Origin of the sequence: Rhizobium rosettiformans (assembly GCF_016806065.1) — a bacterium.
Classification (GTDB): domain Bacteria; phylum Pseudomonadota; class Alphaproteobacteria; order Rhizobiales; family Rhizobiaceae; genus Allorhizobium.
Window position 1 is genome coordinate 1,387,672 of record NZ_CP032405.1, and the last position, 56,651, is coordinate 1,444,322.

Here is a 56,651-nt window from a genome sequence, read left to right on the forward strand (position 1 = left end):
CAGACCGATCAGCGTCGCGCCAAGCGCTCCGGCCGGGTCCTTCATCGCCGATTTCACAAGCGCCCCGGCCAGCAGCGGCATCCCGGCCAGCGACAGGCCCAGCACCGCCAGCACCGCCATCAACCCCCAGCGCCAGGCCCGCCCGCAGAGCGGCGCGAGGCCGACGCCCAGGAACAGCGCCCCCTTGGCCAGCCCGTGATGCAATGCGAACAGCGCCACCGCCGGCAGCACCGTGGCGGGCGCGCTGCCCGCAGCCAGCGCAACGCCCAGCACCCCCATGACCAGACCCATCTGGCTGACGGTGGAATAGGCCAGTACCGACTTGGCCCCGGCCTGCCCGACCGCCAGCAGCGCCGCAAGGAACAGGCCGGAAAAGCCCAGGATCATCAGCACATTGCCCGCGACCGCCGCAGGCGTGCCCAGCGGCAGGAAGGCCACCATGCCGAAGATCCCGGCCTTGACGATCGCCCCCGACAGCACCGCCGAGGCCGGCACCGGGGCTGCCGGATGCGCCACCGGCAGCCAGACATGCAGCGGCATCAGCCCGGCCTTGATCCCGAAACCGACGATGAGGAGCGGCAGCGCCGCCGGATGCGCCGAGGGCAGGGCTAACCCTGCGCGCACCGCCTCGATGCCGATGGCGCCGCCCGCCCCGAACGAGGCCAGCATCAGCCCGACCAGGATCGCAACTTCTCCCGTGACCGCCAGCACCAGATAGACCGTCCCCGCCCGCATCGAGGCGGGCTGGCGGTCGTGGATCACCAGAGGATAGGCCAGAAGCGAGACCAGCGCGAAGAAGACATAGAAGCTGACGATGTCGGCGGCGATGAAGACGCCCAGATTGCCCGCCAGCACCAGGTTCCAGAACAGCGCAAAGGCGGCGGGCCGCCCGTCGCGGCGCAGGTAGACGGCAGCATAGACCCCGGCCCAGAACCACAGAACCGCCGCTCCGCCAAGGAAGATCGCGCCGGTCGCAGTCAGGTCCAGCCCGCCGTCCAGAAGCACCCCCGGCAGCGCGACGGGCGTGTCGCGCGGCGCGAAAAGAGCGGCGGCCAGTGCCGGCAGGGGGCCAAGCGGCAGAAACGTCAGCATGCGCGGGCCCCAGCCCGGCAGCAGCGCCAGCCCGGCCAGCAGCATCGGCCACAGCACGGCCAGCGGCAGAAGGAGGGTCAGGTCGGCGGTCATCGAAGGTAGCCCCCCTCGGCGATCAGCGTGGCCCAGCCCAGCGGGCTGAACGGCAACGAGGCGAAGATGCCTGCCCCCAGCGATACCAGGGCCGTCAACGCGGCGGGCAGGATCAGCATCCGGTCGCGGGTGGTGGCCAGCTCGCGGATGGCGGGCCGGTCGGCCGGCGGTGGCAACAGCCAGGCGCGGTAGAGGAGCGGCAGGAAATAGGCGGCGTTCAACAGCGATGACCCCGCCAGCACCGCGACTACCCAGGCCGCATCCGATTGCAGCGCCCCGATCCCCAGATACCATTTCGAGAGGAAGCCCGCGACCGGCGGCATCCCGATCATCCCCAGCGCCCCCACCGAGAACGCCGCCATCGTCACCGGCATCTGCCGCCCGGCACCGTCGAGATCGGCAATCGCCTTGATCCCCATCCGGTTCGCCAGCGCGCCCGCGCACATGAACAGCGTGATCTTCATGATGCCCTGATGCACCAGATGCACCAGCCCGCCGATCACCGCGAAAGGCCCGATCAGGCTGGCACCCAGCACGATGTAGCTGACCTGGCTGACGGTGGAATAGGCCAGCCGCTTCTTCAGGTCTCTCTGCATCAGCGCCCGGACCGAGCCGTAAAGGATCGTCACCGAAGCCAGCGCCGCCAGCGGCACGCCAAGGCCCAGTTCGGCCACGGTGCCGATGCCGTAGACATCATAGATCATCCGCACGATGCCGAAGGCCCCGGCCTTGACCACCGCCACGGCGTGCAAAAGCGCGCTGACCGGGGCGGGGGCGGCCATCGCCTCGGGCAGCCAGCCGTGGAAGGGGAAGATCGCGGCCTTCACCCCCAGCCCGCCGATGCACAGGATGAAGATCAGCGTCAGGGTCAGCGCGGGAACGCCGGCAAGGTCCGGCGGGGTGGCGAACTCGATTGGGCCGACCAGCGATTGCAGCCAGAGGATCCCGGCCAGGAAAGCGACGCTGCCGGCCAGCGTGTAGGTCAGGTAGATCCGCCCGGCCCTGAGCGATTTTTCGTCGCCCTTGTGCGCGACCAGTGGCCAGGTCGCCAGCGTCAGGAGTTCGTAGAACAGGAAAAAGGTGATCGCGGTGCCCGACATCGCCACGCCGGTCGCCGCCAGCACGCAGAGGTTGAAAAAGCCGAAGAAGCGCGGCAGGTTCGGACCCCGGTCGAAATAGGCGATGGCGTAGATCGTGGTCAGAAGCCACAAGAACACCGACAGCGTCACGAACAGAAGCGCCAGCGGGTCCAGCCGCAGAACGAAATCATGGCCGGGCAGGAACTCGTAGCGCCATTCGAACACGAGGCCCGCCTCGGCCTGCATAAGCAGATAGGTCACCACCACAAGCTTGACGCAAGCCACGCCAAGGTTCGCGGCATTGCGCCAGGCCGAAAGCCGTTCCGGCAGGGCAAAGCTGACCACGGCGGCGGCCAGCGGCAAGAGGATCAGAGCCAAGGGCGCGAAGGTCATCATGGCGCGGGTTCCGGCAGGATTGCCGCAGGTTCGGCCCAGGGCGCGGCGATCGCCGACAGCTCGACCAGTGCTGTGCCGCCAAAGCCCATCACGATGGCCAGCCCCGCCAGTGCCAGCGGCGCGGCCGTGCGCAAGCCGCTGGTGACCGGCGCGCGCGGGGTTGTCGCGGGGGCAAAGCAGGCCGCGAGCGCGCCGAAAAGATAGACCGCCGCCAGAAGCCCGCCCAGGATCAGCACCCCGGCGTATAGGTAGGCGCCCTGCTCGATCGCGGCGGTCAGGAGGAGGAACTTGGCCGTGAACCCGCCCGAGGGCGGCAGCCCCATCAGCGACACCGCCGCCAGCCCGAAGGCAGTGACGGTCAGCGGCATCGCCTGCGCCAGCCCGCCCAGATCGGCGATCCGGTCTCCGGCGGCGGCCTTCAGCATCAGCCCGGCGGCAAGGAACATCGCGGCCTTGGCCAGCATGTGCGCCACCGCCTGCAAGGTCATCCCGGCCCAGGCGTCGCCGGGGTCAATGGCCCCCGCGACCAGCGGAAAGGCCAGGAACAGATAGCCGACCTGCGCAACTGTCGAATAGGCCACCAGCGCCTTCAGCCGGTCCTGCCGCATCGCCTGGACCGAGCCGTAAAGCACCGCCGCGGCGCCAAGCCCGCCCAGCACCTGCAGCGCGGCCGGGCCGGTGATGGCGGGGAAAGCCTCGAACCACAGCCGCACCAGGATGACGAAACCCAGCTTGACCGCGATCGCCGACAAAAGCGCGCTGGCCGGGGCCGGGGCGGCGGCATGGGCGGGCGGCAGCCAGCCATGCATCGGGAACAGCGCCGCCTTGATCAAAAGCCCCGCCGTCATCAGCCCCAGCGCCATGAGCGTCGCGAGATCAGGCTCGGCCAGCTGCGCCAGCAGGGTCACGTCCACCGTGTCGTAGCGTGCCACGATCAGCGCCACGCCCAGAAGATAGGCCAGCGAGCCGAGGAGCGCGATCATGAAATAGCGCAGTGCCGCCGCCAGCGAGCCCATCGCCGCCAGTGCCACCGCGGCCAGGCTGACCATCTCGAGCGTGACGTAAAGGTTGAAGAGATCGGTGGTCAGGAACCCCGCATTCGCCCCGGCCCATAGCAGGTAGACCAGCGGCCAGAAGGTCTCGGCCTGGGCGGCGTGGCCGGGCTTTTCCGGCGGCTCGGCCAGCGCATGCAGCCCGACCGCGCCGATCACCAGGGCGGTGGTCAGGATCATCAGCCGCGCCACCCCGTCGGCGCGCAGCAGGACGCCCAGCGGCAGCTCCCACTGGCCGACCAGATAGGCGGCATCGGGCGGCAAAAGCGCCAGCCACAGCGCCAGCCCCGCTATCAGCGGTGCCGCCAGCAGGATCAGCCAGCGCGCCGCCCGGCCCAGCATCAGCGCCGCCACCATGCAGCAAAGCGGCACGGCCACCACAAGGTCAAGCGGGCTCATGAAGCGCCCCTTGCGTTATCGTCGGCGGCAGGTTTCGCCGCCGCCCGCGTCTCGGCCTGCCGCACGATCATCGCCGCGCCGAAGGCGGTCAGCGCGACCGCGACGACGATGCCGGTTATGACCAGCGCCTGCGGAAAGGGATCGGTCGCGTCGGGGCCGCGGCCAAGGCTGCCCAGGATCAGGAAGATTCCGGCCCCGACCACGTTGACTGCCAGCAGCTGGCGCAAGGGGTGGCGCTGGGTGATGAAGGCGTAAAGCCCTAGACCCACCAGCACCGCGCCGGTCAGGGCATAAAGATGCCCGGCGGACAGGATGTCGGACAGCGGCAAGTCCATCTCAGCCCTTCCCTTCCGGGTTTGGGTCCGACGCGCCGGGGACCGGCGGGCCGGCCACCAGCAAGGCCAGCGTCACCCCGATCGACAGGAAAAGGGCGTATTCGATTATCACGATCAGCGCCTTGGCCATCCCCTCGGGATAGACCAGCAGGCCGCCCGCCGCGATCCCGGCCAGCCCGATCGCCAGGAACACCGCCGGCCCCAGCACCAGTGCCGCGCGCAGCAGCGGCCGGTCGCTGGACGGCAGGCCGATGGTGCCGCCCATCGCCGCCACCAGAAGGCCGCCCGCCAGGACCGTCCCGGCCTGGAAGGCGCCGCCCGGCAGGTCCGATCCGGCCCAGACCAGATAGGCCGCCATCACCAGCGCCACCGGCAGGAGCAGCTGGCCGAAGGTGCCCGCAACCCGGCGCATCGGCGCATCCGTCATGCCGGGATCGGCGGGGCGGCCGGGCCAGGCCCCCGCCGGGGCCAGCGACCAGACCGCGACCAGCGCGCCCAGAAGGACGAAGCTTTCCAAGAGCGTGTCATAGGCGCGGAAGGCCAGCAGGACGCCCGTCACCCGGTTCTCGATGCCAAGCCCCGGCATCAGCGGTGCCACCACCCGGTCCAGCCCGCTTTCGGGCGGGATCGAAAGCACCGCCGCCGCCAGCAGGACCACGAACCCCGCGCAGGCGGCAAGGGCCCCCAGCCGCAGCAACAGGGGCGAGCCGGTGGATGTCGCGGCATCCCCCAAGGCCAGCAGCCGCGCCCGCGCCAGGATCAGAAGGACCCCGGTGACGCCCGCGCCGATGGCGATCTCGGCCAGCGCCACGTTTACGGCATCTAGCCCCAGCCAGGCTAGGCCCATCAGGTTGCCGAAGGCGATGAAGAAGGCGATCGCGGCCAGTGCGTCGCGCACGAACAGCGCGATGGCCGCAGTGCCGAGGATCATCAGGCACAGGATGAGGTCGAAGGCGAAGGTCATCGCAGGCCGCCGTCCGGCGCGCTGTCGGCATCGTCCAGGCGGGCCTCGTCCAGGCGGGCGCGCCGGGCCAGCAGCTGCGAGGTAGTGCCCGCCGCGATCACCGCGAAAAGCCAGACCAGCGCGATCTTGGCCGCCACCGCCAGCGACCCGCCGTAAATCGCCGCAGCCAGCGCCATCAGCGCAAGGCCAAGGTTGTCTGCCTTGGTCAGCGCGTGCAGCCGCGAGGCGGTGTCGGGAAAGCGCAAGAGCCCCAGCGAGCCCGCGGCGTAGAAGGCCAGCCCTGCGCCGAGGAGCGCCAGCACCGCCAGATCGATCCAGCTCATTCCTTTGCCCCGGGTTTCGCGGTGCCACGCACGAAGGCGGTCACCGCAATGGCCGCCAGCAGCGTGCCGATCAGCGCCGCGTCGAGGAAGGCCGCATCTCCACGCGCCGCGCCAAGGACGACGGCGACGCCGATCACCCCGGTGCCGGCAAGCTGGGCGGCCATGATCCGCTCGACCGGGCCGGGCCCGCGCCAGCAGCGCACCAGCGCCGCCGCGACGGTCAAGAGCAGGAAGATCGCGACAAGGGTGAACCAGTCAGCCATGCGTCGCACCATATTCAGTGATGCGGCTGTCGAACAGACCGTGGATACGGGTTTCGTCGGCTTGAACCTCGCCCGGCGTGAAATTCGGCAGATACAGGACGTGTATGTCCATTTCGCCGTCGCCCGGTCCGGCGGACAACGTGCCTGGCAGGATGCTGATCAGCCCCCCCAACAGAACATTGGCCGCGTCATGCCGGCTCGACAAGGGGATGTCGACCCAACCTGGCGAAATCGGCAGGCGTGGATCGAAAGCACGTCGCGCGACGTCCAGCCCACCCAACCCGCTGTGCACCAGAAACCGGGGCAGTATCGCCGCCGCGCGCCAAACGACAACACCGGGCCGGTCAACCGGATAGATCAGCAGGCTGAGCACCGTTGCCACGGCGACTGCGGCCGCGCCATATGCTAGGGAATCGACCCCGCCGCCTGTCAGTACGACCCAGAGGGCTCCAAAGATGGCTAACCGATTCAGAACTGAGACAAGCTGCATCGAATCCTCAGGGTGCAATTGGGCCCATTCAACAGTTAAACACTATTCCGCAGACCACCACAACCGAAAACGGGCAGCAAACGTCCAAGGTGGACAATTGCTTTGCCATCTGGGTATAAACGTCAGGCGCTTCCGGTGTCGATCTGGAAGCTGGGCTCACCTATCCAAGCTTTGCTGATCTTCAGCTCAAGGAAGCTATGATCAAGGCGGCAGCCCATGTCCATCTGGTGGCCGATTCCACCAAGATCGGGCGCTCGTCGTTCACCCGCCTTGGATCACTTGATGTCGTCCAGTCTCTGATCACCGACGATGGAATTTCGGATCGGGTCGCAAAGGAGTTCGAGCGACGTGGTGTCGAAGTCTTGATCGCTTCTTAGTGGGCGGTGTTTTCCGAAAACATAATGCTGAGCGGGTATCTGGAACGTCAATCCTCGGAATGCTGTCAACGGCCTCGGAATCTGCTAATTGGCACAACGGGCCGAGATGAGTGTGCCGCCTTGCAGGCCCCTCATTTTTATAGGCTGTGGGTATCAAGCCGATGCGACTGCGACATCTATCTGTCTCTGAGCCGTCATCTTGATCATGAGACACTCATCCCGAATCCGATTGCTTTCGCAAAATGAGGGGTACGACGGCAAGAATGAGTAAAACGATTGCTGTCGACAACACCGCAGTTGCTTCCAGGCCAAGCCCAGCGATGATGCCGATCCCGGCTGTCGCCCAGATGCTTGCCGCTGTGGTCAGCCCTTCAATCTGATGCTGTGCGGATCGAACCATAATCGCGCCGGCCCCCAAAAAACCAATTCCCTGCACGACACCCTGTAGCACGCGTGACAGGTCTCCCACTTCAATGCCGCTTTGCAAGGGGCCGATAACGAAAAGTGCTGCACCGACGGCCACAAGCATGTGGGTACGCACGCCGGCGCTTCTCCCTTTACGTTCACGTTCGTACCCAAGGATCCCGCCCAACATCGCCGCAACCACGAGACGGACTGTGATGAGGGTCAGCGTAGAAGCGTCGGGAATGTCGGAGAATTCCCTGACGATGGCAGACCAGATTTCTTCAAGCACGCAGCATCTTCCTTATCCAGTTCATAAAGCAGTCGACGAAACGGAGCAGCACAGACCAACGACGGGCCAACAGAATTCGCAGGGTCGCAAGTTCAGATAGCAGCGACGGATGAGCGGATCCTCTTCCAGGACAGAGCAGGGTCTGCGCGTTGTCGAGGCAATGACATTATCAACGTGCAACATTACCTGCGACAGATGCAGCCCCGTAAATCAGAAAGACTGTCACACTCGCTGCTACAATGCTGAGCACAACGCCGACCAGCGTGATCAGGCCATCCTTCTCCATCAGGCCGATTGCCAGCACCACCAGCGATATGACTGGCAGAAAGTTACCGAGTGGGATCGGCAGCGCGATGGCGATTGCCATCATCAGGACCGGCAAACCGATGAGAATCTGGGCAGATGGTCCAGTCAGAAACTTCATGCGATCGACGCGGACTAGACGCTCTACTCGAGAAACGTGGGGCGCTGTGTGCTTTACGATAAGTTCCAGCACATTTGAGAATAGACGTCGATGCTTCAAAAAATCAGGAAGCCAGACTGATTTCCGACCAATGGCAATTTGCGCAGCGACGACGGCGAGTGCAGACCCAAAGACGAGACCGATTGGACCAGGAACTGGTGTTAGAGCGGGGAGGGCCAGAATCAGGATCGCGAACGCCATTCCAGCGGTGCCCATCGTCGCGATTACTTCGCCTAGCGACAGACTTCCGCGTTCTCGTGCAAGTTCTGCAATGGAAAAAAGTGCTGAAGAGGCTACACCCTGAGACGCCAGCTTTTCGCCAGTGCGTTGATCTTCCAAAATGATCTCCTGAAGGTAAGCTGGAGCCAAAGCCCCTTGCATTGGACAGAGCAGCAGGGGACTGAAGCTCAGGGTGAACACTCAACGGTATACGATCGCGTGTTACCCTATTACGTATCGATGGGGACTGCAACTACATCCCAGTAGATCATTGGCAAGTCTAGCGGCTGCTCGATGATGTTTCCAACGAACGAATACAGGATTGCTTTCGCCAAATCCTGCGCGCTATTCGTATGGCAAAGTCCAGGCGCTCTTCAAGGTTCTATCGTTCTCTTGGGCAAAGGAGTGAAAGAACGAGCATAGTCGCCGTAGGTGCCGTAGCGCATCTGTCCACGTGACGGATCTCATCGCTCAATCTTGATTCCAAGCTGCCGTCTCAATCATTAAACTCTCGAACATCAAACGGTTCCATAATTATGCTTACCCCACAAAGGGCTGTAGCGGCTATTTAGTAATGCGACAGTTGGGCCAGTTAGAGATGCGACAGTCTCGCCTCTTGATGCACTGGTCAACGCCAACGTCGGGAGCAAGGATGACGACTTCGAGCTTGGTCGAGACCATGAGCGGTCGGAGTCGTCATGTCCTTGTTGATCACCATGTCGCAGAGAGAGTTGCATCGCCTCGAAGTCATTCAGAAGATCCGTGACGACCGCCTTAGCGTCGTACAGGCAGCCGAGTTGCTCGATCTTAGTCGAAGTCAGGTCCATCGGCTGCTGCAGGCCTATGACCTTGATGGTGCAGCCGGTCTGGTGTCAAAGAAGCGATCTCGACCAAGTAACCGGCGCCACAGCGAAGAGTTTCGCAATGCGGCGCTGGACCTGATCCGCGAACGCTATCTGGATTTTGGTCCGACGCTGGCACGCGAGAAGCTGATCGAGCTGCATCGGATCTCGGTATCCAAGGAGACGCTGCGGCAATGGATGACTGATGCCGGCATCTGGGTCTCTCGCCGGGAACGCAAGAGGCGTGTTTTTCAGCCTCGCGGCCGGCGGGATTGCTTTGGTGAACTGGTGCAGATCGACGGATCGCATCACTGGTGGTTCGAGAACCGCGGCCCCAAATGCGCCCTCCTCGTCTATATCGATGACGCTACAGGAAAGCTTCTACATCTACGATTTGCTGGGTCGGAGAACACGTTTGACTACCTGCATGCGACGAAGGCTTATCTGCAGCAATGGGGTAAGCCGCTTGCATTCTACAGCGACAAGCATGGTGTTTTCCGGTCGACCAATGCTTCGAAGACGGACAGGACGACCGGTCTGACACAATTCGGTCGCGCGCTTTATGAGCTGAACATCGACATCATCTGCGCCAACACGCCTCAGGCTAAAGGCCGGGTCGAGCGGGCCAATCAGACGCTGCAGGATCGCCTGGTGAAAGAGATGCGGCTGCGGGGCATCAGCACAATTGATGCGGCCAATTCCTATGCACCGGAGTTCATTGAAGACTTCAATATACGTTTTGGCAAGGTGCCGCGCAATCCGAAGGACATGCATCGGCCTCTCGCTGATCATGAGAACCTGGACGGTGCTATGTGCCGCAAGGAAGTCCGCACCCTGTCGCAGGCTTTGACGCTACGTTACGACAAGGTGCTGTTCATTCTCGATCCGACCGAGATCTCGCAGCCACTGGCTGGGCAGAAGGTCGTCGTCTGTGATTATCCGGACGGCAGGCTGGAGATCATGCATCAGAGCTTTTCCCTGCCCTACAGAACTTTCGACAAATTACGGTCTGTGCATCGAGCGCAGGTCGTCGACAACAAGCGGCTGGATGACATGCTGTCGATCGTTGCTGAGATGCAGGCCGGGCGCCAACTTGAGCGCAGCAAGAGCGGCCCATCCCGGACGGGTCAGAAAGATCATATGTTTGGCATTCGGGACGGTAGCATTGGAAACGGTTATCAGAAGCGCGGCCGCAAGTCCGGCCCTCGGACGGATTTCATGAACGATCCGGAAGTCATCGCCAAAAGGAAGAAGGCTTTGGCGCGCATGGAAGCCGCGGAGTGACATTTCCCGTCTCAAAGCTAAAGCCGAAGAGGTGCGCCCCACCCGCCCCGATCTGATCTTGCAAGCGGGTCTGCCGCTCAGATCGGGGCTGATCGGCAGCGCAAGTGTCGCGTTTCTAACTGGCTAATGAGCACGCGTCTCTAACCAGCTTTGACAAGGGCTAACTTTAGCCCTCTCAACGTGGAAATTATGCAAGTCTCAGTGCAATCAGGCCCCCGCAACCAAATCCCCCAAACACATCAATCCAAACAACATCAAAAGACCATTCGTCCGATAGACGCTTCGCGTCTCAGTCAGCGAAAGTGGACAGGTATGACCGCGTTCGGCAACGAGCTGATCCACAGTCAGGGTAACAACGGCCCGAATGCAATGGCTCACTCTGCTTGGCGCCGGAGCACTGTGTTCCAAGTCTGTCCTGCAGTTCGTTGGCCAACCGTGTCGGCGCCCCGGACACTCTCATCTAACCTGCCAATAAAGAGACTAACGAGGGCTAGCAGCGCCGCTATCCCAGAACGACAGGATCGCAGCATTGACCCTGTCCCGCCAGTCGCGGGCCGCCCGTAGCCCAGGCGGAAAAAGACCGGGGATTGAAAAGAAGGATCCGGAAAGGTCCATGGCATCCATGCTGGCTGCCGCTGCAATGACCTCGCTGCGACGTGGGTCGTCACAATCGCCTCGCTTCTTAACCGACGCCATCCAGACCCCCACGGCATAGGCCGTCGCGACCGCCGTCTCACCTTTCGCCAGCACGTCGACGGCAGGCGCTAGAATTCGTTGCGGCAGTTTTTGCGTGGTGTCTTGCGCAATCTGGAGGTTGCGATGGTCGATGGTCGGATTGGAAAAGCGCGCCAGCAGATCATCGATGTAGCCGCCAAGCTCGATGCCGGGCACCGGATCGAGCGTCGAGACGACCTCTTCCATATGCAGCCGCGCCTTTGCCGCCAGATCCGGCACGGCCATCACGTCGCGGATATAGTCAAGGTTGGCGAGGATCCCGAGATGGGCGAGCAGCGTATGCGTGCCGTTCAGCAAGCGCAGCTTCATCTTCTCGTAGGGCTCGACATCGTCGGTGAAGATTGCACCGCCGGCCTCCCAGGCGGGGTGACCGGAGACAAAGTCATCCTCGATGACCCATTGTAAGAAGGGCTCGGTATCGATTGCCAGTGCGTCCTGGGCGCCGAGCAGTCTTCCGGCCCGCAGCCGGGTGGCGTCGGTCGCGGCGGGCACGATTCGGTCGACCATGGAGGAGGGAAACCGACCCTTCTCGGCGATCCAATCGGCCAGCGTCGGATCGCGCAGCTGTGCCATCTCCAGAACCAGGCGGCGCACGACCTTGCCGTTGGATGGTAGATTGTCGCAACAGAGAACCGTATAGGGGGGAAGCCCTGCAGCACGGCGTAAGGCAAGCGCCTCTACGAGGAAGCCGAGCACACCGACTGGCGCGTTCGGCGTCTTGAGGTCCGCGGCAACGGCTTGATGAGCGTGGTCCAACCCGCCCGTTACCGGATCAAGACCATAGGCTTTTTCCGACACGGTGAGCGTCACCACACGGATCGCCGGATCGGCCAGGGCCGAGAGCACATAGGCACGATCGTTGGCGGCGCAGATCCAGTCGACGGTGGCGCCGATGACTTCGGATTGATCGCCTGCCTCGCTGCGAGTGGTGGTGGAATAGAGGCCCTCCTGGGCGGCGAGTGCCTCGACCGGCTCGGGCGAACGCAGGTTTACGGCAATGATGCCCCAGGGTCCGAATTCGGCTTCCAGAGCACGCTGCGTGAACACCGCCTGATGCGCCCTGTGGAAGGCGCCGATCCCGATATGCACGATGCCGGGTTTCAATTTCGTCCGATCGAAACGCGGTTGCCGAACCGTATCTGGAAGACCTGTCGTGCTGGAGAGCCTTTGCAACGTCAGCCTCCCAGCCCGTATTGGGCATGCGACAGCGTGCGCTCGATGCCGCGAAGCTCTGCCAAACCCTTGAGCCTGCCGATGGCGGGATAGCCCGGCTGTGCACCCCGCGTGAGGTCATCGAGAATTTCCTGCCCGTGATCCGGACGCATGGGAATCTGGTGATCGTCACGCCCCTCCTTGCGCCGTCTTGCCTCCTCTGCAAGCAGCGCAGCGATCACAGCCACCATGTCGGTCCCGCCTTCCAGATGCTCGTCCTCGAAGAAGGAGCAAGGGACTGTGTCGGTGTCACGGGTCACATTGCGGAGATGCACGAAGTGGATTCGCTCGGCAAAGCGCTTGGCAAGAAAAGGCAGATCATTGTCAGGGCGCGCGCCGAGTGATCCGGTGCAGAGTGTGACGCCATTGGCGCGGACATCGACGGCATCCAGCATGTGCGCATAGTCGCCCTCTGTCGACAATATGCGCGGGAGACCCAGCAGTGGCCAGGGCGGATCATCGCCGTGTGCGCAGATATTGATGCCGACCTGTTGCGCCACTGGCGCGACTTCACTCAGGAAATCGACAAGGTTCTGCTGCAGCCGCTCGCGGTTGATGCCTTGGTAGGAGCGTAGCTTTTCGAGCAGCTGCTCAAGCGTGTAGCCATCGGCAGAGCCTGGCAGGCCGGCACCGATGTTCTTGCCAAGCGCCATGATCTTGGCTTCCGGCATGCCATGGAAACGGTGTGCTGCCTCCTCAGTGAGCCAGTCCGGATAATCCGCGGTAGCCTCGGGTCGCTTCAGGATATGGATGTCGAAGGCTGCGAAATCCACGAGATCAAAGCGCATGGCTTTGGCGCCATGGCCCGTCTCCCACCGCAAATCCGTGCGTGTCCAGTCGAGAATCGGCATGAAATTATAGCAGACTGTTCGTATGCCCGAGGCCGACAGGCGTCTGAGCGTTTCCTGCCAGTTGGCGATGTGGCGCTTCCAGTCGCCGGTCTGCGTCTTGATGTCCTCGGACACCGGAATGCTCTCGACCACATCCCAAACCAGACCGCCGGCGCGGATCTCGTCATGCCGTTTGGCAATCTCGTCTTCCGGCCAGACCTCACCGGTTGCGATGTGGTGCAGTGCGGACACGATGCCCTCGGCACCGGCTTGGGCCGCATCTCTCACACTGACTTTGTCGATGGGGCCGAACCAGCGCCAGGTATGTCTCATCTCTCGTCCTTTGGGCTTTCATCCGTCTGTTTAAATGTGATCTGCACTTTGCAGGCCACCGACCGGTCACCGGCCTGTTCGAAGGCCTCGACCACCGCATCGAGTGGGAAACTGTGCGAGATGATCGGACGCACATCGATCTGGCGCGTCGAGATCAAGGCGACGGCATCTGAGAACTCCTCATGGAAGCGCTGCGAGCCGCGCCAGACGATTTCCTTGCCGACCAGTGCGTTGAGAGGAATGGTAACGTCGCCAGTCACGCCGACCTGGACCAGGACGCCGCGCGGCTTGATAGTCGCAAAGGCCGAGCGCAGGGCAGGTCCAGCAGCCGAGCAATCGAAAACCATGTCGAAATAGCCCTTGTGCTCGGTGAAGGGGAGAAGCCCGTCCGGCTCGCTTTTCACATTGATGGCTTGCGTGGCACCCATTGAGAGCGCCCGCGACAGGGCGGAGTCGGCCAGATCCGTGACCACGATCTGGCCTGCACCTGCATGACGGGCGGCGGCCACGGTCAATAGACCGATCGGACCTGCGCCGGTAACGAGAACCGCCTTGTCCTTGAGATCGCCCGCCTGGGCCGCTGCATGGAGGCAGACTGCCAGCGGCTCTGCGCAGGCCGCTTCTCCGGGGGTGACGCCGCCGCCGACCGGATGGCATTGAATGGCCGGCACGACCAGTTGTTCGCGAAACATGCCGTCTTCATGTGGCAGCCGCATGGCCGAGCCCATGAAGCGCATGTCAAGGCAGTGAATGGGGTGCCCGATCCGGCAATACTGGCACTGGCCGCAGGGTCGGGACGGATTGACCGCCACAAGTTGTCCGAGTTCAAGGCCTTTAACACCCTCGCCTATTTCCTCCACAAAGCCGGAGGCTTCGTGACCGGCGATGATCGGTTCACGGACGCGGACCGGGCCAAAGCCACCATCCTGGTAGTAGTGCAGGTCCGAACCGCAGATGCCACCTGCGGCCATGGCAAGGCGAACCTCCCCGGCGCGACATGTCGGATAATCGAGATGCTCGACGCGCAGGTCGCGTTCGGCATGAAGGCGGGCAACGCGGGTTTGCATCGCAAAGAGACCTTTCGTTCAAGTCCGCGACCGGCCCGCCCAAGCGGACCAGTCGATCAACGGATCAGACCGAGTTGTGTCGGTAGCCACATGGTGATGGCCGGGATGAAGGTGATGAGGCCAAGCGCCAGGAAGAGCGGAATCATCCAGGGCAGGATGGCCAAAGTCGTCTTTTCGACCGACAGTTTGGAGATGCGTGAAAGCACGAACAGCACCATTCCGACGGGCGGGGTCAGAAGCCCGATCATCAGGTTGAGGGTGATGACGACGCCGAGATGCACCGGATCGATGCCATAGCGGACTGCAACCGGCATCAGGATGGGCACAAGGATGCTGATGGCTGCTATCGTATCGAGGAAGGCCCCGACGACCAGCAGCAGGATGTTGACGATGATCAGGAAGGTCCACCAGTTGTCGGTGAGCCCGAACATGAAGTCCGAGAATAGCTGTGCTGCCTGGCTCACCGTCAACAACCAGGCGAAGATCGACGCGGCGGTGACGATGAACAGCACCGAGGCCGTGGTTTCGATCGTGTCGAACGACGCCTTTGCCAGCGTTCTCACCGTCATCGTCCGGTAGCGAACGAGCCCGAGAAACAACGACCAGAGAACGGCAGCCACGGCCGCCTCTGTTGGTGTGAACCAGCCCATCGTCATGCCGCCGATCAGCAGCACGGGTGTCATCAACGCCATGACCGCGGAAAAGTCGAAATACCAGTCGAGCGCCACGAGAACCGCAAGTCCGATCAGCACCGCGATATTGACCGACATTCCCGCCAGGATCATCAGATAGATGGCGACAGGGAAGGCGAGGACGATCACCACTTCCAGCGAGGCAGCCAGCAATTGCTTCAGCTCGAATGGCGTATCAGAGCCCCAGCCCTTGCGCTTGGCGAAGATGTAAACCGTCAGCATCATCAGGATCGCCATCACGACCCCGGGCACGATACCAGCCATGAACAGCGCCCCGATCGAGGCATTCGCCATCATGCCGTATATGACGAAGGGCAGGGATGGCGGGAAGATGGGACCGAGCGTGGCAGAGGCCGCGGTGACCCCGACGGCCGCCTCCACCGGATAGCCATGGTCCTTCATGGCCTTGATTTCGATGGTGCCGATGCCGGCGGCATCGGCAAGCGCCGTACCCGACATGCCGGAAAAAACCACCGAGCCGATGATGTTGACCTGCGCCAAGCCACCCTTCATCCAGCCGACGAGTGACAGGGCGAACTTGTAAATGCGGCCTGTCACCCCGGCAATGTTCATGAGATTGCCGGCCAGAATGAAGAAGGGGACCGCAATCAGAGGAAAGCTCTCGACGCCGGCGATCATGCGTTGAGCGGCGATGATATCAGGAGCTACGCCATAGATCACGAGATAGGCGAGCGACGCGACGGCCATGGAGACCGCGACCGGTGTGCCAAGGATCAAGAGAAGCAGAAAGGAACCGATGAGAAGCAGCATGGTCAGATCCCCCCTGCGTTGATGTCTTCCTGCGCCTTCTGGCGCGCGGTTTTCGTTCCGGTCAGATCCTTGACAAGGTTATGGACAGAGCGGGCAAACATGAGCGCAAAGGCTGCAAAGACGGTGTAGAAGACGATGCCGCGCGGCAGGTCCACGGTGACCATGCGCTCCTCGCCGACGATCTCCAGATAACGCCACATGAGCCAGGTCATGTAGGCGAAAAAGGCGATGCCGATGGCATCGACGACCGTTTCGAGCACCCTGACCGCCCGTGTTGGGAGAAACCGGTAGAGCAGGTCCACCTGGATATGCCGCATGGTGCGCACGCACATGACGGACCCCATGAAGACGACGACAACGAGACAATTGGCGGCGATTTCCTCGGTCCAGGAAAAGCTGTTGTTCAGGACGTAGCGGGTAAAGAATTGCAGAAACACGGCGAGGCCCATGCCCCAGAACACGGCCAGCGTCACCCAATCCTCGATGGCGTGATGGGATAGATCGACCGGTGCTGCCTCCTCCTCGAAGGCATGCGCCATCTCTTCCACACTGATCGGCGCGTGCGGGTGCTCCGTCATGGGTCGGCTCCAATTCTCGATGATTTCAGAAGGAGTCCCGGCGCCTGACTGGCGCCGGGATGGCGCTATTATTGGATGGCGCGGATGGCTTCCCAATCAGCCTTGTCGTAGCCGAAGTCCTCGAACTTCGCCTTGGCGAGGACATTCTCTTCGAAGTCAGCCTTGTCGACTTCGGTGACTGTGATGCCCTTTGCCTTGAACTCGTCGACCAGCGCCTTTTCACGGGCTTCGATCGTCTTCGTCGTGCGGGCCGCTGCTTCCAGCATCACCTCGGTGAAGATGGCCTTGTCTTCATCCGACAGACTTGCCCAACGGGTCTTGGAGACGACCGTGTTCAGGTGGTCAACGATATGGCCGGTGAGCACGATGTTCTTCTGGACTTCGTAGAACTTCTTGGCCTCGATCGTTGTCAGCGGATTTTCCTGGGCTTCAACCGTGCCGTTCTGCAGGGCGAGATAGACTTCCGCAAAGGCGATCGGCGTTGTGTTGGCGCCGCAGGCCCGCGGCATCGCCAGATAGGCCGGAACGTCCGGTACGCGGATCTTCAAGCCCGCCATGTCTTCGCATTTGGCGATGGGTCGGTTTGAGGTGGTATGCCGCGTTCCATAGTAGCTGACGGCAACGATATGGTTGCCGGTCTTCTCTTCATAGCCGGCCGTCAGCTTCTTGAAGACGTCGCTCTTCGTGTAGGCCAGGAGATGGCTCGGGTCGCGGAAGATGTAGGGATAGTAGGTCACGCCGATCGGATTGTGATCGCGTGCGGCAAAGCTCGAGCCTGAGATGATGATATCGACCGTTCCGAGCTTGAGGCCCTGGTTGATATCGGCTTCCTTGCCGAGCTGCGAGGCCGGGAAGACGTCGATCTTGTAGCGGCCATCGGTCCGTTTGTTGATCTCTTCTGCCGCCCAGACGGAATCCGTGTGGAAGGGCTCCGAAGTCTCGTAGACATGGGCCCATTTCAGAACGGTCTCGGCATGGACCGAGACAGTGGACGCGACAATCACCGCCGCTGCTCCAAGAAGCGTCTTAAGTGTCAGTTTCATGTTTTCCTCCCATTGAAACAGAACTCTTTGGAAACCGTAGGCACGAGGCCCGAACGGTCAGTCTTCTCTGGTCGGCTCCTCCTCAAAGCTTTCCGAGAATCTCTTTTGCGCCAGCGTCAGATGACGCCGCATGGCCTCTCGGGCACCGTCCGGGTCCCGAGCTGCGATGGCGTTGCGAATGATGCGGTGCTCCTCCAGCGCCAGCTTCCAGGTATGCGGTCCCTCGAAGTAGCTGGCCAGCTTCTTGAAATACGGCGACATGCGCGAATCGTAGATCAGACCGGTGAAGTGCTTGAGCGCCGAATTTCCGATGATGTCGGCAATCGCCGTGTGGAAATCGCGGTCACAAGCCAGAGCCACGGCGCCATCGTCCAGTGCGCCCTCCATGCGCTCCAGAATGGCGTCGATCCGCATGAGACCTTCCGCGGTCGCAAGCCTTGCAGCCTCTTCCGCGATACCACTTTCGATCAGACAACGCGCCTGCAGGATTTCCAGCGGGCCTTCGCTGTCGTCATTGGCGGCACCCTCTTGGGCTGGCAGGGGCCGGCTGCTGATATACACACCAGAGCCCATACGGATCTGAATGTGTCCCTCCACCTCGAGCACGATCAGTGCCTCACGGACGGTGGGTCTCGAGACTGAAAAGCGGTCTGCGAGCTCGCGCTCGGGCGGAAGCCGCGAACCCGGCTTCAACTCACCCGTTTCGATAAGCGCACGGATCTGCTCCGCGACCTGGCGATAAAGCCGGCGCGGCTCCAAAGCCACGAACATGGAATTCCTCCGAGCGCATCACTCCCCTGATGCGCAGGCGGTCAGATTGTCTGACCAATTTCGAGTATGAGTTTTTTAACGAAGCTGTCAAGCGGGTTGCCAGAGCCGAGCATAGTGGCGAGGACCATGATGGAAGGTTGCAACCCAACCAAGAGCTGCGCGCGATAGCAACGCGAAAAGGCAATCAAGCGCTGAAAAGCAGTCGCATATCTTCCGACTTGGTGTCCATGTCCAGTGATGATTTGTTACCATGGTGTTGCATCCTGCTGGAAATGCGATCATATTTCAATCGAGAAGATAACAACATGGAGCACGATGGTGCTTATCATCATTGCCGATGATTTGACGGGAGCACTGGACTCCGCCGCTCCCTTTGCCGCGCGCGGGCTGCATACGGAAGTCGCCTTGACGCCGAATGCGGTGACGTCAGGCCTTTTGCAGGCGCCGGAGGTGCTGTCCGTCAATCTGGCCTCTCGGGAAAAGCCTGCAGAAGACGCGTTCCGAACCCTGCGTCAGGTGATGGAAGCGCTGCCATCCGATGTCATCCTGTTCAAGAAGGTCGACTCGCGCCTCAAGGGACATATCTCGACTGAACTCGATGCCATTCCATTCACAAGGGCACTCGTTGCACCCGCCATCCCTGCCTTTGGTCGCTTCGTCCGCGACGGGCATGTCCAGGGATTTGGAGTGCCCACGCCGATCTCCGTGGCCAACGCCTTGGAGCACCATGTAGCGCGATGCAGCATCGTCGATACAATAACGGATCAGGACCTGAGTAACGCTCTAACGCATGCACGCGCCGAAGGCATCGATCTCTTCATCGGGGCAAGGGGGCTTGCCGAGGCACTGGCCTTGGAAATGACCGGACAACCGCTGTCCGAACTGGTTGAGCCGCCCATCGGCCCTGCACTCTTTGTCATCGGATCGCATGATCGCATTACCGTGGAGCAGGTCGATCGGTTGCGCGAGATGGAGGCTGTGAACCACCATCCGGCACCCAACGGCTTGCTGGAGTTTGTCGCCCAGCCAGAGACGTTCCCAATGCTTGTGCAGGCGGTCTCCGGTGACACAGAGATAAGCTCGGAGGAGGTCGCTCGAAACCTTGCGTTCTCGGTACACCCCGGTTTGACTGCAGGTGCCCGAACTCTCCTCCTGTGCGGCGGCTCGACCGCCGAAGCCGTGATGGCTCGTATGGGGATCGAGTGTTTCCGGTTGCAAGGGGAATGCCTGCCAGGGCTCGGGCTAGCCTATGCCGATGGACATTGTATCATTGCCAAATCAGGCGGATTCGGAGTGCCGGAAACATTGGTGACGCTCGCCGAAAAACTGCAGGGGGGCAGGGGCTGATAATGGGACTGCAAAACGGAACGCCACGGAAAAGTCTGGCCGACCTGGTTTTCGAGCGAATGCACAGGGCGATCAAATCGGGTGCCTACCAGTCGGACGAGCGCCTGCCGACCGAGCACGATCTTGCGATCGAGTTCGAGGTTTCGCGCCCCATTGTCCGGGAAGCCCTTCGCCGGCTACGCGAGCAGGGTTTTATTTATTCGCGGCGCGGTGCCGGCAGTTTCGTGCGATCCGTTGGCATGAAGCAGCCGCTCGGTTTCGGTCAGCTCGAGAATGTCGCGGATCTTTTGAACTGCTATGAATTTCGCCTGACGCTCGAGCCGGCTGCGGCTGAGGCAGCCGCCATGCGCCACACGCCGGCTGCGCTCGCGTCAATCCGAGAGGCGCTCGAATTGATGCGTGACGCGACCAACCGCCAGGCGCATCGCGAAGATGCCGATTTCCAGTTCCACCTTGCGATCGCGCGCGCCGCCAACAACACCTACTTTTCGACGGCCATGGAAGCCTTGAAGGACCACATCGCCGTCGGCATGCGCTTCCACGGCGTCTCGGTCAAACGGGACGTAGCTGGGCTGTCGCGCGTGTTTGCCGAGCATGAAGCAATTGCAACGGCGATTGCGGCGGGTGAAGGGGGCCGGGCGAAAGAGCTCATGCATGCTCATCTGACAGGTTCGCGCGCCCGCCTCTTCCAGACGAGTGCATCATTGACGGCCCTGCCGGACGGCTGAACGGGTATCTGCGTAACGCTCGATCTGACAACTGAAAAGGGGCCGATGGCCCCTTTTGCTTTTAGTCGAATGAGAAGCCTTCAATAGGCCGCCCTGTAGATCGCCAAGACATCTTCGACAGCCATGTCGGCCGGGTTGTTGTCCATCAGGCGACGATTGGCATGGGCCTCGGCCGCATATCCCGCCAATGCGTCTTCCTTTGCGCCGTGCCGGGAAAGCTGCATCTCGATGTTGAGGTTCGTGCAGAAGCGGCAGGCGTTTTCCAGCAAGTCATCAGGCGAGTTGGCACTGAAGCCGAGCGCTTCCGCTACTTCCGCCGTCTTTTCTCTGACGACGGGCTGGTTGAAGGCCAGCACATGCGGGAAGACGATGGCGTTTGCCAGCCCGTGTGGCAGGCCGAGACGCGTGCCGAGTGGATAGGCGATTGCGTGACCCGCTGCCGTGTTGACCGGGCCGAGGCAGATCCCGCCATAATAGGAGGCGAGCATCATGCCTTCGCGCGCTTCGGTGTCGGAACCATCCTTGACCGCGCGGGCCAGATACTTGCCGACAAGGCGGAAGCCCATGCGCGCAAAGCCGTCGATCATCGGATGGGCGCGCTTGTTGGTGAAGGCTTCGACGCAGTGCGCCATGGCATCGACGCCGGTTGCGGCAGTGACTGCGGACGGGACGGTGAAGGTCAGCTGGGGATCGAGAACGGCTGCATCGGCGATCATGTGCGGACTTTCAACCGCGATCTTCGCACCCTTGACCGGGTCGGTGATCAGCGATCGTATGCCGGCTTCCGATCCGGTGCCCGCCGTCGTTGCGACCTGGATCAGCCGGGTTTTGCGACCGGCGACCTTGTTGGGGCCGGCGACGTCGGCCAGCGTCTGCTCGCTGTCCCAAAGCGCAGCCACGAGCTTTGCCACGTCGAGAACCGATCCGCCGCCGAGGCCGATAACGGCCTGAGGTCTGACCCGGCGGGCGACGGCAAGTGCCGCGTCGAGTGTCGCTACATCGGGTTCACCCGGGATCGCATCGAAAATTTCGATCTTTCCCGGAAGCTTCAGACGATCGACAAAACCTGCGGTGATCGGCGTCGCAATGACGAGTGTAGCCGTGGCATCCGCCACAAGGTTGCCGACCTCCCCGATCGTCCCGGCGCCGACGATGAGCCGACGCGGCTGGTGAAGGGTGATGGATGCTGTCATCGAAGTCATCCTTGCTTTGCCTTGCCAGCGACCAGCTTGCGGGCATAGGCGATGGCGGAGTTCATATTGCCGTGGTTGGCGATGCCCTTGCCGGCGATGTCGAAGGCGGTGCCGTGATCGACCGAGGTGCGGTCGATCGGCAGCTCGACGGAGACGTTGACGGCCGTGTCGAAAGCGACGAGCTTGATGGGGATGTGGCCCTGGTCGTGATATTGCGCGACCACGAGGTCAAAGGCGCCGGAATAGGCGCGGTAAAAGACGGTGTCGGCGGAGATCGGTCCCTGCACGTCGATGCCCTCGGCGCGCGCGGCCGCGACCGCTGGGGCGATCTGGTCGTCGTCTTCGGTGCCGAAGAGACCGTTTTCGCCGCAATGCGGATTGACGCCTGCAACCGCGATGCGCGGCTTGTCGTAGCCGATGCGCTTCAGGTGGTCGTTGCCGGCCTTGATGGTCGCGAGCACGCGTTCGGTCGTTGCCCGGCGGATCGCTTCCTGAAGCGAGACATGGGTCGAGACGTGGATGACCTTCAGTCGTTCCGAGGCAAGCAGCATATAGGCGGCCTTCGAGCCCGTCAGGCTGCGCAGCATGCCGGTATGGCCGTCATAATGGTGGCCGGCGAGGTTCAGGGCTTCCTTGTTGATCGGGGCCGTCACGATGCAGCTGATCGCTCGCGCTTCCGCATCGCGGACTGCCTTTTCGATGAAGCGGAAGGCAGCATCGCCAGCGACCGGGCTCAATGTTCCCCAGGGAAGCGGAGCCCCTTCGACTTCGACGTCGACGACATATGGGGCGAGATCGATGGGCAGGCCGAGCGCGTCACGCGCGGCGTTCAAGGTCGCGAGATTGCCGTATATGCGTGTGGCCGAGCGATCTTCGGCCGACATCTCGGCCAGAGCGCGGACCGAGATTTCGGGCCCGACGCCGCAGGGGTCGCCCATGGTGATGCCGATAATGCCGCTCATGTCAGTCTCCGTTCTCGGGACGATCCCAGCCGGGGGCGAGCCGGACATATTTGATCGCGCGTCGGTGATAGGTGTAGGCGATATGGAGCGATCCATCCTGATCGGCCAGCAGCCAGGGATAGGACATTTCCTTGTTTCGTCCATCGGTGGAATCGTTGGACAGGCAGGTTCCCGGGCCATCCTCGATCTGGATCCGCTGCGGGAATGTCAAACCGCCATCGCTAGAGATGCAAACCGTCACAGGAGCTCGCGGCACTCCCCAGATAGGGGCGCAGCCCCCGGTCGGGTCCGCCTCCGGCCTGTCGTCTTCCTCACCGAGTTCGTCGTAGAGGGAGATGCGACGGTCCGGGGAGGCCGCGGCGTTAACGGGATTGCAGATGATTGCAACACGCCCGTCGTCCAAGGCGATGGCCGCGATGGAGGAATTGTTGTTGGGCAGATCGGTCGGTGCAGGCGCGCACCAGGTCCGTCCAGCATCATGGCTCTCCGTCCGGTAGACGAAATCCGCTTGGCGACGTCGGAAAAATGCGGCCATCGTCGTGTCGCCCAAATCGACGGGAGACATGTGCACGCAGCCGATCGATTGGCTCAGTTCTTCGAGCCGCCAGGTCGCGCCGCCGTCTTCGCTGATGCCGACGGCGGCGGTGTCATGGCTGCCGTTCCACTTCTGGCCGGGGCGCGGGATGCATCGGAATATCGGCAGGAGCCAGGTCCCGTCGGTGCGGATCGCGACCGGGGCGCGCACGAAGCTGCCGCGGGGCAGGTCGAGATAGCGGCCTTCGGTCGCCATCAAGCGCGTTGGGTCCGCCGCGTCGACGCTGATTTCGGTCATGCGGATCCGGCACTCGTCCTGATTGCCAGAGGGTTGCGACGTGTGGAACAGACGCAGCCGCCCGTCGGGTGCCTGAAACAGCACCGGGTTCTGCTCGGAATGATCAGGATCGGAACTTAGCCGCTGCGGCGCGCCCCAGGCGTTTGCACCGGCTACGAGCACCGACGCGTAGATCGAAATGTCCGACTTTCCTTCGAGTGATCCGCCAAACCACGCGCAGATCAGACTTCCGTCTGCCTGTCTGTGCAGGAAGGATGCGTGGTTCTGCACCATCGGCGACGGAAGATAGGCCTCGGTCCGATCGGAATCCGACGTGGTGAGTATGCCGGTCATCTGCCGGGCAATGTCATCAGGTGTCATGGAATGCTCCTCTTGCCCTCCGAAGTCCGCCATTTTTCCAAAGTTGTCAAGTTTGTTTATGTCGTAAGGCGTTGGAATTTTACTGAGTAAATCAATGAACTATATGAAATCATTGTATTAAATTAACGTCTTTTGGCGTCAGAGATTTTACATTGGGAAATCATTTGACAAAGATGTCCGGAAGTTGGATGTTTTGGCCGTGCCGACGTGGAGGTCGGTTCGGGAGGATGGCATGCATGCAATAGGGAAAGGCGAGCGGATTCCCGCCGCAGTGCTCTTTGCAGTCGGAGCGGCAGCACTGGCTGCATCCGATGCCGTCATCGTACGTGCTCTGGATGGTGCCGTGCATCCCTTCGTGATCGCCTTCTTCCGCGCCTTGTTCGGTGCCATCGTGCTCTTGCCCCTCGTTGTTCTGCGGCCAAAGGTGCTGCGATCCACGCATACGCTTGGTCAGCACGGCATCCGGGCGCTGTTCAAGCTTTTCGCAATGGTGGCCTTCTTTGCGGCCTTCAGCATGGGCCCGCTTGCTGACGTCACGGCCATCGCCTTCATGTCGCCAATCTTTGTCGTGCTTGGCGCCGCAGTTCTTCTCGGGGAACGGCCTGGCCTTTCGATGCTGTTTGCCGTCGTGGCTGGCTTTTGCGGTGCCATGGTCATTGTCGGGCCATCGCCTTCTGGCTTCACGCTCGCGATCGGGCTCGCTTTCGCGGGGGCGCTTCTGCAAGCCGCGATCCAGTTGATCCTGAAGTCGATGTCGCGCGGCGATGCGACCTCGACTCTGGTGGTCTGGAACCTCCTTTTGACCGTGCCGATCTCGTTGGTGCTCGCCGTGCCCTTCTTCGCCATGCCGGGAAACCGGGAGCTGGCGCTGCTCGCGGTTCAAGGGGTGGTCGGCACAAGCTGTATGGGGCTGATGACGCATGCCATGTCGCTTGCCCCTGCAAGCATCGTCGCTCCGGTCGATTTTCTGCGGTTGCCACTCGTGGCGGTCGGCGGTTTTGCCCTGTTCAATGAAACCATCGCTCTGACGACAATGGTCGGCGCTGTTCTGATCTGCCTTGCAGCGCTTATCGCTGCGCGCTCGCGAGGCGTGAAAGCTTCAAACTGAATTCATCTGGGAGGAGAATGGAAATGAGAAAGACTGCATTGTTGTGTGCCCTTGCCATGGGCACGTCCCTGTCGCCGGCCTATGCCGGGTCCGGCCCGATTAAGGTCGTGCTCGCCGAAGAGGCCGATCTGCTCGAGCCCTGCATGGCGACGCGCTCGAATATCGGCCGCATCATCATGGAAAATGTCAGCGAAACGCTGACCGAACTGGATGTTCGCGGCGGCACCGGCGTGCAGCCCCGCCTCGCTGAAAAGTGGGAGCAGAATGCCGACGGCAGCTGGCGCTTCCATCTGCGCCAGGGGGTCACCTTCTCCGATGGCAGCGCCTTCGATGCGAAGGACGTCAAGCACAGCTTCGACCGCATGATGAGCGACGCGATCACCTGCGAGTCGCGTCGTTACTTCGGCGGTATGACGGTCACGCCGACCGTCGTCGATGACTTCACTGTCGACTTTAAGGCCGAGCCGGTCCAGCCGATCCTGCCGCTGCTACTGTCGCTCGTCACGATCGTGCCCGAGGAGACGCCTCTCGAATTCGTTCGCGAGCCGGTTGGAACAGGCCCATACAAGCTCACCAACTGGACGCCGGGACAGCAGATCGTTTTGACGGGTCGCGACGACTATTGGGGTGGCAAGCCTGAGGTGACGGAAGCCACATATCTGTTCCGCGCAGATCCTGCGGTCCGCGCGGCCATGGTGCAGGCGGGCGAAGCGGATCTGTCGCCGTCGATCTCGCAGGTGGAGGCCACCAATCCGGCGACCGACTTCTCCTATCTCGACAGCGAAACCGTCTATCTGCGTATCGACCACAATATTGAGCCGTTGAACGACGTTCGCGTGCGTCGGGCGCTCAACCTCGCTGTCGATCGCGAAGCCTTCCTCGGCACCCTTCTCCCGGACAGTGCGCTGCTTGCCACGGCCATCGTGCCACCACCGACACTCGGCTGGAATCCGGATATTAAGGTTCCGGCCTATGATCCTGAAGCGGCCAAGAAGCTGATCGAGGAGGCCAAGGCCGATGGCGTGAAGGTCGATACACCGATCACGATCATCGCCCGTTCCGCCAACTTCCCGAACGTCACCGAGATCATGGAGGCGATCCAGCAGCAGCTGCAGGAAGTCGGCTTCAACATCGAGTTGAAGTTCGTCGAAGTGGCCGAGCACGAGCAGTATTATTCGAAGCCCTTCGCTGAAGGTCGTGGCCCCCAGATCGTCGCTGCGATGCACGACAATTCCAAGGGTGATCCTTCCTTCTCAATGTTCTTCAAATATGCGACCGAAGGCACCCAGTCGGGCTTCTCCGACCCCAAGGTGGACGACCTGATCACACGCGCTTCGGCTGCCGTCGGCGATGAACGTGCCAAGCTCTGGTCGGAACTGATCGCCTATCTGCATGACGAAGTCGTCGCAGATGTGCTTCTCTTCCACATGGTCGGCTTCTCGCGTGTTTCCGAGCGACTGGATTTCAAGCCGACAATGGCGACGAACTCCATGCTCCAGCTCTCCGAGATCAAGATCAAGTAGTCGCCGGGCGGCACGCGCCGTCCATTTCAAGGCAAGTCATGCGGCGGGATGATCCCGCCGCACCGTTTTCTCCGAGGACGCCATGCTGAGCTTCATCCGAAAACGCGCCGTGGCCAGTCTGATCTCCCTGATCGGGCTCGTGGTCATGGTCTTCTTCCTCTCCCGCTTGACCGGTGATCCGGCCGCCCTGTTCCTGCCGGTCGAAGCATCGGAAGAGATGAAGAACCAGTTTCGGGAACTGCATGGTCTGAACGATCCACTGCTGGTGCAGTTCGGCCGTTACGTCGGCGATGTTTTGACCGGAGACCTCGGCGAATCCCTGCGCAAGGCTCGGCCAGCGCTTGATGTGGTGCTCGAGGCCTTTGTCTGGACGCTGTGGCTTGCGGTCATCACCATGACCCTGGTAACCGCTGCCGCCATCATTGTCGGCTCGCTTGCCGCCTTCCGGGCCGGTGGCTTCTTTGATCGCTTTTCGTCGATCGTCTCGCTTGTCGGGGCCTCCGTCCCTGACTTCTGGCTGGCCATCGTCGCCATCGTCATTTTTGCCGTGAACCTCACCTGGCTGCCGACCTCTGGCACCGGCACGATCTGGCACTGGATCCTGCCGATATCGGTGCTTTTCGTCCGTCCCTTTGGCATCATCGTGCAGGTGGTGCGCGGCTCGATGATCACGGCGCTTTCATCGGCCTATGTGAAGACCGCGCGTGCCAAGGGTGTGAAGTCCACGCCGATCATATTCATTCATGCGCTGCGCAACGCTATGCTGCCGGTCATTACCGTGATCGGCGACCAGGCCGCGAGCCTCTTGAACGGTGCCGTGATCATCGAGACCATTTTCGGCTTTCCGGGTGTCGGCAAGCTGATGATCGATTCCATCCTGCAGCGCGATTTCAACGTCGTGCTGGCCGCGATCCTGGTCACGGCACTCGCCATCTTTCTCATGAACCTGTTGATCGATCTCGCCTATGCGCTTCTCGATCCTCGCATCCGGAATTGAGGAGAGGTCCATGTCCATCGACGCCACCGTCATCATCGATGAGCCCCCCTTCCTCAAGCGCATGTTTCGCATGCTGCTGGCCGACAAGTTCGCGCTTTGCGCCGCGATCTTTCTCCTCATCGTCCTGGCGATGGCCATCCTTGGCCCAAGCTGGCTTGGGGACCTGGCGACCAAGCAAAACCTGCGCGGCCGAAATGCAGCACCCTTCGATTTCGAGAGGGCCTGGGTCTGGTGGATGGGCGCGGACGCGCTCGGCCGGCCGCTTCTGGCTCGCATCATTGTCGCTACCCAGAACACCGTGATGGTCGCGGCCGGTGCCGTGCTGATTTCGGCTGTCATCGGAACGGTTCTCGGCCTGATCGCCGGCTTTTCTTCGCCACGGGTCAGCCAGATCATCATGCGGCTCGCCGACGTGATCATGTCCTTTCCGTCGCTGCTGATCGCGGTCATCGTGCTTTACATCCTCGGCTCCTCGATCTTCAATCTGATGATGGTGCTCGCGATTACCCGCATCCCGGTCTATCTGCGCACCACGCGGGCCGAAGTGCTTGAGATCCGCGAACGAATGTTCGTCCAGGCGGCGCGCGTCATGGGCGCTTCCAGCAAACGCATTGTCTTCCGGCATATCTTGCCGGTCGTTCTGCCGACTCTCACCACACTCGCCACCCTCGACTTCGCTTATGTCATGCTGGCGGAAAGCGCCTTGTCATTCCTTGGTATCGGCATCCAGCCGCCGGAGATCACCTGGGGCCTGATGATCAGCCAGGGGCGGCAATATCTGACCAACGCCTGGTGGCTCTCCTTCTGGCCGGGGCTCGCGATCATCCTCACAACGATGTCGCTCAACCTTCTGTCCAACTGGCTGCGGATTGCGCTCGATCCGGTTCAACGCTGGCGTCTGGAAATGAAAGGGGCCAAGAATGGCTGACCATCTTCTCGAAGTCCGCAATCTCTCCGTGGAGTTTCATACGGCGGTCGGCGTGGTGAAGGCCGTGCGCAACATGTCCTATCATCTCGATCGGGGCGAGACGCTGGCAATCCTCGGCGAAAGCGGCTCGGGCAAGTCTGTTTCGTCTTCGGCAATCATGAACCTGATCGACATGCCGCCGGGACGCATCTCCTCGGGCGAGATCCTGCTCGATGGTGTCGACCTGCTGACAATGCCGCTGTCGAAGCGACGTGAAATCAACGGTCGCAAGATCGCGATGATCTTCCAGGATCCGCTCAGCCATCTCAATCCGGTTTACACCGTCGGCTGGCAGATCCGCGAGGCGCTGACCACGCACGGCACGGACAGCACGAAAGCCCAGACCGAGGCCCTTCGCCTTCTCGGGCGTGTCGGCATTCCCGACCCCGAGAACGCCCTCGACAAGTATCCGCACGAGTTCTCCGGCGGGCAGCGCCAGCGCGTGATGATCGCAATGGCGCTCGCCCTTCGCCCCGATCTCCTGATCGCAGATGAGCCGACGACCGCGCTCGATGTCACCGTGCAGGCCGAGGTGCTGGCGCTTCTCAAGGAGTTGCAGCGCGAAACCGGTATGGCCATTCTCATCATCACGCATGATCTGGGCGTCGTTGCCGAGATCGCCGACCGCGTCGTGGTGATGGAAAAGGGCGTTTTGGTCGAGGCCGGAAGCGTGCGCGAGGTCTACAAGAACCCGCAGCATCCCTATACGAAGAAGCTGATTGCAGCAGCCCCCGGCAAGGGCGAGATGCACGAGCCCCTGAAGGGAGCCGAACCCGTTTTGAGCGTGCGCGACATGCGCAAGAACTACGGCGCATTCGCAGCCTTGAAGGGCGTTTCCTTCGACCTCCTGGCCGGCGAAACGCTTGCCGTCGTCGGCGAAAGCGGTTCGGGAAAGTCGACTCTCGCTCGCATCCTGTTGAGGCTCGACGAGCCGGATTCCGGGTCGGCGCGGTGGAAGGGCAGGGACCTTTTCCAGCTGTCTCCGGCCGAGCTCTTCAAGCTCCGCCGCGATCTGCAGATGGTCTTTCAGGATCCGACCCAGTCGCTCAATCCGCGCATGACCGTTTACCAGCTGATCTCGGAGGCCTGGGTCATCCATCCCGATATCCTGCCGAAGTCCAAATGGCGGGAGCGTGTCGCCGAACTGCTGACCCAGGTGGGCTTGGGGCCTGAGCATATGGGGCGCTATCCGCACCAGTTCTCCGGCGGCCAGCGACAGCGCGTCGCGATTGCCCGAGCGCTCGCGTTGGAGCCGCAGCTCATCATCTGCGACGAAGCCGTTTCTGCGCTCGATGTTTCGGTACAGGCCCAGGTCATCGCGCTGCTTGACAAGCTGCGCCGCGAAATGGGCATCGCCTTTATCTTCATCGCGCATGACCTGCCGGTGGTGCGCGATTTCGCCGACCATGTCATGGTCATGCAGAAGGGCGAGGTGATCGAACTCGGCACAGTGCGCGAGATCTTCGAGACGCCGAAGCAGGCATACACCCAGGCACTGCTCGCAGCAGGGCTCGATCCCGACCCGGATGTGCAGGCGCAAAACCGCGCCGCTCGCCTGAGCCGTGCCTCCTGAACCTTCTAATTACCGGAGAATACTGATGTCGAAAAAGGCCTTCGTCGCGCTCGTCACCTGCTTCAACGAGGACGAGACGATCAATTACGAAGCCACCCGTGCGCAGGTGCGCCGTCAGGTGGCGGCCGGCAACAACATCATGTGCGCCGGCACCAATGGCGACTTTACCGCGCTCACCTTCGAGGAAAAGGTGAAGCTTGCGGAAGCCGTGGTCGATGAAGTCGGCGGCAAGGTCGACGTGATCGTCAATGCCGGCATGCCGGCGACCTTCGAGACGATCAAGCTCGCGAAGGAGTTCGACCGGATTGGCGTGAGTGCGATTGCCGTCATCACCCCCTTCTTCATCGCCTGCACCCAGGATGGCCTTGTCAGGCACTTTTCGACGGTGGCCGATGCGGTGAAGACGCCGATCTATCTCTACGACATTCCGGCCCGCACCCAGAACCACATCGAGCCAGAAACGGCGCGCAAACTCGCTTCCCATGGCAATGTTGCGGGTATCAAGGATTCGGGCGGCGCCAAGGAGACGTTGGAAGCCTATCTTGCGGTGTCTCGCGACATGCCTGGCTTCGAGGTCTATTCCGGTCCTGATCATCTCGTGCTCTGGGCGTTGCAGAATGGCGCTGCCGGCTGCATTTCCGGGCTTGGCAATGCGCTTCCCGATGTGCTCGCAGGGATCCTGAACGGCTACAATGGCGGTGACATCGCAGAGGCCGAGCGTCAGCAGGCCATCTTCACGGCCTTCCGGACCGATCTCTACGCCCTTGGCTTTGCGCCTGCCATGGTCAAGCGTGCACTCTTCCTCCAGGACAATTCAGTCGGCGCCAGCCGGCAACCGGCACTCTTGCCGGATCCCGAGCAGGACGCAAAGATCGCAGATATTCTTCGGCGATTTGGCCTCTCGGTCCAGTCGCACTAGAGCGGAACGGACCCTTGGCGACTGCGACCTTCCTGGTATCCGCAGTCGCCAAGGCGTTGATTCTTAGGCTGCGCTAGGCCTGTGCACGGTCTTGATCTCGAGAAAATCTTCAAGCCCGAACATGCCGCCTTCACGGCCATTGCCCGACTGCTTGTAGCCGCCGAACGGGCTGCCATAGCGGTGAGGCGCGCCATTGATATGCACCATGCCGGCGCGTAGACGCGCAGCAACACGCTCGGCGCGGTCGAGATCACCGGACTGGATATAGGCAGCCAGGCCGTAATTGGTGTCGTTGGCGATCTCGATCGCTTCCTCCTCGGTATCGAAGGGAATGATCGCCAGCACCGGACCGAAGACTTCCTCGCGGGCGATGCGCATCTGGTTGTTGACGCCAGCAAAGATGGTCGGCTTGACGAAGTAGCCGGTCTCGAAACCTTCAGGCTTGCCCGGGCCGCCGACGATCAAATCTGCGCCTTCGGCAATGCCAGCCTCGATCAGGGTCTGGACGCGGCCATACTGGATGTCGCTGACCAGCGGGCCGATATGTTCGCCGGCTTCTTCGGGGTTGCCTACCTTGACCTCGCTTCCGACGCGCTGGGCGATCTCCACGGCCTGGTCGTAGACGGATCGCTGGACCAGCAGACGCGTTGGAGCATCGCAGGACTGGCCGGAATTGTTGAAGCATTCGAGCACGCTGCCGGCAATACGCTCTTCAAGATCAGCATCCTCGAAGACGATGTTGGGCGACTTGCCGCCGAGTTCGAGGGTAACGCGCTTGACGGTGTCAGCCGCATCCTTGCTGACGGCGGTGCCGGCGCGGGTCGAACCGGTAAACGACATCATGTCCACGTCCCTGTGCTTCGAGAGCGCTGCACCGACATTGATGCCATCGCCATTCACAAGGTTGAACGTCCCGGCCGGGAAGCCCGCCTCGTGAACCATCTCGGCATAGAGAAGGGCATTCAAAGGCGTAAATTCGGATGGTTTCAACACGCAGGTCGAGCCGGTCGCCAGTGCGGGAATGACCTTGAGGGCTATCTGATTGATCGGCCAGTTCCAGGGGGTGATGAGGCCGCAGACGCCAATCGGTTCTCTGAGCACGATGTCGCCGTTCGGCAGCTCTTCGCGCAGCTTGACGCGCTTCAGCGCCTCGATGAAGCCCTCGAGATGGCCGACACCGACATGCGCCTGCTGATCGGTGCTCATGGTGATCGGGGCGCCGAGTTCGAGCGTGATGGTGCGTGCCATCTCGTCATAACGGCGGGTGTAGATCTCCAGGAGCTTTTCGAGGAGTGCGATACGTTCGTCGAGGCTCGTGCGGCTGTAGCTTGCAAATGCCGTCTTGGCAGCGGCAACCGCACGATCGATATCGGCTGTCGTGCCCATCGAGATCAGGGCGATCGGCTGTTCGGTCGCGGGATTGATGACCTCAAGGTCGTGAGGCGCGATCGGGTCGATCCACTCGCCGTTGATGTAGAACTTGCGCTTGTCGAGCATGCTTGCCTCCCGTCAGAGTGTCTTGTGTTTTGCGTCGAGCCAACCGGTGATCAGCTCCCGATATCGTTCGCCGCTGAAGCTTGGAAAATGGCCGCCATGCACCAGCCGCACCTTCAGCCGCAGCAGGCGCTCCATCGAAGCGTGATAGTCATTGGCGTTCGAGTGGTAGGTGTCCTCGATCAGCGGACCGTCGTAGAGAATGTCGCCGGAAAACAGGATTTCCGTCGCTTTCTCGTAGAGCGCGATGCCCCCGGGGGAATGGCCGGGAGTGTGAATGATCTCGAATTGCCGATCGCCGAGGTCGACCATGTCGCCGTCCTCCAGCAGGCGCGTCGCCGGCGCCCGCTTCACCGCATAACACTTCGAGCAATAGGGCTCGGGCGGCAGGGCGTCGAAAATGTCGTCGGTAACATAGGGGTCGGCCAGCGTGTTTTCGCGTGTCGGATCAGCGAGCAGATCCGCCTCTGCCGAATGGACCGCACGGCATTCGAACTCGTGGTGGCAGCCGATGTGATCGAAATGGGTGTGGCTTGCCACCGCGATCAGCTCACGCTCGGTGACAAGCGGGACCCATTCACGAAGCGAGACGACGCCCATGCCACTGTCAACAAGCATGTCGCGATCGCGCCCACGCACATGCCAGATGTTGCAGCGGTAAAATTCCTGGATATGCGGCTCGCAGATATAGGTCACGTCATCGTCGAGACGCCGGACACTGTACCAGTCCTCAGGGCGCATGCGCGGTTTCATCACGTGTCTCCTATGCTTCGACCAGAGCGACGATGGTGTCAGCCTTGACCGTCAACTCGAGCTCATCGCCAGGCTGCGGGTGCGCGGTTTGCGGCAGATGGGCGGTTATGACGATCTCGGAATTGCCTTGGGGCTGAAGGTGGCACCGGTGATGCGCTCCGAAGAAGGCACTGTCGGTGATCCGCGCATGGCCGAGCGCAACTGTTGCGCCCGCCTCGCCGGCGGACCGGAAATGTTCAGGGCGAATGCACAGAGTGATCTTTTGCTCTGGAGAAGGCGCGTCCCCGGTGAAAGCCGTGATGGGGATAGTGGCTGGACCGAGCGCCGTTTCTACCCGCGCTTCGCCCTCCGCAAGCGAGATCACCCTACCGGGCAGGAAGTTCGCCTCGCCCATGAAACCTGCGGCAAACAGCGAACGCGGCCGCATATAGATGTCCGAGGGTCTGCCGACATCCTCGATCCGGCCGTGGTTCATCACGACGATCCGATCGGCGATCGCCATGGCCTCTTCCTGATCGTGGGTGACATGGATGAAGGTTGTGCCCACACGCTTCTGAATGGCCTTCAGCTCGTCCTGCATCTGGCGACGCAGCTTCAGATCCAGCGCGCCCAGCGGCTCGTCGAGTAGAAGAACATCTGGATCGACCGCGAGCGCACGTGCAAGCGCCACGCGCTGACGCTGGCCGCCGGAAAGCTCGTGCGGCTTCTTCGCTGCCGAAGCCTTGAGCCCGACCAGGTCGAGCATGGCGAGCGCCTTTTGGTGGCGCTCGGCCTTTCCCATGCCGCGCATGCGCAGGCCGAAGCCCACATTATCAATGAGCTTCATATGGGGGAACAGCGCGTAGTCCTGGAACATGGTTGTCGTCGGCCGTTTTGCCGGCTCAACATGTGTCATGTCCCTACCGCCGATGGCGATCGCGCCAGCGCTCGGCTCGATAAAGCCACCCAGGATCGAGAGCAGGGTCGTCTTGCCGCAGCCAGAGGGGCCGAGAAGCACGATGAACTCGCCGGCGGCTATCTCCAGCGAGACATCATCGAGCGCGCGGAAGGCACCGAAGACTTTCGTGGCGTTTCGGATCGAGACGTCTGCGGTCATTGAGATTTCCCGGATTTTCTGAAGACGGCGAGTTCGAGAAGGATGATGAAGGCGACAGAGAGGAGGAAGACGACGCTGCCTATCGCGTTGGTCTTGGGGTCGAGGCCGGAGCGCAGCATGCTCCAGATCTCGACCGGCAGCGTCACGTCGAAGCGCGACAACAGGAAGGCTATGATGAACTCGTCCCAGCTGAAGGTCACCGACAGGAAGAAGGCGGCGAGGATGGATGGCATCAGCATTGGTGCGGTGACGAGTGCCATGACCTGCCAGTCCTTCGCGCCAAGATCGCGGGCGGCGCGCTCGATATTGACCTGGTGACCGCCCATGGAGGCGTAGATGATCGCAAAGCAGAGCGGCAGGTTGATCACGACATGACCGATGCCGACGGTCCATAGCGACAGCGAAACATTGAGCCTGGACAGCATCGACAGCAGGCCGAGCCCGATGATCAGCGTGCTGACCGTCATCGGCGCGACGATCAGGGCGCGCTGCAGGCCGGATGCGGGAAGCTTGTAGCGGGCAAAGGCATAGGCTGCGAGGAAACCGAGCAGGCAGGAGATTGCAGACGATACCATGGCAACGACGAGCGAGTTAAAGAGCGCTGCCATCAGCTTTTTGTCGGCGAAGATCTCGCCATACCACTTCCAGGTCATGCCATGCAGGGGGGGCACGGGTAGCGTGCCGTCCTGGAAGGAGAAGAGCACAAGAACGGCGACCGGCAGGAAGATGAAGATATAGAGCCCACCGGCATAGAGGATCGCAAGGGCCGTATTGAGGTGCCGCATGGTCAGGTCCTCTCCATCTTCAGCCATCTGGCGCAAGCGAGATAGGCGATCGTCACCACCACCATCAGCACCAGCGACAGGGCTGCAGCCATGGGGAAATCAGCCCGACGGCCGAGCTGCAGCATGATGAGCTGCGGCAGGACGAGCTCGTTGTTGCCGCCGAGGATCTGCGGGGTGATGTAGTCGCCGATGCACAGCACGAAGGTGAGAAAGGCGCCAACCATGATGCCTGGCAGGGTCAGCGGCAGGATCACATGCCAGAAGGTCTGGAAGCCGTTTGCACCAAGATCGGCGGCTGCACGGCGGTAGTTCGGCGAGAGCTGAACAAGATTGGCATAGATGGTCAGCGTCAGCAGCATGACGAAGAAATGCACAAAGCCGATCACCGTGCCGATTCGGTTTGCAGACAGTTCGAGCGGCTCGGCGATCAGGCCCGTCCACATCAGGGCCTGGTTGACGACGCCGCCCTTGGACAGGACCAGCAACCAGGAATAGGAGCGAACCACATAGGAGGTCCAGAACGGCAAAATTGCCATGATCAGAGCAAAGCGTTGCCAGCGACGCGGCACGCGCTCGGCGATAATCCAGGCCAGCGGATAGGCAAGCAGGATCGAGATGATCGTGACGGTCAGTGTCACTTCAAGCGAATTGAAGAGTGCCTTGAGAAGATGTGGCTTGCCGAAGAATGCGGCGTAGTTGTCGAGGGACCAGGTCGCGATAATCTCGCGCCCCTGCCGCTTCCAGAAGCTGAGCGCCGCCATGTAGAGGAAGGGCACGAGGAAGAAGGCCACGGTCCACAGCATCGCGGGCAGCGCAAATCCTAAAGCCTTGCGGCGTTCTCTGCGCTCTTGCGCGGTGGCAGTCATTGACGGGTTGCTCCGTTCATCTGGCTAAAGCGGCTGGGCTGACAGGAATTTATGGTGCCCAATCTTCAAGGCGGCCACAGATCTTCAAGACCGCCTGTTCTGTTGAACGCGCGCAGTTGCTACCTGCAGCATATGACCCATCGGGGCCGCGATACGCGCGATGAAGCAATTGTTTGAGAGCAAGCTTGGGGCGCGGACTGACTGTGCCTGCCGCGCCCCCTAAGGGCCGCGCTTATTGCTGCAGCATTTCCGTCCAGACATCCTGCATAGCCACATCGAGATCGGCATTGGCTACCGGATAGAGCTGGGTGTTCTTCAGGTATTCGGGCTGCTTGTCCCAGCGCAGCGCCGTCTTCTGCTCGCCGGTGAGCTGCTCACCGGCCTTGGAATTTGCCGGCATGCCCCAGTAGCAGGACGAGGTGGCAAGGCGAGCCTGGCCTTCTGGGCTCAGAATGTACTGCACAAACTTGACGGCCAGATCCTGCTTGGTGGAATCCTTGAACACGCCGATCGACTGTGCCCAGCGCAGGGCGCCCTGCTTCGGCACGGTCCAGTCGAGGTCCGGCTTTTCGGCCGTGAGACCTGCAGTCACCCATTCGCCGCCGCCGAGGATGATGTCGACTTCGCCGCTGACAAGTGCTGTCTGCGAGGCGACGACATCACTGACCTGGCGCGAGACCTTCTTCATCTCGAACAGTTTTTCCCTGATCGCGGGGAGATCGGCTTCGGTCAGATCTGCGGTGTTCTTGCCGATGGCAAGGCCGGTCAGACCGATCATCGGCAGGTAGTAGTCATAAAGCGCAATGCGGCCCTTGTATTTCTCAGACCAGAAGATCGACAGGTCTTCCATGTCCTTCGGATCGACCTTGCTCTTGTCGTAGGAAATCGTGTTGTAGCCGAACTTTTCCGTCACGGCGTAGATCTTGCCGTCCTTGGTGTTGTTGGCTTCCATGCGGACTTCCGGGAAGATGTCGGCCATCGGCAGCTTGTCGGCCGGAATTTCGGCGAGAAGATCCATTTCGACGGCGCGCGGCACGTCGACACCGTCGATGACGAAGATATCCCAATCACCCGGTCGCGACTGCTCGACGATCGAGAGACCAGCGCCGGTTCCCTCATATTCCTTGAGATTGACCTTGACGTTGTTGGCCTTTTCGAAGGGTTCGATCAGCGCCGGGTCAGTGTGGTCGCACCAGACGAGGGCATTCAGCTCCTCCTGGGCATGAGCCCTTCCGGACAAGGCAGAGATGGCAACGGTCGCAAGAAGCAGGCGGCGGGAGAGCCCGCCGGTTACGGTCTTTTCCATAAGTTCACCCTCTTGTCGAAGGCCCGGGGCGGACCCTCGCGTTGATCAGAATAGCGCTCGTTCCGGCGCCTTGAGAAAAAGATTGAGTGAATTCATTTTTTAAGTCAATCTCAAATTTGAGGAGATTCCAACGGAGCTAGCCATGACCGGATTGCGCGCCCGACAGAAGGCCGACAGGAACCGTCGCATCCTGGAATCGGCAACGACCCTGTTCCGGGAGCAGGGCTATGACAGCGCGCGCATCGAAGATATCGCCGAGATGGCAGAGGTCTCGGTCGGCACGCTCTACAACTACTATCAGAACAAGGGAGACATCCTCGTCGCGACCGTTTCGATGGAGGTGACCGAGGTGCTCGAGGCCGGTGAATTGATTGTCGCCAATCCGCCGCTCAACGTGAGCGATGCGCTCGGCGCGCTGATTAACCAGTATTACGATCACTCGCTCGTCTATCTCAGCAAGGAGATGTGGCGCACGGCGATGGCGTCCTCGATCCACCAGCCAGAAACGCCGCTGTCCAAGCGTTACACTGAGCTAGATACGCGTCTCTGTGCCCAGGTCGTGCAGCTCATCGAGACCTTGCAGCGGCGCGGTGTGATTGTCGCCGGCGTCGATGCACGGGCGCTGGGTGAGGTGTTCTTCAACAACCTCAACATGATGTTCATCGAGTTCTGCAAGAAAGAAAGCATGCCGCTTGAAGAGCTCAAGGCCCGTGTCGCCGAGCAGAACCGCCCGATTGCCGAGTTGATCAGCAGCGTGAAGCGCCTCTGACGCCACCGAAATCCCGAAGAAATGACAGAGATGACAGATCATACGACCGCAGTGCTTTCCGCAGCCGATGCCCTGGTGGCAGCCTTCGGCCGTCACGACACCAAGGCCTATTTCGATGCCTTCGCGCCGTCGGCGACTTTCATCTTCTACAATCTCGATCGCACCCTTGTCGATCGCGCGGCCTATGAGGCGGAATGGGCGCTGTGGGAAAGCCGCGACGGCTTTTTCGTGAAGGCCTGCCGCTCGACGGACCGCAGCCTATACATCGTCGGGGATGTCGCCATTTTCACCCATGCGGTGGAGACCGATCTCGTTATCGGCGGCAAATCGATAACCAACCATGAGCGTGAAACGATCGTCTTTGTCCATCAGCCGGACGGTCGCTGGCTTGCCATTCATGAGCATCTTTCGCCGCTCCCGATGTAGTTGTTGCTTGTGACTGGGCTACCACAAAAAAAAGGCCTAGCTAGGCGTTCGGAGCGAACTCATACAAGTCTCTGTGCAATCAGCCCCTCGCAACCAATATAACATAAATCTACCAACGATATTTCAGCAGAATGCCCAGCAATTCCCTGCACCAATTCGCATTGGATGCCGTGGCGCCGGTAGACACCGAAGTCCATCATGCCCTGTTCGGACTGACCGTCGTAGCCCGCACGAAGAAGCACAACACGTTTCCCGTTGCGCGCCATGCCGACGATGGTGTCGTGTAGGTTCACCGCACCAACTGTGTCATCCCGCGCGACGACGCTACTGACCAGCATCCTTTTTGCTTCTCGACGGGCGAGTTCAAGAACATCCTGCGAGACGCTTTCGTCAAACAGGATGATGTCGGCAGCCTGCAGTGTCCGGACAGCCTTGAGCGTCAGCATTTCGGCATCTCCCGGCCCTGAACCGACCAGCGCCACCGAACCGGATACTTCCATATGGCACAGCTGATCCATGTCCGTCACAACCGCCTGCCGATCGGTCTCACCGGGCGGACGTGCCGACGAGAAGCAGCGATCGACGAAGCGCTCCCAGAAGGCCCGACGCCGCGGCCCGGGTGCGAGATGCAGATTGACCGTGTCTCGCAGACCCTGTGCCAATGCAGCCCAGCCCTTGAGAGAGGGCGGCAGGAGCGTCTCCACGCGTCTGCGAATGGCCTGGGCGAGGATCGGAGCGGCACCGTCCGTGGAGATCGCCAGGATCACCGGTGAGCGATTGACGATCGATCCGAACTGAAACTGGCAAAAGGCCGGTTTGTCGATGACATTGAAAGGCACGCCGGCTGCGCGCGCGGCACAGGCAAAGGCACGCGCCTCGTCATCGGTGTCGCAGTCCGCGATCGCCATGGAAGCCCCGGCGAAAACGCCGATATGCCATGGCGTATCGCGGATCGTGACCTTCTCCGCGCGTGCCAGTTCTGCCATGACGTCTCCGACTGTGCCGGCGGCTGCGAAGACTTCGACCCTTGCTCCGCAGGCAGCCAGAAGCTCCGCCTTCCAGGCCGCAGCGTCTGTTCCGCCAGCCACGAGCGCCCTCTTGCCCTGTAGGTCGAAGAACAGCGGCAGCTTGGCGAGCGGCTCGATCCGAGCGGCCGGATCACTCCGCTGCGAGGAGCGGTTGCGCATCGAGGATCCTCCTGATTTCGGGGCGGCACGAGCCGCAATTGGTGCCGGCGGCTAGCGCGTCTCCGACAGCCTCGACGGATCGGCAGCCGTGATCAATGGCGCGGCGGATGTCATTGACGCCAACCGAGAAGCAAGCGCAGACGATCGCGCCGCGATCGGGTCTGTTCGTTTCGGGGCGCCCCGCAACCAGCCTGCAGCGCGCGAGACGGTCACCATGATCGACATTCAACTGGTCGACAGCCCATTGCCGGGAAACCGCAACAGGCGCCCGGGAGACGAAAAGCGCGGCCAGCAGATCAGTGCCGTCAAAGGCAAGGATGCGGCTGTCACCCGACGTCGAGTCGACGTAGGCAACCATGTCGACATCTGCGCCAAGTTCGAGGCTTCTCGAAAGCCACGCCCCAAAGCCGCCATCCGGTTCGTCTCCGGCGAGCTCCAGTCGATAGCCGCCTTCAGTCTTTGCCATGGCCCAATAGGAAAACGGCAGGTTGGACGGCTTGTTGCGCGTCACCAGAAATGCGTGGAGGCGTGCCGAGTAGCGTTCAAGCAAAACACGCGCCTGTTTCAGGGCCGGCTGCCCGGAAATCGGATCGGTGAGCGACGGCACCAGGGTGTCGACGCGGGCTGCCGAGGCGGTCTCGTCGCTCCAATGCATTGGAACGAAGAGCGATCCGCGCGACTGCCGGTCGCTGAGCAAGGCCCGGACGATGACCTCTCGTCCGCCCTGGCCAGTGACACGAACCAGGTCGGCATGCCCGACCCCATGGTCGGCGGCGTCGAATGGATGGATTTCGCAATAGGGTTCCGCCATGTGAGCGGAAAGCCGCGCACTTTTGCCGGTGCGGGTCATGGTGTGCCAATGGTCGCGCACCCGCCCGGTGTTCAGAATGAAACCGTCTTCCTGGGAGGCCACGGCCGCTTGCACGGGCGCGAACCGCGCCTTGCCATCTGGATGGTAGAAGCGACCATTGCCGAAGAAACGCTCCGGCGCCTCACCGGTTGCCGGCCGAGGCCATTGGAACGGACGAAGATCGTCATACTGATCCTCGTCGATCCCAGCGAAGGCACCGATGTCGAAATCTCTGGTGCCTTTGTTTTCAAAACTGGACAGAGCCGCGTGCTCCGCGAAGATATCGACCGGCGAAGCGAAATCGAAAGCGCGGGTAAATCCCATGCGCTTGGCGACTTCGGTAATATGCCACCAATCCGGCCTTGCCTCGCCGGGTGCGGACAGAAACGCTCGCTGGCGGGAAATGCGCCGCTCGGAATTGGTCACCGTGCCGGATTTCTCGCCCCATCCCGTCGCCGGGAGAAGGACATGCGCCAGACGCCCCGTGTCCGTATCTCCCTGCATGTCCGAGACGACGACAAAGGGACAGGCTTCGATGGCAGCCTTCACCTTGTCGGCGTCCGGCATGGAAACCACGGGATTGGTGGACATGATCCAGAGCGCCTTGATCCGACCGTCTGCCACGGCATCGAACATGTCCACGGCCTTGAGCCCCGGGCGGTCGGCAATGCGTGGTGCCCCCCAGAAGCGCTGAACCCGATCACGGTGATCGGCATTCTCAATCGCCATGTGCGCTGCGAGCATATTGGCAAGGCCACCGACCTCCCGACCGCCCATGGCATTCGGCTGGCCGGTCAGCGAGAAAGGCCCCATCCCCGGTCGCCCGATACGCCCGGTCGCCAAATGACAGTTGATGATCGCATTGACCTTGTCGGTCCCGACCGAGGACTGATTGACCCCCTGGCTGTAGCAGGTGACGACACGTTCCGTGTCCGCGAACAGCCAGAAGAACTGCCGGATTGACAGTCCGGAGAGGCCCGTCACCTCCGAAAGCGCAGCCATCGATTGAGGCGATGCCGCAATCAGCGCTTCGGCGAACCCTGAAGTATGTGCCCCGACAAAGGCTTCGTCGATCCGGTTGGTCTCGGCAAGATGCGCAAGCAGCCCATTGAACAGGGCGACATCTCCGTCCGGACGCACGGCAAGATGGAGATCGGCAATGTCGGAAGTCGCGGTCCGACGCGGATCGATCACGACCACCTTCATCGTCGGCCGGGACGCCTTGGCAGCGGCGATGCGCTGGTAAAGCACCGGATGACACCAGGCGAGGTTCGACCCGACGAGAACCACCAGGTCGGCGAGCTCGAGATCCTCGTAGGTTCCGGGCACCGTATCCGATCCAAAGGCGCGGCGGTGTCCCGCAACCGAGGACGCCATGCACAGCCTGGAATTCGTGTCGATGTTGCCGGAACCGATGAAACCCTTCATCAGCTTGTTGGCGACATAGTAGTCCTCTGTCAGCAACTGGCCGGAGACGTAAAAGGCCACCGAGTCCGGTCCATGGGAAGCGATCGTATCGCTGAAGCGCTCGACGACCAAGTCTAGTGCCGCATCCCAGCTCGACCGCTGCCCGTGTATTGTCGGGTAGAGTGCGCGTCCGTCCAGGTCCAGAGTCTCGGCCAGAGCCGATCCCTTGGAACACAATTTTCCGAAGTTCGCCGGATGCTCGGGGTCGCCCCTTACGGTAAAAATACCCGCCTCGTCGACGCTTGCGATGACACCGCAGCCGACGCCGCAATAGGGGCACGTAGTGCGGGTTTCGCAGGCCATGGGTTCACTCCGCCGCCACAAGGACGCTCTCAAGCGCGATCGATAGCTGGCCATCGATATTGCGGATCGGAATGGTGCGCACTGCACCTTCATCGGCCCCGAGTGCCTTACCCGTCTCCAGCGAGATGACCCAGTTGTGCAAAGGGCAGGTGACGGAAGCGCCGTGCACGATTCCTTGCGTCAGGGGACCGCCCTTGTGGGGGCAATGGTCCTCGATCGCATAAACCTCATTCTCGGCGGTACGAAACACGCCGATCTTGCCCTGCGGGGTCTTCACGCAACGGGCACCGCGCAGGGGGATATCATTGATCGTGCCGATGGCGATCCAGTTCATGGGGCATGCTCCTTGTTGTTCAACATTCACCCTCCCCTTGAGGGGGAGGGTCGGACCGAAGGTCCGGGGTGGGGTGATAAGCTGCAATGATCGATCACCCCACCCGCGCGTTCCGCGCGACCTCCCCCTCAAGGGGAGGTGTTCACTCCGCTGCCGCTGAAAATCCGACGGTAGCCATGGGCTTGAACTCGTGTTTGTCCTTGCCGGAGACACGCTCCGACCACGGGTCGACCTGGGCGAACTTCTGAGAGAACACGAAGCGCTCGTAATAGGCGCGCCGCTTGTCATGGTCCTCCATGATCTGGCGGCGGATCTCGTCATGGCCGATGCGTTTCGCCCATTTGTAGATCCGCTCGAGATAGCGGCCCTGCTCGCGATACATCTGGGTGAGCGCCACGATATGCTCCAGCGCCTCGTCCTCGGTCTTCACCTGACCCAGGACATCGGTGCCCTTGATGTCGAGGCCGGCGGCGCCCGCGAAGTGGATCTCGAAACCAGAGTCGACGCAGATCACGCCGATATCCTTGCAGGTCGCCTCCGCGCAGTTGCGCGGACAGCCAGAGACGGCGAGCTTGAGTTTGGCGGGCGTCCAGGAGCCCCACATGAACTTCTCGAGACGAATGCCAAGCCCGGTCGAATCCTGCGTGCCGAAGCGACACCAGTCCGAGCCGACGCAGGTCTTCACGGTTCTGAGGCCCTTGGCATAGGCCTGGCCGGAGACAAAGCCGGCCTTGCCGAGATCGGCCCAGACGGCGGGCAGGTCTTCCTTCTCGATGCCGAGTAGATCGATGCGCTGGCCGCCGGTCACCTTCACCATCGGGATCTCGAACTTGTCGACGACATCGGCAATCGCGCGCAGTTCGGCAGAATTGGTCACGCCGCCCCACATGCGCGGCACAACGGAATAGGTGCCGTCCTTCTGGATGTTGGCGTGCACACGCTCATTGATGAACCGCGACTGGTAGTCATCGGCATATTCATCCGGCCAGTCTGAGACGAGATAATAATTGAGTGCTGGTCGGCATTTGGCGCAGCCGCAGGAGGTCTTCCATTCCAGTTCCTGCATCACGGCCGGGATCGTTTTTAATCCCTTGGCCTTGATCAGACGACGGACATCGTCATGGCCAAGCTCGGTGCAACTGCACATGGGCGTGACAGCGGCTGGGTTGTAGGCATCCCCAAGGGTCAGGGACATCAGCTGCTCGACGAGACCCGTGCAGTTGCCGCAGGAGGCGGATGCCTTGGTATGCGCCCTGACGCCGTCCAGCGTCGTCAACCCCTTGCCCGTAATGGCGCCCGTGATCTTGCCCTTGCAGACGCCGTTGCAGCCGCAGATTTCCGCATCATCCGGCAAGGCTGCAACGGCCGCCATAGGGTCCAGCGGAGACCCTCCCTGATAGGACTGGCCAAAAATCAGTGTCTCCCGCATGGCGGAGATATCGGTCTGCTTCTTCAGGAGATCGAAGAACCACGAGCCGTCGGCTGTTTCGCCGTAGAGAACCGCGCCGATGATCCGGTTGTCCTTCAGCACCAGACGCTTGTAGACGCCTGCACTTGCATCGCGCAGCACGATTTCCTCTCGATCGGGCGCCTCGGCGAAGTCGCCGGCCGAGAACAGGTTGATGCCGGTGACCTTGAGCTTCGTATTGACCACCGAACCCTGATACTCGGCATTCCCGCCGGTCAGGCGATCCGCGAGAACGCGGGCGCTTTCGTAAAGCGGCGCAACGAGGCCATAGCAGACCCCGCGATGTTCGGCGCATTCCCCGAGTGAGTAAATCGAGGCATCCGAGGTCATCATGCCGTCATCGACCACAATGCCCCTGTTGACCGCGAGCCCCGCATCCTTGGCAAGCTGGGATGCCGGACGGATGCCGACTGCCATGATCACCATGTCGCCGGAAATCACCCTGCCGTCTTCGAGTTCAACCCCTTCTACCCTGTCGCTGCCGAGGATCTGTTTCGTATTCGCCTTGGTGATGATCTCGATGCCGCGCTCCGCGAGCGCCTTTTCGAGGAGGTAGGCGGCAGCCGGATCGAGCTGGCGTTCCATGATCGTCGGCATCAGGTGGATGACGGTCACCTCCATCCCCTGACGCTTCAGGCCATAGGCCGCTTCGAGCCCGAGAAGACCTCCGCCGATGACGATTGCCCGTCCCTTGGCCTTGGCGATTTCCAGCATCTTCTCGACATCGTCGAGATCGCGATAGGCAAGAACGCCGGGTAATTGATGGCCGGGTACCGGGATGATGAAAGGCAAAGATCCCGTCGCTATGACCAGCTTGTCATAGGAGACCGTAATCCCGTTTGCCGATGTCACCGTCTTTGTCTGCCGGTCGATCTCGGTGACCTTGGCGCCCTTGTGCAGCGTCACGCCATGCGCCGCATACCAGGCGTCATCGTGGATGACGATATCCTCATAGGCCTTCTCGCCCGAGAGCACCGGTGAGAGCATGATACGGTCGTAATTGACCCGTGGCTCGGCATTGAAGATCGTCACGTCGTAGAGGCCGGGCGCTCTTTCGAACAGTTCTTCCAGCATGCGGCCGGGCGCCATGCCATTGCCGATAATGACCAGTTTCTCTGCCATTGACATCACTCCGCAGCTTCCACGAAGCGATGGCGCTCGTAGAGGAATTTCAATACGGCCTCGCGGCACTTGAGATAGGTCCGGTCGGAGGCAAGCTCGATCCGATTCCGGGGACGTGCGATCGGCACCTCCAGGATCTCGCCGATCCGGGCAGCCGGTCCGTTGGTCATCATCACGATCCGGTCGGAGAGCAGCACCGCCTCGTCGACATCATGCGTGATCATGATCATCGTATTGCCGAGCCGGCCATGGATCTCCATGACCGCATCCTGCAGATGCGCGCGCGTCAGGGCGTCGAGCGCACCGAAGGGCTCGTCGAGCAGCAGCACCTTGGGCTCCATCGACAGGGCACGGGCAATGCCGACACGTTGCTTCATGCCCCCGGAGATTTCGGCCGGCCGCTTGTCCTTGGCATGTGCCATCTGCACCAGGTCGAGATTGTGCATGACCCAGTCATGCTTTTCAGCCTTCGTCTTGCGTCCGGAGAACACCTTGGAAACAGCCAGATTGACGTTCTCGTAAACGGTGAGCCAGGGCAGCAGCGAATGGTTCTGGAAGACCACGGCACGGTCTGGCCCCGGGGCGTTGACCTCCAGGTTTTCAAGGAGAACTGCACCTGCGCTTACCCGCGTAAGCCCGGCAATGAGATTGAGCAGCGTCGACTTTCCGCAGCCGGAATGGCCGATGATCGAGACGAATTCGCCCTTGTCGATAGTAAGCGTGATGTCCTTCAGAACCTCGGTGCGGACCCCGCCACGCTCGAAGCTTTTGTCGATGTGGTCGATCTTGAGATAGCTGGACATGATGGCGTCCCCCTCAGTTCTTGGCTGTGCCACGGGTGACGACGCTGCCGAGCAGGGCGACGAGCTTGTCGAGGACAAAGCCGGTCACGCCGATATAGACGAGCGCCACGATGATGTCGGAGAGGCGCGAGGAATTCCACGCATCCCAGATGAAGAAGCCGATACCGACGCCGCCGGTGAGCATTTCGGCTGCAACGATGGCGAGCCAAGAGAGGCCGACGCCGATCCTGAGGCCGGTGAAGATGTATGGCGCTGCAGCCGGCACCATGATCCGCACGAAGAATTCCAGCGGATTGAGGCGCAAGACGCGGGCGATGTTGCGATAGTCATCGGGAATGTTGCGCACGCCGACCGCGGTGTTGATGATGACAGGCCAGATCGACGTGATGAAGATAACGAAAATCGCGGAGGGATTGCTGTCCTGAAAGGCCGCAAGCGAGAGCGGCAGCCAGGCGAGCGGTGGTACGGTGCGCAGGATCTGGAAGATCGGATCAAGGCCACGCATGGCCCAGATGGACTGCCCGACGACGGCACCGAGGAAGACGCCGACCACGGCGGCAAGGCCAAAGCCCATGGCGACACGTTCCAGCGATGTCAAAACCCGCCAGGCGAGCCCGATATCCTGCGAGCCGTATTCGAAGAATGGGTAGGCGATCAGATCGTAACTGTCGGCCCAGACCTGGGAAGGCGACGGCAATGTCGCGCCGGGCTGCGAACAGGCGATCTGCCAGATGGTGAGAAGCACCAGCGTGACCACGAGCGGGGGCAGTATATTGCGCAAGACATCGGCGCCGGCCCGCTTCAGATCGATTTTCGGCGTCGCGCGCCTGGCCAGGTGAACGACGGTTCCGGTCCGGTCCGGGGAGACGGCGATCGCCTCTGTCTCTGCTTTTCGGGCGGTTGCGGGCATGTGTTTTTCCTCTGCGCGTGTCGAAAGGGAGTTGTTCTTGCCTCCGAAGGCCCTGCGAGTACCGCAGGGCCTTCGGAAATGGCGCGCGTCAGGCGCTCGCCTTGATGGCGAGGCTGTCGAGATAAGCCTGCGGATTGTCGGGGTCGAAGACCTTGCCGTCGAAGAAGGTTTCCGGACCACGCGAGGCGGAGGACGGAATGTCGGCAGCTGCGACGCCGAGTTCCTTGGCGGCCTCGCGCCAGATGTCCTCGCGGTTCACCTTGTCGATGAGCGCCTTGATGTCGGTGTCGGGCGCGAACTTGCCCCAGCGGACATTCTCGGTGAGGAACCAGGCGTCGTGGCTCTTGAACGGATAGGAGGCATGATCCTTCCAGAACTTCATCTCAAGCCCGGAGTTCTCGACCACGCGGCCGTTGCCGTAGTTGATCGTGCCTCTCAGGCGACCCACAACGTCCTTCGGCGGAACGTTGAACCATTGCCGCTTGCCGAGAATGTCGGACATCTCGTCCTTGTTATCCATGCTGTCGGCCCACATCTGGGCTTCCATCACGGCCATGAGAAGTGCCTTCGCGGCAATGGGGTTCTGTTCCACCCAGTCGGAGCGGAGGCCGAGCGCCTTTTCGGGATGCCCCTTCCAGAGTTCGCCGGTCGTACAGGCGGTGAAGCCGATATCCTGGTTGACCAGCTGCTCGTTCCAGGGCTCGCCCACACAGAAGGCATCCATGTTGCCGACCTTCATGTTGGCGACCATCTGCGGCGGGGGAACGACGATCGTCGACACGTCCTTGTCCGGGTCGATGCCGCCGGCGGCCAGCCAGTAGCGAATCCAGAGGTCGTGTGTGCCGCCCGGGAAGGTCATGGCCACCTTCACCTCGCCGCCGGCCGCCTTCTTGGCGGCAAAGACATCCCGCAGCTTGGATGCGTCGAGGCCGACGCCAGTCTCGGCATATTCCTTGGCGACCGAAATGCCCTGGCTGTCGAGGTTGAGGCGCGCGAGGATAGACATCGGCACCGGCACATTGTTCTGCGTCACCTTGCCGGCCGAGATCAGGTAGGGCATCGGGGTGAGAATATGCGCACCGTCGATCCCGTTCGAAGCGCCGCCGAGCACCAGATTGTCGCGGGTGGCACCCCAGGACGCCTGCTTCAGCACTTCGACCTCGGGCAGGCCGAACTTAGCGAACAGCCCCTTTTCCTGGGCGATCACCAACGGTGCGGCATCGGTCAGCGCGATGAAGCCGAGCTTCGCCCCCTTCACCTCCGGCCCGGAGCCAGCCGCAAAGGCACCGAATGGAAAGGCCAGCTTCGCGGCACTGACGACGGCAGCTGCCGATGTAAGCTTCAGAAGCTGGCGGCGGGTGGTGCTCATTCCTGTAGTCTTCGTCATTTTTTGTGCCCCTCTGGTGTGACGGAGATCCGGAAAAACAAAAAAACGCCGCTCGGTGACTGCATCTGCGGGATCGAAGGATCCCGTGTGCAAACCAAGCGACGTCGGTGTCTCTGGTGAGCGCGCTTCAGGCGCTCTTTCGTCCGGTCGCCGTTGACCGGATGTTTTTCAAGGAAGCAAAGGCCGTGCCAATTTCAATGGGAAGGCCCAAGTTGCTGAATTCAAATTGGAAAAATCTCTGCGGCCACGACTACGCCTGTACAAGACAATGGATGACCGGGGTTCAAAATTTGTGCAACTGCACAAGGGTGTCCAGAATTGAGGCCGCCCTTTCGTGCATTCGATCAGTCGTCCGTGGCCATTGACGGCCGCTTCGCCCCGGAACGGACCTCGAAACCAGAGACATAGTCGGTCATTCGATTGGGGTCGAAAATCCGTCCATCCATGAAACGGTCATCTTCCAAACTGCCTGGCAGAGGGGATGCATCGTCTGGCATTTGGGCTCCGGATCCGAGTGCTGCGCGATAGAGGTCGGCGCGGTAGGCGCTCTTCGCCCGCTTCAGATTGTCGGCGCTGTGATCGACCTGCCCCCACCGGATCATCTGGCTATAGATCCAGAGCGCCTGATTGACCTGCGGAAAGTTCGCCGCGTGGCGATGGAAAACGAAGTAATCGCGGATCAGTCGACGATTGCCTTGGGCATCCAGGCTGAACTCGCCGGCCAGGACGCGGCGAATGATGTCCCGTGATGCGGTGATGTAGCGAGGGGAGGCCAGCATCTCGGAAAGATGATCATGATTGTCAGGCTGGTCACACCAGCGGGCGGCCTTGTCGAGCGCCACGATCAGCCGGCCGACCGTATCGGCGTTGGCTTCCGCCCAATCCGGCCGCATGCCGACCACCTTCTCCGGCGCAGAGGGCCAGATATCCTGCTTGGCCGCGACGATCCGACCGACACCTCGTTCGGAAGCAACCATGTTCCAGGGCGCACCGACACAAAAGCCGTCGATCGCTCCGGCAGCCAGCGCATCGGAGGTGAGGGGTGGCGGCACGACAACGAGCTTCACATCACGATCCGGATCGACGCCGCCAGCGGCCAGCCAGTAGCGGAACTCGTAATTGTGTGACGAGAAAGGATAGGTCATGCCGAGGGTCGGAGGCTGCTCGCCGTTCTGCCGCATGTCCTGCAGCACGCTCGCTAACGCTCTTGCCAGTTGAAGCGCGCTCGCATCCTCTGCCAGATCGGCGCGCACCTTCATCCGTTCGAAGAGGCGCAGTGACAACGTGATCGCATTGCCACCGCGGCCCAGAGAAAAAGGGGTGATCGTCGGGGAGGGATTGGAGCCGAGCTCCAGCATCGAGGCAACCGGCATGGGCGATAGCATATGGGCGATGTCGAACTGCCGGAAAGCCAGGCGATCACGGACATTGGCCCAGGAGACATCGCGCACGAGGTCGAGTGTCAGTCCTTCCTTGTCGGCAAATCCCATCTCCGCAGCCGCGACCAGGATCGAGGCATCCATCAGCGGAATGAAGCCGGCACGCAGGATACGCTGCTCCCGCCCGGACACATGAACCGCCGGAGCGCCTGGATCGATGTTTCGCTGCCTGCTCATCATATCGCTCACTTCACTGTCCCCGCGCGCCGGTCATCACAGCAGCAATCCCGCAGCGGTCACTACGCTCTGGGCTATGTCGACCAGTTTCTTTTTCTCGTTCATGGCGGTTTGACGCATGAGCGCGAAGGCTTCCTCCTCGCTCATGCCGCGCATCTTCATCAGGATGCCCTTGGCGCGCTCAATGACCTTGCGCTCCTCGAGCGCGTTCTTCGCTTCGGCCAGTTCGCGTTGCAGACGGCTGAACGCGTTGAAGCGGCTGACCGCCATATCGAGGATCGGCTTCACCCGTTCCTTGCGCAACCCATCGACGATATAGGCCGAGACGCCGGCATCCACGGCGGCCTCGATGGAGGCGCTGTCTGAGCGATCGACGAACATGGCGATCGGCCTGCTGACCGAGCGGGTGAGCTGGAAGAGATGCTCCATCATGTCACGGTTCGGGTTCTCGATATCGATGATGATGACGTCAGGCGCCAGCGTCTCCACCGTCTTGGCAATTCCCTGTACCCCGAGAGCGACGGTCACGTGCCGGTGACCTGCCTCGCGCAAACCGTCCTCGATGATCGCTGCGCGAACAGCGTTTTCATCGATCACAAGGATGGTGAGGTCGAGATGGTTCATGTGCGATTGATGACGCAATGCAACAAAGTTGGCAAGCTTGGGGCCTAAATTTTGAGCTTGCTGCAATGGAAACTATTTTTTGAGCAGATTGGCCCGCCGTCCTCACCAGTGACGCAGAAAAACGAAGCCCCCGGAGTGGTCAACTCCGGGGGCTGTCGGAAAAGTGCGGGCTTCGTCTGTATTCGTTGGTGCTCAGTCCTGGCCCTTGGGCTGGAGCGATATCTGCCGTGCGAGCGCAAGCGCGATCAGCGTGCAGACGGCACCCGATAGAAGGTAGAGGCCGGCTGCAAACAGACCGAACCAGGTGGACAGCAGCAGTGCCGCGAGCGGCGCAAACCCTGCCCCGAACATCCAGGAGAGTGCCGAGACAATCGCGGAGGCCGTGTAGCGGTTTCGGCGGTCGAACAGCGAAGCGATGGTTCCGGAGGACTGGGCGAAATTGAAGCCGAGAATGACGAAACCAACCATCATGTAGGCGACGACACCGGCCTGGCCGCCGTTGAGGAGCAGAGGCGCCGTCAGCGCGAAGGCGCCGATGGCCCAGGCCCCCCAGACGAGGATCCTGTCGCGGCCGATCCGGTCCGAAAGCCAGCCGGAGAACAGCATGGCAAGGATACCGACGGCAGCACCGGCCGCTTCGATCAGAAGGAAGGTGCCCGGTGCTTCATCCGTATAGAGGAAGATCCACGATAGCGGGAAAACCGTGACCATGTGGAACATGGCAAAGGTTGCAAGCGGCACGAAGACGCCGAGCAGAACCGTGCGTCCGTCTTGTGAGAGGGTGGAGCGCAACCTCGTCGGTGTCAGTTCGTTCGTCTCGAAGAGCTCCTTGAACTCCGGCGTGTCGACGATGCGCAGACGCGCAAAGAGTGCCACGACATTGATCGCGAAGGCGACGAAGAACGGATAGCGCCAGCCCCAGTCGAGGAAGTCGGCGGCCGAAAGCGTCATGACGAGGTAGGCGAACAGCACGGCGGCGACGGCAAGGCCAACCACAGCGCCGAGCTGAGGGATCATGGCATAGAAACCACGCTTGTCCTTCGACGCAGTGATGGCCAGTAGCGGTGCAAGGCCATCCCAGGTGCCGCCAAGCGCCAGACCCTGGCCGATGCGCAGGAGCGCCAGCATGGCGATCGCCCACCACCCGGCGGTTTCATAGGAGGGCACCAGACCCATGGCGACGGTCGAGGTTCCCAGCAGGAAAAGCGCCACCGTAAGCTTGGTCACGCGGCCATGCCGGCGGTCGAGGGCCGTGAAGATCACCGTGCCCAGCGGTCGTGCCACGAAAGCGAGAGCCACAAGCACGAAGGACCAGAGTGTCCCGGTCAGCGGATCGAGGAACGGAAAGATGCGCGCTGGAAAGACGATGACCGACGCGATCGCGAACACGAAGAAGTCGAAGAACTCCGACGTGCGCCCGATGATGACGCCGACAGCGATATCGGACGGGGAAACGTGATGGTCATCTTCTGAAGTTGTGCGGCCGTTCTGTGCGGCCGGAGGTGCAGAACCGGTCATGCTCGCCATGTCGCGGGATCACTTTCTCGATTGTACTGGGCGGGCGCACATCGGGAGATACAGCCTTCGCCTTAGTCTAACATGCTGAAATGAAATGCCGCAGGTGCGGCCAAATTGACAGGTGACAAATTGTCGTATGTGCTGCACCGCAAAACCCAACTAACTACCTTGGCGAATGTCAATGGTCGTCGAGTGGTGTTCGGGGGGGATCCCTGCTCTGTGACCCGTCAGTGTATCAGGGTAAGAGATGCAAGAGCTTCGCCTCCCGAAAATACTGGCCGCCGTGGTGGCGGTCCTTTTCCTGTCCGCCTGCAAGGCCGAAGTCCTTGCTCCGACCGGCGACGTCGCCGCCCAGCAGCGTGACCTGCTCGTCATCTCTACGCTTCTGATGCTGATCATAATCATTCCGGTGATGGCGCTCACCTGCTGGTTCGCTTGGCACTACCGTGCATCCAACAGTCAGGCGATCTACAGGCCGAACTGGTCCCACTCGACCAAGCTCGAGCTGATCATCTGGGCAATCCCCCTGATGATCATCATCTGCCTCGGTGCGCTGACCTGGGTCGGCACCCACCTTCTCGATCCCTATCGGCCACTGGCGCGCGTGTCTGCAGAGCAGCCGCTTGATCCGCAGCAGGAGCCGCTCGACGTGCAAGTCGTGGCCCTCGATTGGAAATGGCTCTTCATCTACCCGCAATATGGCGTCGCGGCCGTCAATGAGCTCCCGGTTCCTACCGATCGGCCGATCCGGTTCTCGCTGACCTCCTCTTCGGTCATGAATGCCTTCTACATCCCGCACATGGCCGGCATGATCTACGCAATGCCCGGCATGCAGACGACGCTGCACGGCGTCTTCAATCAGGAGGGCACCTTCCAGGGCCTCGCCTCGCATTACTCGGGCGCCGGCTTCTCCGGCATGCGTTTCAAGGCGAGGGCAACTGATGCCGCAGCCTTCGATGCTTGGGTTGAAGAGGCCCGTGCGGGCGCCGACAAGCTGGACCGGGCGAAGTATCTCGAGCTCGAACGCCCCAGTGAAAACGTGAAGCCGGTGACCTTCGCCAGTGTCGATCCGCAGCTCTTTCCGCGCGTGGTCAACATGTGCGTCGAAGACGGTAAGATCTGCATGGCCGAAATGATGGCGCTCGATGCCCAGGGTGGAACGGGTCTCGCCGGAACGGTCAATATGAGCGCGCTGATCTACGACAAGCATGAACGTCGCGGCACGCGCGAGCCGGTCTTCGGCTGGGAACCCTTCAAGGTTCTAGGCTTCTGCTCGGCGGAAGAACTGGAGCAGATGCTGGCCGCTAAGCCCGCTTCCTACAACGACCAGCCCGTCGTTTCGGGTCCCCTGATGGGACACAACATGCCGCAGCCGGTATCGCCTTTCGGCGGTGAGGCCGAACGTTTTCTCACGCTCGTCCGGCAGGCATCCGGCAATGCGCCGCAACTCTGACAGGAATTTGGCATGGCTACGATAGACCATTCCACCACGCTTCTTCTCGGTCGCCTCAACTGGAGTGCGATCCCGACGGACCCGATCGTGCTCGCGACCTTCGTCGTCGTGGCCATCGGCGGCGCCGCAACGGTGGGCGCGTTGACCTATTACCGCCTATGGGGTTACCTCTGGCGGGAATGGCTGACCTCTGTCGATCACAAGAAGATCGGCATCATGTACATAATACTGGCCTTGGTGATGCTGGTGCGCGGCTTCGCCGACGCCATCATGATGCGACTGCAGCAGGTACTCGCCTTCAACGGCTCTGAGGGCTACCTCAACGCCCATCACTACGACCAGATCTTCACCGCCCACGGCGTGATCATGATCTTCTTCGTGGCGATGCCCTTCGTCACGGGTCTGATGAACTACGTCGTGCCGCTGCAGATCGGCGCGCGAGACGTCTCGTTCCCCTTCCTCAACAACTTCTCCTTCTGGATGACCGTCGGCGGTGCTGTGCTTGTCATGGCTTCGCTCTTCGTCGGTGAGTTCGCGCAGACCGGCTGGCTTGCCTTCCCGCCGCTGTCGGGCATCGGCTACAGTCCCTGGGTCGGGGTCGATTATTATATCTGGGGCCTGCAGATCGCCGGCGTCGGGACGACCCTCTCAGGCATCAACCTGCTCGTCACCATCGTCAAGATGCGCGCCCCGGGCATGACCCTGATGCGCATGCCTGTCTTCACCTGGACGGCACTCTGCACCAACATCCTCATCGTCGCCTCCTTCCCGGTGCTGACGATGACCCTGATCCTCCTGACGCTCGATCGCTACGTGGGAACGAACTTCTTCACGAATGATCTCGGCGGCAACCCGATGATGTATATCAACCTCATCTGGATCTGGGGTCACCCGGAAGTCTACATCCTCATCCTGCCGCTCTTCGGTGTCTTCTCGGAGATCACCTCAACCTTCTCGGGCAAGCGCCTCTTCGGCTACAGCTCGATGGTCTATGCGACCGTCTGCATCACGATCCTGAGCTACATCGTCTGGCTGCACCACTTCTTCACAATGGGTTCCGGCGCCTCGGTGAACGCCTTCTTCGGCATCACAACCATGATCATCTCGGTGCCCACGGGAGCCAAGATCTTCAACTGGCTCTTCACCATGTACAAGGGGAGGGTGCGCTTCGAATTGCCGATGATGTGGACGGTCGCCTTCATGCTGACCTTCACCATTGGTGGCATGACCGGCGTTCTCCTGGCCGTCCCGCCGGCAGACTTCGTCCTGCACAACTCGCTCTTCCTGGTGGCGCACTTCCACAACGTCATCATCGGTGGCGTGCTCTTCGGCTGCTTTGCCGCGATCGCCTACTGGTGGCCAAAGGCCTTTGGCTTCCAGCTCAATGTCTTCTGGGGCAAGGTCTCCTTCTGGAGCTGGGTCAGCGGCTTCTGGCTCGCCTTCATGCCGCTCTATGTGCTCGGCCTGATGGGTGTCACCCGCCGCATGCGCGTCTTCGATGATCCGGATCTCAGGATCTGGTTCATTCTGGCTGCCCTCGGCGCGCTCCTGATCGCCGTCGGCATCGCCGCCTTCTTCATCCAGATTGCGGTGTCGATCTGGAACCGGAAGGACAACATGGACGTCACCGGCGACCCCTGGGATGGCCGCACGCTGGAATGGGCGACATCCTCCCCGCCGCCGGCCTACAACTTCGCCTTCACGCCTGTGGTCCACGATCTCGACGCCTGGCATGACATGAAGCAGGTCGGTCAGAAGCGTCCGAAAGCACCCTATCTGCCGATCCACATGCCGCGTTACACCGGCACGGGTGTGATCATCTCAGGCCTCGCCACGGTCTGCGGCTTTGCGCTGGTCTGGTACATCTGGTGGCTGGCGGCCCTGGCCTTCCTCGCGATCATCGCCGTCTCGATCGCCCATACCTTCAACTACGACCGGGACTATTACGTCCCCGTCGACGAGGTCGAGCGCGTCGAAAAGGCGCGTGACCGCGAACTGGCAAGCGTAGGAGCGTAAAGATCGTGAGTACCGTCACCCACACCGATACGCCCGCCGTCTATTGGGAAACCGAGCCGCATCACCATCCGGAAGGCGGGTCCACCCGGCTCGGCTTCTGGATCTACCTGATGAGCGACTGCCTGATGTTCGCAGTCCTCTTTGCGGTCTTTGCCGTGGTCGGCCAGAGCTATGCGGCCGGTCCCGGGCCCAAGGCGCTCTTCGATCTGAACCTGATTGCGATCAACACCGGCTTCCTGCTGGTCTCCTCGATCACCTTCGGCTTCGCCATGCTCGCCATGTACGAGGGCAGGCAGGCTCGCATGCAGATCTGGCTTGCCGTCACCCTGCTGCTTGGCCTCGCCTTCCTGGCGCTCGAGATCTACGAGTTCCATCACCTGATCGAGCTCGGCGCCGGTCCCCAGCGTTCGGCCTTCCTCTCGGCCTTCTTCGCGCTGGTCGGCACCCACGGCCTGCACGTGCTGTTCGGCTGCATCTGGCTCGTCACGCTGATGGTGCAGATCAATCAAAAGGGCCTGATCCCGGCGAACACCCGACGCATGGAATGCTTGAGCATGTTCTGGCACTTCCTCGACGTCATCTGGATCGGCGTCTTCACCTTCGTTTATCTTTTGGGGATGATCTGATGTCACAACACTCCATCAAGCCCCATGGCCACAATGAACAGAGCCACGACAGCACTGGCCATGACCATGGCAGCTATCGTTCCTACCTGACGGGCTTCGTTCTTGCCGCCATTCTGACGATCATACCCTTTGCGGTCGTGATGAGCGGCGGATTCGACAGCCGCGTTCTGACGGCGGTGACGGTAATCGGCTTCGCTGTCGTCCAGGTCCTCGTTCACATGGTCTACTTCCTGCACATGAACACGCGTTCGGACGAGGGCTGGACCATGCTGTCGATGATTTTCACCATCATCGTGGTTGTGATCATGATCGCTGGCTCCGTCTGGGTCATGTTTAATCTGAACACCAACATGATGCCGTCAATGGACCACGAGAGCTTCCAGGGCTTCGGCTCCTGAAACAGCGAGGCGACATGACGCGAGCGGGCCGACCATGGTGGATTATCGGGCTCGGCACGCTCGCCGTCGCCCTGCTCCTCGGTCTGGGCGTCTGGCAATTGCAGCGTCTGCAGTGGAAGACGGCCCTCATCGAGCGCGTCGAGGCGGGGCTTCTTGCTCCACCGGTCG

The 56,651-nt window shown here is 61.5% G+C and carries 53 protein-coding genes (2 of these 53 only partly in view); 17 read left to right on the plus strand and 36 right to left on the minus strand.

The features are described from left to right. The 8 genes in view from D4A92_RS06555 to D4A92_RS06590 are tightly spaced (at most 1 nt apart) and all read right to left on the minus strand, a layout consistent with a single transcriptional unit that may run on beyond the window. On the minus strand, positions 1-1,185 hold the 5' portion of the coding sequence (locus D4A92_RS06555; RefSeq protein WP_203018856.1) for a complex I subunit 5 family protein. It extends 504 nt beyond the left edge of the window; the window shows 1,185 of its 1,689 coding nt (coding positions 1-1,185); the start codon lies at positions 1,183-1,185; its stop codon lies beyond the left edge, outside the window. Then, positions 1,182-2,660 (minus strand): proton-conducting transporter membrane subunit, encoded by a 1,479-nt coding sequence (locus D4A92_RS06560; RefSeq protein WP_203018858.1) that lies wholly within the window; start codon positions 2,658-2,660, stop codon positions 1,182-1,184. The genes D4A92_RS06555 and D4A92_RS06560 overlap by 4 nt, the downstream gene beginning before the upstream one ends. After that, on the minus strand, positions 2,657-4,111 hold the full coding sequence (locus D4A92_RS06565; protein WP_203018860.1) for a complex I subunit 5 family protein: 1,455 nt from the start codon (positions 4,109-4,111) through the stop codon (positions 2,657-2,659). Before D4A92_RS06565 ends, D4A92_RS06560 begins: the two co-directional genes overlap by 4 nt. Beyond that, positions 4,108-4,446, minus strand: a complete 339-nt coding sequence (locus tag D4A92_RS06570; RefSeq protein WP_246754036.1) for an NADH-quinone oxidoreductase subunit K — start codon at positions 4,444-4,446, stop codon at positions 4,108-4,110. Before D4A92_RS06570 ends, D4A92_RS06565 begins: the two co-directional genes overlap by 4 nt. Position 4,447: 1 nt before the next feature. Then, positions 4,448-5,410, minus strand: a complete 963-nt coding sequence (locus D4A92_RS06575; RefSeq protein WP_203018861.1) for a hydrogenase subunit MbhD domain-containing protein — start codon at positions 5,408-5,410, stop codon at positions 4,448-4,450. Next, complete coding sequence (locus D4A92_RS06580) at positions 5,407-5,733, minus strand: cation:proton antiporter (RefSeq protein WP_203018862.1); 327 nt, start codon at positions 5,731-5,733, stop codon at positions 5,407-5,409. Before D4A92_RS06580 ends, D4A92_RS06575 begins: the two co-directional genes overlap by 4 nt. After that, a complete protein-coding gene (locus D4A92_RS06585) occupies positions 5,730-5,996 on the minus strand; it encodes a monovalent cation/H+ antiporter complex subunit F (RefSeq protein ID WP_140984673.1) in 267 nt (88 codons plus the stop codon). The genes D4A92_RS06580 and D4A92_RS06585 overlap by 4 nt, the downstream gene beginning before the upstream one ends. Beyond that, a complete protein-coding gene (locus tag D4A92_RS06590; protein WP_203018863.1) occupies positions 5,989-6,486 on the minus strand; it encodes a Na+/H+ antiporter subunit E in 498 nt (165 codons plus the stop codon). Before D4A92_RS06590 ends, D4A92_RS06585 begins: the two co-directional genes overlap by 8 nt. Before the next feature lie 143 nt (positions 6,487-6,629). Here D4A92_RS06590 and D4A92_RS25050 point away from each other — a divergent pair, with 143 nt between their 5' ends. Then, positions 6,630-6,863: a hypothetical protein gene (locus tag D4A92_RS25050; RefSeq protein WP_246754088.1), complete on the plus strand. Its 234-nt coding sequence runs from the start codon at positions 6,630-6,632 to the stop codon at positions 6,861-6,863. Positions 6,864-7,077: 214 nt separating this feature from the next. Here D4A92_RS25050 and D4A92_RS06600 read toward each other — a convergent pair whose 3' ends face one another. Continuing rightward, complete coding sequence (locus D4A92_RS06600; RefSeq protein WP_203018864.1) at positions 7,078-7,557, minus strand: MgtC/SapB family protein; 480 nt, start codon at positions 7,555-7,557, stop codon at positions 7,078-7,080. 169 nt (positions 7,558-7,726) lie between these two features. After that, a complete protein-coding gene (locus D4A92_RS06605; protein WP_246754037.1) occupies positions 7,727-8,359 on the minus strand; it encodes an exopolysaccharide biosynthesis protein in 633 nt (210 codons plus the stop codon). A 578-nt stretch (positions 8,360-8,937) separates the two neighbouring features. Between D4A92_RS06605 and D4A92_RS06610 the strand changes: the two genes are divergently transcribed. Further along, the gene (locus D4A92_RS06610) at positions 8,938-10,365 is read left to right on the plus strand and encodes an ISNCY family transposase (protein WP_203018865.1); all 1,428 of its coding nucleotides are present in this window, start codon (positions 8,938-8,940) and stop codon (positions 10,363-10,365) included. Positions 10,366-10,845: 480 nt separating this feature from the next. Here D4A92_RS06610 and D4A92_RS06615 read toward each other — a convergent pair whose 3' ends face one another. The 7 genes from D4A92_RS06615 to D4A92_RS06645 form a co-directional block, all read right to left on the minus strand. Next, positions 10,846-12,273, minus strand: coding sequence for a mannitol dehydrogenase family protein (locus D4A92_RS06615; RefSeq protein ID WP_203018867.1), 1,428 nt, complete (start codon positions 12,271-12,273; stop codon positions 10,846-10,848). Between the two features lie 2 nt (positions 12,274-12,275). Beyond that, a complete protein-coding gene (uxuA, locus tag D4A92_RS06620) occupies positions 12,276-13,475 on the minus strand; it encodes a mannonate dehydratase (protein WP_203018869.1) in 1,200 nt (399 codons plus the stop codon). Beyond that, a complete protein-coding gene (locus D4A92_RS06625) occupies positions 13,472-14,542 on the minus strand; it encodes an L-idonate 5-dehydrogenase (protein ID WP_203018870.1) in 1,071 nt (356 codons plus the stop codon). Before D4A92_RS06625 ends, uxuA begins: the two co-directional genes overlap by 4 nt. Before the next feature lie 56 nt (positions 14,543-14,598). Continuing rightward, the gene (locus D4A92_RS06630) at positions 14,599-16,005 is read right to left on the minus strand and encodes a TRAP transporter large permease (protein WP_203018871.1); all 1,407 of its coding nucleotides are present in this window, start codon (positions 16,003-16,005) and stop codon (positions 14,599-14,601) included. Between the two features lie 2 nt (positions 16,006-16,007). Then, positions 16,008-16,583, minus strand: a complete 576-nt coding sequence (locus D4A92_RS06635) for a TRAP transporter small permease (protein ID WP_203018872.1) — start codon at positions 16,581-16,583, stop codon at positions 16,008-16,010. 68 nt (positions 16,584-16,651) lie between these two features. Further along, on the minus strand, positions 16,652-17,626 hold the full coding sequence (locus D4A92_RS06640) for a sialic acid TRAP transporter substrate-binding protein SiaP (protein WP_006725361.1): 975 nt from the start codon (positions 17,624-17,626) through the stop codon (positions 16,652-16,654). A 57-nt stretch (positions 17,627-17,683) separates the two neighbouring features. Continuing rightward, positions 17,684-18,397: a FadR/GntR family transcriptional regulator gene (locus D4A92_RS06645; RefSeq protein WP_203018873.1), complete on the minus strand. Its 714-nt coding sequence runs from the start codon at positions 18,395-18,397 to the stop codon at positions 17,684-17,686. 318 nt (positions 18,398-18,715) lie between these two features. On the opposite strand from D4A92_RS06645, the gene D4A92_RS06650 reads away from it, so the two are divergent. Further along, positions 18,716-19,744 carry a four-carbon acid sugar kinase family protein gene (locus D4A92_RS06650; protein WP_203019859.1) on the plus strand — a complete coding sequence of 343 codons (1,029 nt, stop codon included), beginning with the start codon at positions 18,716-18,718 and terminating at the stop codon, positions 19,742-19,744. 2 nt (positions 19,745-19,746) lie between these two features. Then, positions 19,747-20,472 (plus strand): FadR/GntR family transcriptional regulator, encoded by a 726-nt coding sequence (locus tag D4A92_RS06655; RefSeq protein ID WP_203018874.1) that lies wholly within the window; start codon positions 19,747-19,749, stop codon positions 20,470-20,472. 80 nt (positions 20,473-20,552) lie between these two features. Here D4A92_RS06655 and D4A92_RS06660 read toward each other — a convergent pair whose 3' ends face one another. From D4A92_RS06660 to D4A92_RS06670, 3 genes are read right to left on the minus strand one after another with little or no spacing between them, the layout of a single operon-like run. Continuing rightward, positions 20,553-21,674, minus strand: a complete 1,122-nt coding sequence (locus D4A92_RS06660) for an iron-containing alcohol dehydrogenase (protein ID WP_203018875.1) — start codon at positions 21,672-21,674, stop codon at positions 20,553-20,555. Then, positions 21,671-22,627: a 4-hydroxythreonine-4-phosphate dehydrogenase PdxA gene (gene pdxA, locus D4A92_RS06665; protein ID WP_203018876.1), complete on the minus strand. Its 957-nt coding sequence runs from the start codon at positions 22,625-22,627 to the stop codon at positions 21,671-21,673. The genes D4A92_RS06660 and pdxA overlap by 4 nt, the downstream gene beginning before the upstream one ends. Before the next feature lies 1 nt (position 22,628). Further along, entirely contained in the window at positions 22,629-23,819 is a 1,191-nt protein-coding gene (locus tag D4A92_RS06670) for a sialidase family protein (protein WP_203018878.1), read from the minus strand. A 232-nt stretch (positions 23,820-24,051) separates the two neighbouring features. Between D4A92_RS06670 and D4A92_RS06675 the strand changes: the two genes are divergently transcribed. The 6 genes from D4A92_RS06675 to D4A92_RS06700 all read left to right on the plus strand — a co-directional run bounded on the left by D4A92_RS06675 (position 24,052) and on the right by D4A92_RS06700 (position 30,906). Further along, positions 24,052-24,927 carry a DMT family transporter gene (locus tag D4A92_RS06675; RefSeq protein WP_203018880.1) on the plus strand — a complete coding sequence of 292 codons (876 nt, stop codon included), beginning with the start codon at positions 24,052-24,054 and terminating at the stop codon, positions 24,925-24,927. A gap of 23 nt (positions 24,928-24,950) precedes the next feature. Continuing rightward, on the plus strand, positions 24,951-26,450 hold the full coding sequence (locus D4A92_RS06680; RefSeq protein WP_203018881.1) for an ABC transporter substrate-binding protein: 1,500 nt from the start codon (positions 24,951-24,953) through the stop codon (positions 26,448-26,450). An 82-nt stretch (positions 26,451-26,532) separates the two neighbouring features. After that, on the plus strand, positions 26,533-27,447 hold the full coding sequence (locus D4A92_RS06685) for an ABC transporter permease (RefSeq protein ID WP_203018883.1): 915 nt from the start codon (positions 26,533-26,535) through the stop codon (positions 27,445-27,447). A 10-nt stretch (positions 27,448-27,457) separates the two neighbouring features. Then, positions 27,458-28,375: an ABC transporter permease gene (locus tag D4A92_RS06690; RefSeq protein ID WP_203018885.1), complete on the plus strand. Its 918-nt coding sequence runs from the start codon at positions 27,458-27,460 to the stop codon at positions 28,373-28,375. Then, on the plus strand, positions 28,368-29,987 hold the full coding sequence (locus D4A92_RS06695; RefSeq protein ID WP_203018887.1) for an ABC transporter ATP-binding protein: 1,620 nt from the start codon (positions 28,368-28,370) through the stop codon (positions 29,985-29,987). Before D4A92_RS06690 ends, D4A92_RS06695 begins: the two co-directional genes overlap by 8 nt. 25 nt (positions 29,988-30,012) lie before the next feature. Then, positions 30,013-30,906, plus strand: a complete 894-nt coding sequence (locus D4A92_RS06700) for a dihydrodipicolinate synthase family protein (RefSeq protein WP_203018889.1) — start codon at positions 30,013-30,015, stop codon at positions 30,904-30,906. A gap of 63 nt (positions 30,907-30,969) precedes the next feature. Here D4A92_RS06700 and D4A92_RS06705 read toward each other — a convergent pair whose 3' ends face one another. From D4A92_RS06705 to D4A92_RS06730, 6 genes are all read right to left on the minus strand, one after another. After that, on the minus strand, positions 30,970-32,403 hold the full coding sequence (locus tag D4A92_RS06705) for an aldehyde dehydrogenase family protein (protein ID WP_203018890.1): 1,434 nt from the start codon (positions 32,401-32,403) through the stop codon (positions 30,970-30,972). Between the two features lie 12 nt (positions 32,404-32,415). Next, complete coding sequence (locus tag D4A92_RS06710; protein ID WP_203018891.1) at positions 32,416-33,153, minus strand: MBL fold metallo-hydrolase; 738 nt, start codon at positions 33,151-33,153, stop codon at positions 32,416-32,418. 10 nt (positions 33,154-33,163) lie between these two features. Then, positions 33,164-34,249 carry an ABC transporter ATP-binding protein gene (locus tag D4A92_RS25280; RefSeq protein ID WP_203018892.1) on the minus strand — a complete coding sequence of 362 codons (1,086 nt, stop codon included), beginning with the start codon at positions 34,247-34,249 and terminating at the stop codon, positions 33,164-33,166. Next, on the minus strand, positions 34,246-35,034 hold the full coding sequence (locus D4A92_RS06720) for an ABC transporter permease (RefSeq protein ID WP_203018893.1): 789 nt from the start codon (positions 35,032-35,034) through the stop codon (positions 34,246-34,248). The genes D4A92_RS25280 and D4A92_RS06720 overlap by 4 nt, the downstream gene beginning before the upstream one ends. A 2-nt stretch (positions 35,035-35,036) precedes the next feature. After that, positions 35,037-35,900, minus strand: a complete 864-nt coding sequence (locus tag D4A92_RS06725; protein ID WP_203018894.1) for an ABC transporter permease — start codon at positions 35,898-35,900, stop codon at positions 35,037-35,039. A gap of 232 nt (positions 35,901-36,132) precedes the next feature. Next, positions 36,133-37,206 carry an ABC transporter substrate-binding protein gene (locus D4A92_RS06730; protein WP_203018895.1) on the minus strand — a complete coding sequence of 358 codons (1,074 nt, stop codon included), beginning with the start codon at positions 37,204-37,206 and terminating at the stop codon, positions 36,133-36,135. Between the two features lie 142 nt (positions 37,207-37,348). On the opposite strand from D4A92_RS06730, the gene D4A92_RS06735 reads away from it, so the two are divergent. Together D4A92_RS06735 and D4A92_RS06740 are read left to right on the plus strand one after the other, a co-directional pair. Further along, the gene (locus D4A92_RS06735) at positions 37,349-37,975 is read left to right on the plus strand and encodes a TetR/AcrR family transcriptional regulator (RefSeq protein ID WP_203018896.1); all 627 of its coding nucleotides are present in this window, start codon (positions 37,349-37,351) and stop codon (positions 37,973-37,975) included. Between the two features lie 30 nt (positions 37,976-38,005). Further along, the gene (locus D4A92_RS06740) at positions 38,006-38,401 is read left to right on the plus strand and encodes a YybH family protein (RefSeq protein WP_203018897.1); all 396 of its coding nucleotides are present in this window, start codon (positions 38,006-38,008) and stop codon (positions 38,399-38,401) included. A gap of 59 nt (positions 38,402-38,460) precedes the next feature. Here the strand turns inward: D4A92_RS06740 and D4A92_RS06745 are convergent, their stop codons facing one another. The 10 genes from D4A92_RS06745 to D4A92_RS06790 form a co-directional block, all read right to left on the minus strand. Next, entirely contained in the window at positions 38,461-39,588 is a 1,128-nt protein-coding gene (locus tag D4A92_RS06745) for an NAD(P)-dependent oxidoreductase (protein WP_203018899.1), read from the minus strand. After that, on the minus strand, positions 39,560-42,208 hold the full coding sequence (locus D4A92_RS06750) for a nitrate reductase (RefSeq protein WP_203018900.1): 2,649 nt from the start codon (positions 42,206-42,208) through the stop codon (positions 39,560-39,562). Before D4A92_RS06750 ends, D4A92_RS06745 begins: the two co-directional genes overlap by 29 nt. Positions 42,209-42,212: 4 nt before the next feature. Beyond that, a complete protein-coding gene (gene nirD, locus D4A92_RS06755) occupies positions 42,213-42,542 on the minus strand; it encodes a nitrite reductase small subunit NirD (protein WP_203018901.1) in 330 nt (109 codons plus the stop codon). 142 nt (positions 42,543-42,684) lie between these two features. Further along, entirely contained in the window at positions 42,685-45,132 is a 2,448-nt protein-coding gene (nirB, locus tag D4A92_RS06760; protein WP_203018903.1) for a nitrite reductase large subunit NirB, read from the minus strand. A gap of 5 nt (positions 45,133-45,137) precedes the next feature. Beyond that, entirely contained in the window at positions 45,138-45,935 is a 798-nt protein-coding gene (locus D4A92_RS06765) for an ABC transporter ATP-binding protein (RefSeq protein WP_203018905.1), read from the minus strand. A gap of 13 nt (positions 45,936-45,948) precedes the next feature. Then, positions 45,949-46,845 carry a nitrate ABC transporter permease gene (gene ntrB, locus D4A92_RS06770; protein ID WP_203018907.1) on the minus strand — a complete coding sequence of 299 codons (897 nt, stop codon included), beginning with the start codon at positions 46,843-46,845 and terminating at the stop codon, positions 45,949-45,951. An 88-nt stretch (positions 46,846-46,933) separates the two neighbouring features. Further along, positions 46,934-48,232 carry a CmpA/NrtA family ABC transporter substrate-binding protein gene (locus tag D4A92_RS06775; RefSeq protein ID WP_203018909.1) on the minus strand — a complete coding sequence of 433 codons (1,299 nt, stop codon included), beginning with the start codon at positions 48,230-48,232 and terminating at the stop codon, positions 46,934-46,936. A 344-nt stretch (positions 48,233-48,576) separates the two neighbouring features. Then, the gene (locus D4A92_RS06780; protein ID WP_203019860.1) at positions 48,577-49,851 is read right to left on the minus strand and encodes a CmpA/NrtA family ABC transporter substrate-binding protein; all 1,275 of its coding nucleotides are present in this window, start codon (positions 49,849-49,851) and stop codon (positions 48,577-48,579) included. A gap of 33 nt (positions 49,852-49,884) precedes the next feature. Further along, positions 49,885-50,472 (minus strand): ANTAR domain-containing response regulator, encoded by a 588-nt coding sequence (locus D4A92_RS06785; protein ID WP_076391149.1) that lies wholly within the window; start codon positions 50,470-50,472, stop codon positions 49,885-49,887. 192 nt (positions 50,473-50,664) lie between these two features. After that, positions 50,665-51,999, minus strand: coding sequence for an MFS transporter (locus D4A92_RS06790; protein WP_006725333.1), 1,335 nt, complete (start codon positions 51,997-51,999; stop codon positions 50,665-50,667). Between the two features lie 238 nt (positions 52,000-52,237). Here D4A92_RS06790 and cyoA point away from each other — a divergent pair, with 238 nt between their 5' ends. The 5 genes in view from cyoA to D4A92_RS06815 are tightly spaced (at most 14 nt apart) and all read left to right on the plus strand, a layout consistent with a single transcriptional unit that may run on beyond the window. Further along, complete coding sequence (cyoA, locus tag D4A92_RS06795; RefSeq protein ID WP_203018911.1) at positions 52,238-53,443, plus strand: ubiquinol oxidase subunit II; 1,206 nt, start codon at positions 52,238-52,240, stop codon at positions 53,441-53,443. 12 nt (positions 53,444-53,455) lie between these two features. Further along, positions 53,456-55,459, plus strand: coding sequence for a cytochrome o ubiquinol oxidase subunit I (cyoB, locus tag D4A92_RS06800; RefSeq protein WP_203018913.1), 2,004 nt, complete (start codon positions 53,456-53,458; stop codon positions 55,457-55,459). 2 nt (positions 55,460-55,461) lie between these two features. After that, positions 55,462-56,085 carry a cytochrome o ubiquinol oxidase subunit III gene (gene cyoC, locus D4A92_RS06805; RefSeq protein ID WP_100220855.1) on the plus strand — a complete coding sequence of 208 codons (624 nt, stop codon included), beginning with the start codon at positions 55,462-55,464 and terminating at the stop codon, positions 56,083-56,085. Beyond that, the gene (gene cyoD, locus D4A92_RS06810; RefSeq protein WP_203018914.1) at positions 56,085-56,483 is read left to right on the plus strand and encodes a cytochrome o ubiquinol oxidase subunit IV; all 399 of its coding nucleotides are present in this window, start codon (positions 56,085-56,087) and stop codon (positions 56,481-56,483) included. Before cyoC ends, cyoD begins: the two co-directional genes overlap by 1 nt. Before the next feature lie 14 nt (positions 56,484-56,497). Continuing rightward, positions 56,498-56,651, plus strand: the 5' portion of a protein-coding gene (locus tag D4A92_RS06815) for an SURF1 family protein (RefSeq protein ID WP_203018915.1). It continues 551 nt past the right edge of the window; only the first 154 of its 705 coding nucleotides appear in the window; its start codon is at positions 56,498-56,500; the stop codon falls past the right edge of the window.

Excerpts from the sequence above, each read along its gene's own strand:
- D4A92_RS06705 (WP_203018890.1), bottom strand. The coding sequence starts at position 32,403 with ATGCTCGACAAGCGCAAGTTCTACATCAACGGCGAGTGGATCGACCCG.
- D4A92_RS06745 (WP_203018899.1), bottom strand. The coding sequence starts at position 39,588 with ATGCGCAACCGCTCCTCGCAGCGGAGTGATCCGGCCGCTCGGATCGAG.
- D4A92_RS06610 (WP_203018865.1), top strand. The coding sequence starts at position 8,938 with ATGTCCTTGTTGATCACCATGTCGCAGAGAGAGTTGCATCGCCTCGAA.
- D4A92_RS06740 (WP_203018897.1), top strand. The coding sequence starts at position 38,006 with ATGACAGATCATACGACCGCAGTGCTTTCCGCAGCCGATGCCCTGGTG.
- D4A92_RS06710 (WP_203018891.1), bottom strand. The coding sequence starts at position 33,153 with ATGAAACCGCGCATGCGCCCTGAGGACTGGTACAGTGTCCGGCGTCTC.
- D4A92_RS06720 (WP_203018893.1), bottom strand. The coding sequence starts at position 35,034 with ATGCGGCACCTCAATACGGCCCTTGCGATCCTCTATGCCGGTGGGCTC.
- D4A92_RS06680 (WP_203018881.1), top strand. The coding sequence starts at position 24,951 with ATGAGAAAGACTGCATTGTTGTGTGCCCTTGCCATGGGCACGTCCCTG.
- cyoB (WP_203018913.1), top strand. The coding sequence starts at position 53,456 with ATGGCTACGATAGACCATTCCACCACGCTTCTTCTCGGTCGCCTCAAC.
- ntrB (WP_203018907.1), bottom strand. The coding sequence starts at position 46,845 with ATGCCCGCAACCGCCCGAAAAGCAGAGACAGAGGCGATCGCCGTCTCC.
- D4A92_RS06585 (WP_140984673.1), bottom strand. The coding sequence starts at position 5,996 with ATGGCTGACTGGTTCACCCTTGTCGCGATCTTCCTGCTCTTGACCGTC.
- D4A92_RS06775 (WP_203018909.1), bottom strand. The coding sequence starts at position 48,232 with ATGACGAAGACTACAGGAATGAGCACCACCCGCCGCCAGCTTCTGAAG.
- uxuA (WP_203018869.1), bottom strand. The coding sequence starts at position 13,475 with ATGAGACATACCTGGCGCTGGTTCGGCCCCATCGACAAAGTCAGTGTG.
- cyoD (WP_203018914.1), top strand. The coding sequence starts at position 56,085 with ATGTCACAACACTCCATCAAGCCCCATGGCCACAATGAACAGAGCCAC.
- D4A92_RS06655 (WP_203018874.1), top strand. The coding sequence starts at position 19,747 with ATGGGACTGCAAAACGGAACGCCACGGAAAAGTCTGGCCGACCTGGTT.
- D4A92_RS06625 (WP_203018870.1), bottom strand. The coding sequence starts at position 14,542 with ATGCAAACCCGCGTTGCCCGCCTTCATGCCGAACGCGACCTGCGCGTC.
- D4A92_RS06560 (WP_203018858.1), bottom strand. The coding sequence starts at position 2,660 with ATGATGACCTTCGCGCCCTTGGCTCTGATCCTCTTGCCGCTGGCCGCC.
- D4A92_RS06700 (WP_203018889.1), top strand. The coding sequence starts at position 30,013 with ATGTCGAAAAAGGCCTTCGTCGCGCTCGTCACCTGCTTCAACGAGGAC.
- D4A92_RS06590 (WP_203018863.1), bottom strand. The coding sequence starts at position 6,486 with ATGCAGCTTGTCTCAGTTCTGAATCGGTTAGCCATCTTTGGAGCCCTC.
- cyoA (WP_203018911.1), top strand. The coding sequence starts at position 52,238 with ATGCAAGAGCTTCGCCTCCCGAAAATACTGGCCGCCGTGGTGGCGGTC.
- pdxA (WP_203018876.1), bottom strand. The coding sequence starts at position 22,627 with ATGAGCGGCATTATCGGCATCACCATGGGCGACCCCTGCGGCGTCGGG.
- D4A92_RS06645 (WP_203018873.1), bottom strand. The coding sequence starts at position 18,397 with ATGTTCGTGGCTTTGGAGCCGCGCCGGCTTTATCGCCAGGTCGCGGAG.
- D4A92_RS06735 (WP_203018896.1), top strand. The coding sequence starts at position 37,349 with ATGACCGGATTGCGCGCCCGACAGAAGGCCGACAGGAACCGTCGCATC.
- D4A92_RS06785 (WP_076391149.1), bottom strand. The coding sequence starts at position 50,472 with ATGAACCATCTCGACCTCACCATCCTTGTGATCGATGAAAACGCTGTT.
- nirB (WP_203018903.1), bottom strand. The coding sequence starts at position 45,132 with ATGGCAGAGAAACTGGTCATTATCGGCAATGGCATGGCGCCCGGCCGC.
- D4A92_RS06780 (WP_203019860.1), bottom strand. The coding sequence starts at position 49,851 with ATGATGAGCAGGCAGCGAAACATCGATCCAGGCGCTCCGGCGGTTCAT.
- D4A92_RS06660 (WP_203018875.1), bottom strand. The coding sequence starts at position 21,674 with ATGACTTCGATGACAGCATCCATCACCCTTCACCAGCCGCGTCGGCTC.
- D4A92_RS06675 (WP_203018880.1), top strand. The coding sequence starts at position 24,052 with ATGCATGCAATAGGGAAAGGCGAGCGGATTCCCGCCGCAGTGCTCTTT.
- D4A92_RS06685 (WP_203018883.1), top strand. The coding sequence starts at position 26,533 with ATGCTGAGCTTCATCCGAAAACGCGCCGTGGCCAGTCTGATCTCCCTG.
- D4A92_RS06725 (WP_203018894.1), bottom strand. The coding sequence starts at position 35,900 with ATGACTGCCACCGCGCAAGAGCGCAGAGAACGCCGCAAGGCTTTAGGA.
- D4A92_RS06640 (WP_006725361.1), bottom strand. The coding sequence starts at position 17,626 with ATGAAACTGACACTTAAGACGCTTCTTGGAGCAGCGGCGGTGATTGTC.
- D4A92_RS06670 (WP_203018878.1), bottom strand. The coding sequence starts at position 23,819 with ATGACACCTGATGACATTGCCCGGCAGATGACCGGCATACTCACCACG.
- D4A92_RS06690 (WP_203018885.1), top strand. The coding sequence starts at position 27,458 with ATGTCCATCGACGCCACCGTCATCATCGATGAGCCCCCCTTCCTCAAG.
- D4A92_RS06630 (WP_203018871.1), bottom strand. The coding sequence starts at position 16,005 with ATGCTGCTTCTCATCGGTTCCTTTCTGCTTCTCTTGATCCTTGGCACA.
- D4A92_RS06575 (WP_203018861.1), bottom strand. The coding sequence starts at position 5,410 with ATGACCTTCGCCTTCGACCTCATCCTGTGCCTGATGATCCTCGGCACT.
- D4A92_RS06765 (WP_203018905.1), bottom strand. The coding sequence starts at position 45,935 with ATGTCCAGCTATCTCAAGATCGACCACATCGACAAAAGCTTCGAGCGT.
- D4A92_RS25280 (WP_203018892.1), bottom strand. The coding sequence starts at position 34,249 with ATGACCGCAGACGTCTCGATCCGAAACGCCACGAAAGTCTTCGGTGCC.
- D4A92_RS06730 (WP_203018895.1), bottom strand. The coding sequence starts at position 37,206 with ATGGAAAAGACCGTAACCGGCGGGCTCTCCCGCCGCCTGCTTCTTGCG.
- D4A92_RS06635 (WP_203018872.1), bottom strand. The coding sequence starts at position 16,583 with ATGACGGAGCACCCGCACGCGCCGATCAGTGTGGAAGAGATGGCGCAT.
- D4A92_RS06790 (WP_006725333.1), bottom strand. The coding sequence starts at position 51,999 with ATGGCGAGCATGACCGGTTCTGCACCTCCGGCCGCACAGAACGGCCGC.
- nirD (WP_203018901.1), bottom strand. The coding sequence starts at position 42,542 with ATGAACTGGATCGCCATCGGCACGATCAATGATATCCCCCTGCGCGGT.
- D4A92_RS06750 (WP_203018900.1), bottom strand. The coding sequence starts at position 42,208 with ATGGCCTGCGAAACCCGCACTACGTGCCCCTATTGCGGCGTCGGCTGC.
- D4A92_RS06570 (WP_246754036.1), bottom strand. The coding sequence starts at position 4,446 with ATGGACTTGCCGCTGTCCGACATCCTGTCCGCCGGGCATCTTTATGCC.
- D4A92_RS06580 (WP_203018862.1), bottom strand. The coding sequence starts at position 5,733 with ATGAGCTGGATCGATCTGGCGGTGCTGGCGCTCCTCGGCGCAGGGCTG.
- D4A92_RS06565 (WP_203018860.1), bottom strand. The coding sequence starts at position 4,111 with ATGAGCCCGCTTGACCTTGTGGTGGCCGTGCCGCTTTGCTGCATGGTG.
- D4A92_RS06695 (WP_203018887.1), top strand. The coding sequence starts at position 28,368 with ATGGCTGACCATCTTCTCGAAGTCCGCAATCTCTCCGTGGAGTTTCAT.